The organism is Kosakonia sp. H7A, assembly GCF_003028445.1.
GTDB classification, from domain to species: domain Bacteria; phylum Pseudomonadota; class Gammaproteobacteria; order Enterobacterales; family Enterobacteriaceae; genus Kosakonia; species Kosakonia radicincitans.
Map to the genome: position 1 here is coordinate 115344 of NZ_PYTZ01000007.1, position 57671 is coordinate 173014.

The window sequence follows — 57671 nt, forward strand, 5'->3', positions numbered from 1 at the left end:
TGTTAAGCAAAGCCAGCGGCAAAAACATCGTCTACCAGAATCTGAGCGAGGCAGATTTCGCCGCCGCGCTGAAAGGTGCAGGCCTGCCGGACGTGTTTGCTAATCTGCTGGCGGATTCCGATGCCGGAGCCGCAAAAGGCGGTCTGTTTGACGACAGCAAAACGCTCAGCAAGCTGATTGGCCGCCCGACCACACCGATCGCTGACAGCGTTAACGCCCTGGCGTAACGGTTAAATATTGGTTAATTTTTGTAGCTTGCCGCCAGGTCATCCTGAATAATGCAACAATGACCCGCGTGGAGATGCATTGTGGAAGGCGTACCAGAGCAGTTTAACGATGAGCGAGATCGCGCACGCTTTCGCCACCTGGCGAAGGTGCCGGGCGTTGAGCTGTACCACGCGCATATCTCCCGGTACGCATTCGAACCCCACACCCATGAAGCGTTTGGCATTGGCGCCATTGAAGCCGGTGCCGAACGCTTCCGCTATCGCGGCACGCAGTATGTCGCTCCGGCCAATTCCGTGGTCACCATGAACCCCGACGAGCTGCACACCGGCGAAGCCGCAGCCGACGACGGCTGGCGTTATCGCATGGTCTATCTCGATCCGCAGTTGCTCGAAGAGGTGACCGGCGTCCGCCACTGGTGGTTCAGCGAGGTAATGCGTCACGATCCGCTGCGCACCAGGCAGATCTGCACACAGATCCATGGCCTGTGGCACACCGACGATCCACTGGCGCAGCAAAGCATTTTGCTGGATCTGATCGATACTTTTCGCCCGCTAGCGCATCACGCGCCGCAGCGCCCGGAAGGCGCACACCGTTTTGAACGCGTGCGCGACTATCTGCACGACAACTATATGCACAGCCTGACGCTGGACGAGCTGGCAAGCGTTGCCGCGCTTAGCCCGTACCATTTTCAGCGCCAGTTCAAGGCCCACTTCCACGTTACGCCGCATCAGATGCTGATGGCGATCCGCCTGTGGCGGGCAAAAGCATTTCTCACCCAGGGCATGCCCGCTGCGGATGTCGCCGCCATGACCGGGCTGACGGATCAATCGCATCTGACACGCGCCTTTACCCACCGCTACGGCATCACTCCGGTGCGTTACCAGAAGCAAGTCGCCCGCCGTTAATGCGCAATCTCATACAATATTCCGCACCCTCGCTTCCCTACACTGGCGACAGCCAATGTAAACGTGGATGGAATGATGATTAGTGGTGTGTTGTATGCCCTGCTTGCCGGGCTGCTGTGGGGATTAATTTTCGTTGGGCCGCTGATTGTGCCGGATTATCCGGCGGTACTGCAATCCACCGGCCGTTATCTGGCACTGGGTCTGATCGCCCTGCCGCTGGCGTGGCTTGGGCGCGTACGTCTGCGCCAGTTAACGCGCAGCGACTGGATGACTGCGCTGGCGCTGACGATGATGGGCAACCTGATTTATTACGTCTGCCTGGCGAGCGCCATCCAGCGCACTGGTGCTCCGGTATCGACCATGATCATCGCCACCCTGCCGGTGGTGATTCCGGTGTGCGCCAACCTGCTTTACAGCCAGCGGGACGGCAAACTCTCCTGGCGTCGGCTGGCACCCGCGCTCGCCTGCATCGCGATCGGCCTGTTGTGCGTCAATATCGCCGAGCTGCGCCATGGCCTGCCGGATTTCACCTGGCGTCGTTACGGTACGGGGATCGCGCTGGCATTTACCTCGGTAGGCTGCTGGGCGTGGTATGCCCTGCGTAACGCCCGCTGGTTGCGGGAGAATCCGGATAAAAATCCGATGATGTGGGCGACGGCGCAGGCGCTGGTCACGTTGCCCGTCTCGCTGGTCGGTTATCTCGCCGCCTGTCTGTGGCTCGGCGTGCAGCAGCCCGATTTTTCCCTGCCGTTCGGCCCGCATCCACTGGTGTTTATCGTGCTGATGTTTGCCATTGCCGTGCTCTGCTCGTGGGTGGGCGCGCTATGCTGGAATATTGCCTGCCAGCGTCTGCCAACGGTAATTGTCGGCCCGCTGATTGTTTTCGAAACGCTGGCCGGGCTGCTGTATACCTTCCTGCTGCGCCAGAGCATCCCGCCGCTGCTCACCTTTTGCGGCATTGTGCTGCTGGTGTGTGGCGTGGTGATGGCAGTGCTGTCAAAACCGCAAAAAGCGAGCGTCATTCCGGTACAACAGGAATAAAAAAACCCGGCATTATGCGCCGGGTTTGGTCAGTCTGAAGCGAGGATTTAGAAGGTTTCCCAGTTCGCTTCGCTAAAGCTCTCTGCGGCTTTCGCCTGCGGTTTGCTGCCCGGTTTTACCAGCGCAGGCGTGCGTACGCTGCGGCTGCGGTTGACTTTAAATACCGCTACTGTTTCCGTCAGGCGTGCAGCCTGCTCTTCCAGCGCGGCGGCAGCGGCGGCAGACTCTTCCACCAGCGAGGCGTTCTGCTGAGTAACGCGATCCATCTCAGCAACGGCCTGACCCACCTGGTCAATACCGCGGCTCTGCTCATCCGAAGCCGATGAGATTTCACCCATGATATCCGTCACGCGGGTAACCGCGCTGACGATCTCTTTCATCGTTTCTCCGGCTTCATGTACCAGCGCAGCGCCTGCATCGACGCGGCTGCCGGAATCTTCGATCAGCCCTTTGATCTCTTTCGCCGCCTGCGCGCTGCGCTGTGCCAGCGTACGAACTTCACCAGCAACGACGGCGAAACCGCGGCCTTGCTCACCGGCACGGGCGGCTTCAACCGCCGCGTTCAGCGCCAGGATATTGGTCTGGAAGGCGATGCCGTCGATCACGTTGGTGATTTGCGCGATTTTGCTGGAGCTGGTGGCAATTTCATCCATCGTACGCACCACACCATCCACAACCTGGCCACCTTTTTTCGCCGTACTTGAGGCGTTCAACGCCAGTTGTGTCGCCTGACGGGCGTTGTCGGCGTTCTGTTTCACCGTTGCCGTCAGTTGCTCCATACTGGCCGCAGTCTCTTCCAGCGAAGCGGCTTGCTGCTCGGTACGGGAAGAGAGATCGTTGCTACCGGCAGAGATTTCGCCCGCGCCGGTATAAATGGTATCGGCGCCATCGCGAACCACGCTGACGGTTTTCACCAGCGACTGCTGCATCTCGTGCACGTTTTGCGCCAGCAACGCCATCTCGTTTTTGCCTTCGGCATCGATCGCGTGCGTCAAATCACCTGCCGCAATGTGGCGGATATGTCCCATCACTTCATGCAGTGGTTTCAGCAGTACACGCTGCATCGCCATCCAGCTGATGATGATCACCGCCAGAACAACGACCATGACGACGCCCAGAATCCACAGGATGCGCTGGTAATCGCTCTCGTTTTCGATCACGCCCTGGTTCGCCAGTACAGCCTGAGCATCACGCCATGCGCGGTAGCTTTTCTGCATAGCAACCTGTTTCGCTTCAGCGTTCTGGCGGAACATATCTTCCAGCTTACCCGCCAACAGAAGGCGATTCATTTCCGTCAGCGTCGCATGGTAAATGCCGTACTGTTTTTCCAGGTCGCTGGAGAGATTTTCATCCAGCCCCGGCGTGTCCGGCATCGCTTTGTATTTTTCAAAATGCTTTTGTGCCTGATTCAGCAAGTCGGTCGCGGTGTTGGCCAGTTCGCTCAGTTGCCCGCCATTGATCTGGCTGGCGGTACTGCTCTGTAAACGCAGCATGCCGCGGTTTAACGTGACGCGCGCCTGGTTGAGGCTGATCCAGGCATCAGTGAATTCAGAAACGTTCTGGCTGGAAACCTGAGAAACGTTAAAGTTGTTTTTGTCATTATTCAGCGCGCTGACAAACACGCCGGCAGAGATAATCTGCATCGCACCCAGTACGAGCAACACCATAATTAATAAGGTAATAACTTTAATACGCTTGAACATCGTAGGCCTTTATTTGATACAGGGAATGGTCTGAGTCTCTGTATCGGCAGCGTTACGTAGTTGTTTAATCTCGGTACAAAACTCTATCTAAAATTTTTCAATAAAATTACCTGCATTCAACATGTTAAACACGAAAGATTTTTTGTGACGGATATCACTGTTTTTCGCGCAATAAAGGCATAAGCCGATTTGTCCCCACCCCGAAAGGGGTATATCATCAGCTTAAAGATGCATTTAAAATACACCTTATAATTTCACGATGAGGTAACTGCTATGGCTTTCCGCGACCAACCCCTGGGTGAGCTGGCGCTCTCAATCCCCCGCGCCTCCGCACTGTTCCGTCAATATGATATGGACTACTGCTGCGGCGGTAAGCAGACGCTCGGCCGCTCTGCGGCGCGCAAAGAGCTGGATATTGATGTGATTGAAGCCGAACTGGCAAAACTGGCCGAACAGCCCATCGAGAAAGACTGGCGCGTTGCCACACTTTCGGAAATCATCGACCACATTATCGTGCGTTACCATAATCGCCACCGTGAACAACTGCCGGAGCTGATTTTGCAGGCCACCAAAGTAGAGCGCGTGCATGCTGATAAACCGAATGTCCCGCGCGGGTTAACCAAATATTTGACGATGCTGCACCAGGAGCTTTCCAGCCATATGATGAAAGAGGAGCAGATCCTGTTCCCGATGATCAAGCAGGGCATGGGTTCGCAGGCCATGGGGCCGATCACGGTGATGGAGAGTGAACACGATGAAGCCGGTGAATTGCTGGAAGTGATTAAGCACATCACCAACAACGTCACGCCGCCGCCGGAAGCCTGTACCACCTGGAAAGCCATGTATAACGGCATCAATCTGTTAATTGACGATCTGATGGAACACATCAGTCTGGAAAACAATAACCTGTTTCCGCGTGCCCTCGCAGGCGAATAATAAAAGGCGCCCAAAAGAGCGCCCTTGATTCATGGAAGTTTAGAGCCGCTTTGCGGCTCTTTTTTTATGGCTGACGGTCAGCCAGACGTTTTTTACCGGCATAGAGCCAGCCCGCGCCCAGCACAATAAACCACAGCGGCGTGACGATCAGCGCTTCACGGGTATCCGCTTCCAGCGTCAGCAGCACCAGTACGAAAGCAAAGAAGGCCATGCACACCCAGCACATCAATTTGCCCAGCGGCATTTTGTAGCTCGATTTTTCGTGCAGATGCGGACGCTGTTTACGGTAAACCAGGTACGAGCAGAGAATGATCGTCCAGACAAACATAAACAGAATGGCCGATACGGTAGTGATCATGGTGAACGCGGCAATCGCGCTCGGGTTCACGTAGAGCATCACCACGCCGCCCAGCAGGCAGATACAGGAGAAGGTCAGCCCTTTTGCCGGCACCGCGCGTTTAGAGAGTGTCGCGAACGCCTTTGGCGCCATCTTCTCTTGCGCAAGACCAAACAGCATACGGCTGGTTGAGAAGACACCACTGTTCGCCGACGACGCGGCAGAAGTCAGCACTACAAAGTTGATGATGCTCGCAGCCGCCGGAATACCGACCAGCATAAACAGTTCCACAAACGGGCTTTTATCCGGGACGACCGAGCTCCACGGCGTTACCGACATAATGACGATCAGCGCAAAGACATAGAACATGATAATGCGCAGCGGAATGGAGTTAATCGCCCGCGGCAGGGATTTCTCCGGATCTTTTGTTTCTGCCGCCGTTGTGCCAACCAGTTCGATCCCTACAAAGGCGAAGACTGCAATCTGGAAACCGGCGAAGAAACCGCTGATGCCTTTCGGGAACCAGCCGCCGTCATTCCACAGGTGCGCGAACGAGGCTTCAACGCCCGTCGGCGATTTGAAGTGCATCAGCACCATCACCACGCCCACAATAATCAGCGCAACAATGGCAACGATTTTGATCATCGCAAACCAGAATTCCATCTCGCCGAACATTTTTACCGTCGCGAGATTGAGGCTCAGCAGCAGCAATACTACCGCCAGCGCAGCGACCCAGTCGGCAATGCCCGGAAACCAGAATTGCGCGTAGGCAGTGATCGCTACTACGTCCGCCATCCCGGTCACCACCCAGCAGAACCAGTAGGTCCAGCCGGTAAAGTACCCCGCCCACGGTCCCAGCAGATCGGCGGCGAAGTCGCTAAATGATTTATATTCGAGGTTCGACAGCAGCAACTCACCCATTGCGCGCATCACGAAAAACAGCATAAAGCCGATGATCATATAAACAAAAATGATCGACGGACCTGCGAGGCTGATGGTTTTGCCGGAGCCCATAAACAGCCCGGTGCCGATAGCGCCGCCGATCGCAATAAGCTGTATATGCCGGTTTGTGAGATTTCGCCGTAGCGACTGTTCAGCCGGAGCCTGTTCGTCGGCTGCGACTTTAACCTGATCTACCATGTTTTAATCCTGTCTGTGTTGTTGGGCTCTTCTGGCCTTTTATTGCGTGTTCCGTCCTTTATGGACGCATCGATATTAGGTAAGAATCGGCGGGATGGATACTCTGAATTAAATCGAATGTTAAATATTTGTTGAAAGTGAGTGTCATATCACTTAGTTAATGCGAAACGCCTCACAAAAATACACCTGAATGCATAGTTTGCAAGATAATATATCGATATTGATCTTATTAACGAACGATCGACGCACTCTTCTCACCCCTCCCTCCAAAAAGAGAGAGGGATTTATGCGGGGAATTACAGAATTTCCAGCAGTTCCACCTCAAATACCAGTGTGCTGAATGGCGGGATAGATGCGCCAGCGCCACGCTCGCCATAAGCGAGGTTGTGCGGGATAGTCAGTTCCCATTTGGAGCCGACCGGCATCAGCGTCAGGGCTTCGATCCAGCCAGCGATAACGCCATTAACCGGGAATTCAGCCGGTTCGCCGCGCGCGACGGAGCTATCGAATACGCTACCGTCAATCAGTTTACCGGTGTAGTGCACGCGAACACGGTCGGTGCGCGCCGGGATTGCGCCTTCGCCCTGAGTGATGACGCGGAACTGCAAACCGGATTCGGTGCTGTTCACGCCTTCACGCTCGCGGTTCTCTTCCAGATATTTCACGCCTTCCGCCGCCATCTCTTCAAAACGGGAGCGACGCACTGCGTCGGCACGTTCGTGGATTTCACGCAGGGCGCGATGTACAACGTCAACCGGTACAGCAGGTTGTTTGCCTGCCAGCGCGTCCGCGATGCCCGCGACCAGCGCTTCCGGTAACAGCCCCTCTAACCCGGATTCGCTAAGCTGCTGTCCGACCTGTAAACCGATGCCATAGCTGGCTTGCGCTTCGATCGTGTCAAAAGTTGGGGTTGTCATGGGTTTTCCTTCCATCGCTTTTTAAGGTAGCGCGCAGCATAACAGCCGGGCTGCGCCGGGTACAACTTTGTCGCAGGAAAGATGACAAATCGCAGGGAAAGGGAAAGAATAGAGTCCGTAAGATAAATCTAATATTGCTGTAGCAAAATCCGACTTTGTGCTGACGATCAGAGAGTTAAAACCGATGGACGCCGCCCCGGAAGGATAAAGTGTATATACTCAACGAGACAGGACTTTAAATGACGCGGAGCAGGAGGAAAGCCATGCCCGGGCGATTTGAACTGAAACCTACCCTGGTGAAAATCTGGCAAGCCCCGGACCATTTTCGCCTTATGGACCCGCTCCCGCCATTTCACCGTCGCGGTTTGATCCTGGCCGCGTTGCTGGTGGTTATCGGCTTCCTGCTACCGTCAACGGACGATACGAGGCCGGTTCCCACCTCACGCGAAGCGCAAATTCAGTTACCTTCCTCCACTGCCGCTCAGCCTGCCTCCCCTGCGCAAACGCCACCAGCGGTGGTGAACGATACGCAACAGGTCGCTCCAGGCGCTGAAGAGTCGCTCGAACAGCAGCAACCAGAGCAACAGCCGGTGCAGCAGCAAGAGGCCCCGGTGGCGCAAAGCCGTCCGACAGTTCCCTCTTCCGGCGGTATTGAACAACAGTGGCGATCTTATCGTGTGGAAGAAGGGAAAACGCTGGCGCAACTGTTCCGCGATCATAATCTGCCGCCCACCGATGTTTACGCGATGGCGAAAGTGGAAGGTGACGGGAAACCGCTGAGCAGCCTGAAAAACGGCCAGATGGTGAAGATTCGCCAGAATGCTAACGGCGTAGTAACCGGATTAACCATTGAGACCAGCGGCCAGCAGGTGCTGTTTACCCGACAGCCGGACGGCAGCTTTATTCGCGCACGTTAACCGATAAAGCCGGATAAGCGTTTATCCGGCATATTTCGTTCTGGTAGCGCCAAAAAGCAAAACGCCGGCACAAGGCCGGCGTCTCATTCCCCGTCGTATTTCGCGTTACAGATGCGTTGGCTACATTCGCTTACCCCCGAGGGGATTCACTCACTTGCCGCCTTTCTGCAAGCCCGAACGACTTAAGGGCATCGTTATGAGTAAAAATTACTCAGCAACAACGTTTACAATCAGCTTAGCGAATACTTCGCTGTGAACCTGGAAGTCCACTTCGTGCTCACCAGTGGTACGCAGAACGCCGTTCGGCAGACGAACTTCGCTCTTAGCCACTTTAACGCCAGCCGCAGTCACTGCGTCAGCGATATCGCGAGTACCGATGGAACCGAACAGTTTACCTTCGTCGCCTGCTTTAGACGCGATGGTAACGGTGCCCAGTGCGTTGATTTCTTCAGCGCGAGCGTTAGCAGCTGCCAGAACGTCAGCCAGTTTGGCTTCCAGTTCAGCGCGACGTGCTTCGAAATATTCAACGTTTTTCTTGGTAGCCGGAACAGCTTTGCCCTGCGGTACCAGGAAGTTACGAGCGTAACCCGCTTTAACGTTAACCTGATCACCCAGGCTACCCAGGTTTGCTACTTTATCAAGCAGAATAACTTGCATTACCTTATCCTCTCAAAGTCGTATTAATGGACCGTGACCGATTACTGATGACGATCAGTGTACGGCAGCAGGGACAGGTAGCGAGCGCGTTTGATAGCGCGTGCCAGCTGACGCTGATATTTTGCACGGGTACCGGTGATACGGCTCGGGACAATCTTACCGCTTTCGGTGATGTAGTTTTTCAGCGTAGCGATGTCTTTATAGTCGATCTCTTGAACGCCTTCCGCGGTGAAACGGCAGAACTTGCGACGACGGAAATAACGTGCCATATGGCTAGTCTCCAGAATCTATCAATTCAATCTGCTCGGCATGCAGAACCATTTTTGTCAGGCCATTCTTTGCCTTGTGGCAACTGATGAATCCCTGAACAGTTACTGCGCTACCGACCGTTATACTTTGAGTAATGGCCTGGTTCTCCTGCCCGCTGATTATTACAGGCATTTGGCACCACGCCTGCCGGTGAAAACCGGCTTCCTCCTGCACAGAACGGTGCTCAAGCACGAACTGGCAGTGAGGAATTCCTGACGGGCTGACCTTACGAAGCGGGGTCCTGCACACGGTGCCGGACAACACCAGTCGATTGGCCATCAGAAATTACTCTTCAGAATCCCCAGCATCTGCATCATCTGCGGTTTCGTTTGCGAAATCATCGCGACGCTCACGGCGCTCGTCTTTCGCTTTAACCATCGGAGATGCTTCGGTAACCGCGTGTTTAGTACGCATTACCATGCTACGGATAACGGCGTCGTTGAAGCGGAAGCTTGTTTCCAACTCATCGATCACTTCCTGCGGCGCTTCAACGTTCAGCAGAACGTAGTGAGCTTTGTGCAGTTTGTTGATCGGGTAAGCCAGCTGACGGCGGCCCCAGTCTTCCAGACGGTGGATCGTGCCTTGCGCACCGGTGATAGCACCAGTGTAACGCTCGATCATGCCCGGAACCTGTTCGCTCTGGTCAGGATGGACCATAAAAACGATTTCGTAATGACGCATCGAATTGCTCCTTACGGATTATTCAGCCTCCTGTCTGGGTCAGCCGTGGCCCGGGGAGGCAAGGAACGTGTTAAAGGTCGGCTGAAAAATTGACGCGTCATAATACTGATCCCACCGGGCAAACTCAAGGTGAATTGCACAAATAATTCGCACTAAGCGCAAAGAGAACTCCCCTGCACGCATTAAAATTAAACAAAACGCATTCCGGCAATTTTTTGAACGACAGCATCAGAAATGGTCGCGATACGTTTTATAACAAACGCGTAAACTTTAATCAGGCCTCAAAACAAAGGAGGAGAGATGTTCAAAACATAATATTCGGCGTTATATCGGAGAGTAACATCATGAAATACATCGCAATTTTACTAACAACCTTATTGCTCAGCCTCAATGCAACGGCAGCAATAAAACTCGATAACCGGCAAGCCCGGAACATGGATGATGTGCACAGCTTAGGCGTTATCTACATCAATCATAACTTCGCCAGCGAACAAGAAGCCGACCAGGCTTTGAATGCCGCAACCGACGCACAAAACGCCACGTACTTTCACCCAATCCTGACACACGAGCCAGGCAGCAACGGCGCTCTGCACGCCAGCGCGGATATCTACCGCTAACCGAATCAGGCTAAGTTTCCCTTGCGCTGCGGCCCCGGATTGGGGCCGCGCTCAGAAGTGAGAATAATTTTCTTTCGGATCTTACCAAATACCCCACCGGCAGGTTTAATCAGGGTTTGCCAGCGTTATGGAAAGGGCGCGGGGAAGCCATATTCACACACTTTTCGATACTTATCCGTATACCCAAAGGCGTTTGGGTTCTGGGCGGCGTCAGTATGCTGCTGTGGAACGATGATTTCCAGACCGTATTCTGGATCGCGCTGCTGCTGGCGAGCCCTGGCGCCGGGATCTTATGGCAACCCCACGGCGCGGCTTCCACATTCTGGGCCGGCGCCATTGTTTGCGTGGTGGCGCTGTGCGGTATGCGCCTTCAGAGATGACTGCGGAAAAAATCCGTTGTGGCTTCCAGCGCCAGCGGCGTGATGCGATGCGTCACGCCCGTTTCCCACTGATAAGTAAGATGTGCATCCAGCCCCGCATCCTGCAACGCCTGCTGTAAACGGAAAGATTCTGCTGCGGGCACCACATCATCCTGCTCTCCGTGCCACAGTAGCAGCGGACGATCGGCAATACGCGCCAGTTGATGGCTGACTTCCCACTGTGCCAACGGTGCCAGAATGGTTTCAAACTCGCGCTGTTGCTCTGAGGTGGTCACTTCCAGCGGCGGGAAAAGCGTATGCGCCAGCGAAGAGAAATAGCCGGAACCCATCAGGCTGGCCACGCAGCGCACTTCCGGATGCGCGGTCATAATCCCCAGTGCCGTCATCCCGCCCATTGACGCGCCACCGACCGCCAGCCGCTGATTATCAATAAGCGACTGGCTCTCCAGCGCGTCACGTAACGCGGAGAACTCTTCAATATTGCCCTGTAAAATTTGCCAGAACAGGCGCAAGCGCCGCTGCACATCACCGCTAAAACGTGCGCCATGATCCGGCGCATCGGGCATGACCACGCGGAAACCCGCTTGTGCCAGCGCGACGGCAAAATAGCTGTAGACCAGTTTTGACGAGGTAAAACCATGATAAAACACCACGCTGGGCAGGGGTTCGGCACGTTTTCCCGCCGGAAAAGCATGCAGTGCTTCCACTCCGGCAAAGTGTTCTGTTTGCAGTTCGATCATCACACGCTCCTTGATTTCTTGTGCTGGTATGCCATCGGCAACCCCTCGACGCAAGTCAGAATTCGCAATAGCATCAGGCAAGGTTGAGATATAGGTTACGCTTTCAAACCACTTTCATTCGAAATTAGTGCTCACGATAACAATTTGGGAACATTCCCCCAAATTGGATCACGTCAGGAACTACACTATGGCTATCAGGAGAGATGAGAAACCCATGCGCATCTTGCTATCGGTTCTGTTTGCCGCCTTGCTTAGCGGCTGTTCTGTGTTAGAGGGTACACCGCAGCCTGCCCCGCCGGTGAGCGATCATCCGCAGGAGATCAGCCGCAACCAAACGCACGGTCTACAAAAAACAGGCGAGGTAAGCGTAACGGTACTGGGTTCTCCCATGGACGTGGAAGCCGCGATTAAGGCCAAAGCAGCCGCCGCAAAAGCCGATTATTACGTGATTATTATGATGGATGATTCCATTATTCCGGCCCGTTGGGTCGGACGCGCGTTGTTATATCGGCGATAGCGAGGCATTGATTTTCAGGATATTTACACTGCTTTGCGTCCATTGATGTTCTCCTGTGCACAATTGGATTAATGGAATCCGTTGCGCGAAAGGAAGCCCTGCACTATTTCGGGGTAACGTAAAATGGAGCTGACAATGAAACGATCTCTTGCCGTAAACTCACTGTTGCTTTCTACAGGAATGCTTAATACAACAGCGCAGCCCGCAGAGTTCGCCAGCGCTGACTGCGTGACGGGACTGAACGAAATCGGTCTGATTTCCGTCAATAATGTCTCAGGGAGCCTACAGGATGTGGAGCGTGTTATCGCGTTAAAAGCAGACGAACAGGGAGCTTCCTGGTATCGCATTGTACGAATGCAGGAAGATCAACGAGTTGATAACTGGCGGGTACAGGCCATCTTGTATGCCTGAGCCGCTAAACAAAGCCACCTGATTTGGTGGCTTTTTTATTTCCCTGCAATCATTAAGACTATGTTAATGTAAAGATATCTCGATGTAACACTTTGTTACACTGACACACTAAATGTTATTCGATTTGTGCCGTTGAAGGTGCTTCATACACAGAACAACGGACAAATTATGCGCGCCTTTTTATCCCGCACTGGCCTCGGTGCCAAATTGTCACTTATGACTGGCGCAAGCGTTGCAACGCTATTCCTCCTGTTTACTTTTCTGATGAGCAATAAAGCCAGCCAACAACTGGAAACGCTGGCCATGGAAGACCTGCACAATCAATCCACCGGCGTGGTGGATATGGTTGAAATGTTCAACAGTAGTCTCAGCGAAGAGGTGGAAAGCTACACGCGCTTGTTCAGCAGTTTCCTGCCGCAACCGCTGGCGGTCGATCCGCAACAGCGCCGCGAAATTAATGGCATTGATGTTCCGCTATTCAAAGGCGGCGACACCGAGCTGCATAACAACAATGCCATTCCCGATGATTTTCTGAACCGCACCGGCGCGATCGCCACGCTGTTTGTACGCAGCGGCGATGACTTCGTCCGCGTGGCCACCTCGCTGCGCAAAGAAAATGGCGATCGCGCGATTGGCACCCGGCTGGACAATGCCAGCCCGGCTTTCGCCCCGGTAATGAAAGGCGAGGTTTATCGCGGCCTGGCGCTGCTGTTTGGCAAACGCTACATCACTCAGTATCAACCGGTGAAAGACGCCAGCGGCAATACCATCGCCATCCTGTTTGTCGGCATCGATATCTCCCGCTCGTGGCAGATCATGCGCAGCAAGATCCTCGGCCGTAAGCTGGGGGAAAGCGGCCATTTCTTTGTGATCGATCGTAATGCAGGCAAGAACTACGGCAGCTACCTGTTCCATGATTCCGAGGAAGGCAAACGCCCGCAGTGGGATGAAAATGATCTGCAAACACTGCTCAAAACCAGCAGCGGTACGCTGGCCCGCACCAATGCCGATGGCCGCACAATGTTGATGTCTTACACCACATTACCCGGCTGGAACTGGAGCGTGGTCGGTGAAGTGGACAAAGAGGTGCTGTTGCAGGACGTCAACCGCATGCGCAACCTGTTCCTGCTGGCTGGCGTGGTGGTTTCCCTGCTGTTTGCCGCCATGTTCGTGGTGATTATTCGCCGCTGGCTCACCCGCCCGCTGCGCCAGGTGATCGATCTGGCTCAACGCTATGCCGCCGGGGATCTGCGCGCCACACTTACCGTTGATCGTCAGGATGAAGTCGGACAGTTGATCGCCGCCATTAACGGCATTGGTGATGGCCTGCACACCATTGTATTGCAGGTGCGCGAATCCGCAGCAGAGATCAACCTCGGCACCAATGCGCTGGCTTCCGACAGCAGCGAAATCAGCGAACAGATCAACAAGCAGGCCAGCAGCGTGGAAGAGACGTCCGCCAGCATGGAGCAGCTGGCCGCCACCGTGCAGCAAAATGCCGCCAATATGGAACAGACGCAAAGCCTGGTGAATGACACCACCGATGCCGTGCAAAAAGGCGGCGAAACCGTGGATCACTCGGTGGCAACCATGGAAGATATTCGTGAAGCCTCGCAGCGTATCGCTGATATCACCCATGTTATTGAATCCATTGCCTTCCAGACCAACATTCTGGCGCTGAACGCCGCAGTGGAAGCTGCCCGCGCAGGTGAACACGGTAAAGGTTTTGCGGTGGTAGCCCAGGAAGTCCGCGCGCTGGCCGCACGCAGCGCCAACGCGGTGAAGGAGATCGAGGCGTTGATTGGCGACACGCTGAAGAAAGTAGGCGAAGGCCACGCCCAGTCGGAAGCGACGCGAGTGGCGATGCAATCGATTATCAGCCATATGAGCGGTATCAATAACTTAGTTCATGAGATTAACCATTCATCCCGTGAGCAGTCGGCAGGGATCAGCCAGGTCAATCTGGCAATGACGCACATTGGCGATGCCACGCATATCAACGCCGGACGCGTATCGCAAAGCGAAGAAACCGCCCGCACATTGCGGGAAAAAGGGGCGCATCTGACGGAACTGGTCAGCCTGTTCCGCTTGAGAATGGATTAACATCCCTGCCCGCGGCACAGAGAGTCACAGGTCAGACTTCATCTGTTTATCTGCTCTTTCTGTGCTGCGGGCCATCAATTTATAAGGATTTACCTGGATTCCACTGTCTTTAGCGCCCGTCGGTAAAAAGTCACTGTTATTTTCACAGAGAATTTATAGTTAAAAAACAGCCAGAAAAGTCATTGCCTTAAAATAATCATGACCAGTGAAATGAGGAAAGAAGAAAACCGATAGAGATAAATATATTTAGCATGCAGAAAATACTCACCTCATTCTCATGAAATATTATTAAAATCACCGCATTTCAGAGCCATACATTTCTTTCCGGAATGCTAACCCGCTTTTCTGGGCATGAATACATACACAATAATTATATTTTATGGCGAACAGCCATTAATGAATTTTCGCTATTTTGACAATCAAATTTGCATCTCCTATTGTTCGGCGGTAATGGCATACCCGCAAAATATATGGACATCCTATGAGACCCCTTTTTATTCGCACTGGCCTCGGTGCCAAATTGTCGCTCCTGACTGGCATAAGCGTTGCTGCGCTTTTCCTTTTATTTACTTTTTTGATGAGCAATAAAGCCAGCCAGTTACAGGAAACGCTGGCCATGGAAGATCTGCGTAACCAGACCACCGGCGTGGTGAGTATGGTCGAAATGTTCAACAGCAGTATTAGCGAAGAAGTGGAAAGCTACACGCGTTTGTTCAGCAGCTTCCTGCCACAGCCGCTGGCAGTCGATCCGCAACAGCGCCGCGAAATTAGCGGCATTGATGTCCCACTGTTCAAAGGCGGCGACATCGAGCTGCACAACAACAACGCTATCGCAGATGATTTTCTGCAGCGTACCGGCGCGATCGCCACGATATTCGTGCGTAGCGACAGTGATTTCGTCCGCGTGGCCACCTCGCTGCGTAAAGAGGATGGCGAGCGCGCAATTGGTACCCGCCTGGAAAAAACCAGCCCGGCTTTCACCTCAATCATGAAAGGCGAGGTTTACCGCGGCCAGGCGTTGCTGTTTGGCAAACGCTATATCACTCAGTATCAACCGGTGAAGGATGCCAGCGGTAATGTCATCGCCATCCTGTTTGTCGGCGTCGATATCTCCCGTTCCTGGGACGTAATGCGCAGCAAAATCCTCGATCACAAGCTGGGCGATAACGGCCACATTTTCGTACTCGATCGTAATGAGGGTGATGATTATGGTAGCTATCTGTTCCATGACACTGAGGAAGGCAAGCGCCCGCAGTGGGATGAAAACGATCTGCAAACGCTGCTGAAAAACAGCGAAGGCACGCTGGAACGCGAAAGTGAAGATGGTCGCACGCTGCTGATGTCTTACACCACGCTCCCCGGCTGGAACTGGGCCGTGGTCGGTGAAGTGGACAAAGACCTCCTGTTGCAGGATGTCACCTTCATGCGCAACCTGTTCCTGCTGGCAGGCGTTGTAATCTCCCTGCTGTTTGCCGCCATGTTCGTGGTGATTATTCGCCGCTGGCTCACCCGCCCGCTGCGCCAGGTGATCGATCTGGCTCAACGCTATGCCGCCGGGGATCTGCGCGCCACACTTACCGTTGATCGTCAGGATGAAGTCGGACAGTTGATCGCCGCCATTAACGGCATTGGCGATGGCCTGCACACCATTGTGTTGCAGGTGCGCGAATCCGCAGCGGAGATTAACCTTGGCACCAATGCGCTGGCCTCCGATAGCAGTGAGATCAGCGAGCAGATCAACAAGCAGGCCAGCAGCGTGGAAGAGACGTCGGCCAGCATGGAGCAGCTGGCCGCCACCGTGCAGCAAAACGCAGCCAACATGGAACAGACGCAAAGCCTGGTGAATGACACCACCGACGTGGTGCAAAAAGGCGGCGAGACCGTCGCCCTTTCTGTCACGACGATGGAAGATATTCGCACGGCTTCACAGCGGATTGCCGATATCACCCATGTTATTGAATCCATTGCTTTCCAGACCAATATTCTGGCGCTGAACGCCGCGGTGGAAGCCGCCCGCGCAGGCGAAAACGGGAAAGGTTTTGCAGTGGTCGCACAGGAAGTTCGTGCGCTGGCGTCACGCTGCGCTAACGCGGTGAAGGAGATCGAAGTGCTGGTTGGCGACACGCAGAAGAAAGTGGGAGAAGGCCATGCTCAGTCAGAAGCGACGCAAGTGGCAATGCAATCGATCATCCACCACATGAATCATATCAACCAGTTGGTCGGTGAAATCAACCACGCTTCCCGCGAGCAGTCGGCGGGGATCAATCAGGTCAACCTGGCGATGACACACATCGGCGATGCCACCAATATCAACGCCGGGCGGGTGTCGCATAGCGAAGAAACCGCCCAGGCGCTGCGGGAAAAAGGCGCTAATCTGACCCGTCTGGTGAGCCAGTTCCGCCTGAAAGTGGATTAATTTGCCCCACCCGTGGCGCGGAGCAGCAGGTCGTCCTGAATCTGGCTGGCCAGCGGCGACGAACCACGGGTATCGAGCATCACCTGGCACCAGGCTTGCGCTATCGGCGGCGACGCGTGGCGCAACATTTGCGCTCCGCATCCCAACAGAAAGAGTTGTTGGGTAATGGCTCTTCCCTGCGTTTCATTCGATTTATGCAGTTGCGGCTGCAACTGCCGCCAGGCGCGATCGAAATGGCGATCCTGGCCTTTCACCGCGCCAAATTCTTCGGCCAACAGCGCCATCACGCCCGATTGCTTGCTCAACACGCGCAGCACATCCAGGCACATCACATTGCCGGAGCCTTCCCAGATGCTGTTCACCGGCATTTCACGATACAGGCGCGGCAACTCATTATCTTCGCAGTAGCCAATCCCGCCGAGCACCTCCATCGCTTCCGCGACAAAAGGAATGCCCGCCTTGCAGACGGCAAATTTCGCCGCCGGGGTAAATAACCGCGCCCATAACGCCTCCTGTGCGTCAGCGCGGAGATCCCAGGCGCGCGCCAGACGAAACAGAAACGCGGTTTGCCCTTCCAGTTGCAGCGCCATACGGCTGAGAACGTCGCGCATCAATGGTTGATCGACCAGATTTTTGCCAAAAGCCTGCCGGTGGTGCGCATGGTATAGCGCCACCGAAAAAGCGCGCCGCATCAAACCGTGGCTGCCCAGTGCGCAATCAAAACGCGTCAGGCCGCCCATCTTCAGAATTTGCCGTACACCATCGCCCTCTTCCCCCAGCAACCAGCCGCTGGCATCGCAAAATTCCGCTTCGCTGCTGGCATTTGAGCGGTTGCCAAGCTTGTCTTTCAGCCGCTCCAGCCGTACGCCGTTGCGCTGCCCGTCGGGCAAAAAGCGCGGCACAAAGAAGCAGGACAGCCCGCCACGCGCCTGCGCCAGCACCAGATGTGCATCGCTCTGCGGTACGGAGAAGAACCATTTGTGTCCCACCAGCCGGTACACATCGCCGCTTTTTTCCGCGCGGGTGGTATTGCTCAGCACATCGGAACCACCCTGTTTTTCCGTCATCCCCATGCCGATCAGCAGGCCGCGTTTCTGGTTGCCGGGCGCCATATGCGGATCATAACGATCGCTGAGTAACGGTTTAAACCAGTCGTGAAAAGGCTTCGGCAACGCCTGTTGCAACAGCGGCGTGGCAGCAAACGTCATGGTGATGGGGCACAGCGTGCCGGATTCGACCTGCGCATGCAGGATAAAACGCGCGGCGCGAGCGACAAACGCGCCAACGCGCGCGTCTTCTTCCCACGCCAGATTGTGGACCCGGTTAGCGCACAATCCCTGCATCAATAAATGCCAGGCTGGGTGAAAACGCACATCGTCGAGCCGCTGGCCTGCGGGGTCATAACGTAACAATTCCGGCGGATTAACATTCGCCAGCCGCCCCAGTTCCAGTGATTCCGCCGTTCCCAGCTGCTGCCCGATGCTGGCAAGGAACTCGGCGTCCCACGCCGCGCCCTCGCGCATGACGGCGTCATACAGCGCGCGGTCGGAAAGGAATAAGTTGCTGTTATTCAGGGGAACAGGTTGGTTGAAAACCGTATGAGTCTGCCAGTGCATGGTGTCTCCCTCCTTCATGGGCACTGAAGGTAAGTATGGACAGCACACCTCAATGCTGCACGGGAACAGGCTCACAAGGCCGCGATCTCGCAACGCTCATTCGTGAAACGGTTCACATAATATAAGAATAATATATTTCGCCATCGATATTCGTGGTGAATAATTTATTCTCACCTTGCAGAAGAGAATAATGATGCCGGCACCTCACGTTGCACCCAATGCGCATAAGCGCGCTTTAATTGCAGGCTCGATTGGCAACTTTATCGAGTGGTATGAATTCGCGGTTTACGGTTTTCTCGCTACCGTCATCGCCAAAAATTTCTTTCAGCTCTCGGGGGAAACGGGGCTGACCAGCTTAATCCTCACCTACGCCTCGTTTGCCATCGCCTTTTTCTTCCGCCCGCTGGGTGCCATGGTGTTCGGGCGTATCGGCGATCGTATCGGTCGCAAACCGACACTAATTATCGTACTGGTGATGATGACGTTCGCCACTGCCGCGATCGGTCTCGTTCCGGTGTATGCCAGCATCGGCCTCGCCGCTCCGCTTATCATCACCGGTTTGCGAATTTTGCAGGGTTTATTTGCCGGTGGGGAGTACGGCGGCGCGGTGTCGTTGATGACAGAGTTCGCGCCGCGCGGCAAACGCGGGCTGTATGGCGCATGGCAATCTTTTACCGTCGCATTAGGTCTGCTGGCCGGCGCAGGCGTTGTAGCGCTGCTTTCCGCGCTGCTGACGCCAGACGCGTTGCATGACTGGGGCTGGCGCATCCCCTTTTTCCTCGCGTTACCAATGGGCGTCGTCGCGCTGTGGTTACGGGTCAGCATGGAAGAGACGCCGAGCTTCGTGCAACAGCAAGAACAACCGGTCGCCGAACGGGCGCACTTCACCGATACGCTGAAAGCCATTGTCATGGGGATTGGCCGGGTGATGGTGTGGTCTGCTGCCGGTTACACCTATCTGGTGATCATGCCTGCGTATTTACAGTCAGCGCTGCATACCGGTTTTAACCAGGCGCTGCTGATTGCGGTGATCTCCAACATTGGCTTTGCGTTAACCATTATTCCGTCCGGCATACTGAGCGATCGCATCGGGCGACGCGCCGTGATGGTGCTTGCCACCGCGTTGTTGTTAATTCTGGCGCTGCCGCTGCTAAAAATTTTGCAGGCGGAATCCAGCACATTAGCGATAAAAGCGCTGGTGGTGCTGGTTGCTGGAGGTCTGGTCGGCATGCTGGCCGGGCCGGGCCCGGCAATGCTGGCGGAGATGTTCCCCACGCGCGTACGTTATACCGGGCTGGGTCTGGCCTATTCACTATCGAACGCGCTTTTTTCCGGTTGCGCGGGGTTAATTATCACCGGCCTTATCAAAGAAACTGGCAATGTCGATATCCCGGCGTACTACGTGATGGCTACCGCCGTGGTGAGTATGGTGGCGCTGATGACGCTCAACAAAAGCGACCATTTGCGCTCGCTGGAAGAGTGAAACATCCCGGTGGCGTAGCGCTACCGGGCTTTGGTTTATCCGGCGATATAGTGCGGCACAAATCGCGAGGTATCTTTGGTGATCAGCGTACTGTCTTCGCGGATACCCATGCCGACCGCTTCATCATCCACCAGCCAGCTGCCAATCAGCGTGTAGCTGTCGCCAAAGCGCGGCAGCGGTTGAAAGGCCTGATAAATCATCGGCTCTTCGCCGTAGTCGCCCTCTTCATGGTCAATAACGTTATGTGCGCCGTCGAAGATGGTGACATTGCCGCCTTCGCGTGAAAAAAGCGGTTTGCGCACATAGCTGGCACCCGCCGCAGTTTGTGGTTTTTCACCGTCAAACCACGCGGGCAGGAGATTCGGATGATGAGGGAAATAACGCCACAGCAGCGGCAACAGCCCTTTATTGCTGAGGATGCTTTTCCATAAAGGTTCCAGCCACTGCTCGCGGCGTTTACACAGCAGCGGGCCATTCTCGTCGCGCATCATCCATTCCAGCGGATAGAGCTTAAACGCCTGGCGAATGACGTTATCGTCCAGATCCGTCAACATGCCGCCAAGGCCGAGGCCAATATCGTCGATGTAAATAAAGCGCGTATCAAGACCGGCCTGGCGGGCGCAATCCTCCAGATAAAGCACGGTGCCGCGATCCTCTTCCGTCTCTTTACAGCAACAAAAGTAGAGCGGATGACGGCTCTGGATTTCACCGAAGCGGGCAATCAACTTATCCTGAATGGCATTGTACTGATCGGCATCGCGCGCAATAGTACCGTTACGCCGCGCATCCTCCATCCATAACCACTGGAAGTACGCAGACTCATACAGCGAGGTTGGCGTATCGGCGTTATATTCCAGCAGCTTGACCGGTTCCTTACCGCACCAGACAAAATCCATGCGCCCGTAAAGCGAAGGATCGCGGTTGCGCCAGCTCGTGGCAATTGCCTCCCAGTAGAGCGGCGGGATCGCCAACTGGCGGAGAATTGCCTCGTCCGCCACGGCGCGATCCACCACCTCAAGGCACATTTGATGCAGTTCGGCGGTCGGCTTTTCGATCTGCTCTTCAATTTGCCGCAGCGTAAAACGGTAGGCCCGGCTCTCATCCCAGTAAACTTCGTTATCAATAATATGGAAGTCAAAACCGTGGTCGCGGGCGATCCGCTCAAGCCCCGGACGAACGGCAACATCATGACGCAGCATGCTTATCCTCCCCAGCTTCCGCGCGCGCTGGAAGAGCGCCCAAACCCGCCGCGGGAAAAGGTGGTCGCCTTTTTGGTGGTGTAGCCATAATGGGCGCTTACGCTGCTGTGGCTGGTATCGCTACCGGAGCGCCAGCTATAGTCGCCCTGATGATTACGCCAGACCGGGCGGGAAGAGTAAGTGGAACCGCCGCTGCTGTAGCTGTATTGCTCATCGCGGTCTTTACGCACGGCTTTGCTCAACAGAAAACCGCTAAGCACCGGCATCCAGCGCTGGCCAATATTGTCGTAATAGCAGTTGTCGTATTGCTGCACGCACCAGGGCTGCGACATATTACGCGGGATCTCTTGCTCGAAACTCGCGCGCGCGTTATTCCACGCATCGCTGCATACCTGCGCGCTGTTGCCGTCGTCAACGCAATCCTGCTGCGAGGTGTAATACACGCCGTCGCCATCGTTGTCATCTTTGTGGTCATTGCAGCCTTTTAAAACAAAAAAGGCGGCGCCGCCCATAATTGCCAGCGTCAGGTATTGCCCGCTTTTACGCTCTTTTGGCGCGCTAAAAATCGGGCGCTGGATGCGGCTCTGCGCGGGCGACAGGATGTCATTCTTCTGCCGGTAGTTTCTCTTTCTGGCCATGATGTTCCATTACCATGTCATGCAGGCGGCGTTAAAAATTCCGCCTGCCAGCGCGGTCGCGCCCATAAATAACCCGGCGGCTGTATTGCCGTGAATAATCTTGTCGCTCAGTTTTGGCATATAAAGACGTACACCGCCGTAGACAAGTAATTGCACCACCAGCGCAATGACGCCCCAGATTAAATAATCCGGGATACTCACTGAATTAATGGCTGCGCTGGAGAGCGGAATAACATAGCCCAACAGCGAACCGCTGAACGCTAACGATGCCGCGACATTATTCTCTTTAATTAATCGCCACTCATCGTGTGGCGTAATCCGTGTATAAATAAAAAGAAAGCAGAGCACCATTGCCATGCCAATAAAAAAATAGGCGCAAAACGCCAGCAGCGAACCCAGAATATGCAAGTCCAAATTCATAATTAACCTATGACCTTTAATGATGTCAGAGGAATATCCACTCCCAGCGCGCGCGAGTAGATCCATTCCGGCTGGTTGCGCGCATTGAATGTCTCTTCGCCATTCAATAGCAGATATTCAAATATATCGGTGGTAACTTCTCGCTGGTAAGCCATCATAAAGTTATGCACTTCCCAGCGTGCGCCAGCCTGATTGGATACGGTTTCCAGCGTATAAATCGGCTCGATATCTCCGCGCTCTTCGGCGTTAAACACGCGCTGCCACTGGCAATCACGCCAGCGGAGCGTGGTTTTGCCCATCGCCTTTGCACTCAGCATTTCGCGCCACGCCTGTTCGCCGGAAACGCCCACGCTCTCTTCATACACAAACAGCTTAATATCATCGATATTGTGGCTTTCCAGACCGCCCGAGGTGCTGATTTGCAGAAACTCATCGCCTGTCGTGTAGTAACGATGGATCATGCAACCTGCGCCAAGATCGAAGCTGCCGCAGGCGCCAACGGTGTACTCCTCGCCGGGCAGCGTGATGAGCAGTTCCTCTTCGCACAGGCGAAACAGCAACGTATCAATGGTAAAACCCGCATGCAGATGCAATCCAAGCGGACCTTTCGCCGGGGCTGACGCATCAGCCCGCCCCAACAGGTTTTTCAGCAAGGAGAACATTACGCTTTCTGTTGCTGTTGCAGTCGCGCCAGCACATCCTGCGCCGAGGTTTTATCGCTACCGCCGATCCCCGCCTGCGCCAGTTTTTCGTCGAGATCGCGCCCATCGGCCACTTTCTCAAGCTGTGTTGCCGCATCCAGTCGGGCCTGGCGCTCAGCCTGGCGCGCTTGCAGACGTTTCAGGGATTCTGCTGCCGTAGCGACATTGTTTGACGCGCCAACGGTGGAAGTGGTGACGGCCTGCTGCGCGCGCTGCATCGCGTCGGTCGCTTTGATCACTTCCAGCTGTTGCTCAAACTGTTCGATACGCTGTGCCGTGGCGGTCACCGCTTTTTCTACGGCATCGCGCGAAGTTTCAAGGTTGCTCAGCACCAGCTCTTCCGCGGTAATGGTGTTCTCCAGACGGGCAATCTCGATCGCCACTTCATTGAGCAATGCGGCATCCACATTTTTTGCCATCGCTTCCAGCGCACGGGCTTCCAGGCTGGCTTTGCGGTCACGCAGATCGGCCAGTTTGTCATGGCTCAACTTCACGCGCGCCAGCAGATCAACACGGGATTTGCCCGCCTTATCCAGCTCTGCGCGGGCATCGCGGATATGCTGTTCAAGCATGCGCACGCCCTGCGTTTCTTCGATCGACTCTTCCGCCTGAGCAATAAACGATTTACCCAGCGTAAACAGGCTTTTTAAAATTCCCATATCCTCACTCCCTGACAACGTTATTGGGTAAAATCATCGGTTAATTCGGCAAGATCCAGCGCGTTTTCCGCAAGCGTGGTGATTTCCAGCAGGATATCGTCAAGCGAAGAGTTGAGTGACAGTGCGCCGAACGCGACATAATACTCTTCGCCGTTGACCGCAGAGATGCCAACAGACGATAACGGTAAAAGTTTTTGGTTACGCAGCAGAAACGCATTAAACGCATCCTGATGCTTAATTTCGCTTAAGGGACAAATGTAGGTTTCGATAATGATTTGCCGGGAAGTCAGCAGCACGTTTAATTGCAAATCACCGTAATCATCCAGCTTAATAATTAACGCATCGGCTTCGTGTTGAATATTTAAATCCAGCGCCGTGGATTGTAATAATCCCGCGCTAAGCGACTCTACTGTCCATGCCATGATGTATATCCCGATTATTTTATCGTAATAAAATTAAGAGAAAACCTGCCGTGAAATCTTACCCGGATTCAGGGCAAAAAAAACCACCCAAATAAGGGTGGTTTTTGAGGTATTGCGGATTTAAAGCGTGCGCTGGCGCACCGCTTCAAACAGGCAGATGCCGGTCGCCACCGAGACGTTCAGCGATGAAACGCTGCCCGCCATCGGAATGCTGATCAGCTCATCGCAGTGTTCGCGGGTCAGGCGGCGCATACCTTCACCTTCCGCGCCCATTACCAGCGCCATCGGCCCGGTCATTTTGCTCTGGAACAGAGTGTGGTCCGCTTCACCGGCGGTGCCAACGATCCAGATATTCTCTTCCTGCAACTGGCGCATAGTGCGCGCGAGGTTGGTGACGCGGATCAGTGGAACACTTTCCGCCGCGCCGCACGCCACTTTTTTCGCGGTCGCATTCAACTGGGCGGATTTGTCTTTCGGCACAATCACCGCGTGAACGCCTGCTGCATCTGCACTACGCAAGCATGCGCCAAGGTTATGCGGATCGGTAACGCCATCAAGGATCAGCAGGAACGGTTGATCGAGGCTGGCGATCAGATCCGGCAGATCGTTCTCCTGATACTGACGCCCTGGTTTCACCCGTGCAATGATCCCCTGATGCACCGCCCCTTCGCTTTTCTCATCCAGATACTGGCGATTCGCCACCTGGATCACCACGCCCTGCGCTTCCAGAGCATGGATCAGCGGCAGCAGACGTTTGTCTTCGCGGCCTTTCAGAATAAAGACTTCCTGAAAACGCTCCGGGGCGCGCTCCAGCAGTGCCTGCACCGCATGGATGCCGTAAATCATTTCACTCATTGATGGTACTCGTTTGGGGCGGTTTCGCCGTGTTATGTGGGCTGTGATTCTCATCACCTGCGCTCATTATAACCGACACGCGCCGCAGAAAGTACCTCGCTAACTTAAGTGCCGTTTCGCCTCCAGCCGTACGCGATGCAGCACGTGCTGCTTGATCTCGCCGTAGTGCGGATCGCCAGCGAGGGTTTCGATATCGCGATCGCGGCCAAACGGCAGAGAAATCTCTTCGACGATTTTGCCGGGGCGCGCTGACATGATAAGAATGCGATCGGCGAGAAACAGCGCTTCATCCACGTCGTGCGTCACGAACAGCAGCGTGGTGCGCGTTTCCAGCCAGGCGCTGCGCAGCAGTTCCTGCATCATCAGCCGGGTTTGCGCGTCCAGCGCGCCAAACGGCTCATCAAGCAGCAGCACATCCGGGCCGGGCAACCAGGCGCGCGCCAGCGCGACACGTTGTTTCATGCCGCCCGAAAGCTGCCATGGCGCATGGTGTTCAAAACCTTTCAGCCCCACGCGCGCCAGCCAGTCCAGCGCCTGGGCGTTAATCTCTTCTTTACGGTATTTGCCAAGCCGCGGGCCAAATGTCACGTTATCCAGCACCGATAACCAGGGAAACAGGTTCGGCTGCTGGAAGATCATGCCGCGCGATGGTCCAGGCTGGCTCACCGTTTTTCCGGCCGCCAGAACCTGTCCGCTATCGGGCCGGGTAAACCCGGCAACCAGGTTGAGAATGGTGGATTTACCACAGCCGGAGGGGCCAAGCAGCACAACAAATTCCCCCGGCGCCAGCGCCAGCGAGATATCCTCCAGCACCGTGAACGGTTGCGGTTTTGCCGCAAACGTCAGCGAAACATTTTCCAGCGCGATTTGTGCCGTCATCACTCTTTCCCCGCCCAGGGCACCAGACCGCGTTGCAGCCCTAACAGTAATAAATCCAGTAAGTAACCAATGCCGCCCAGCAGCAGAATGCCAAGCATGACAATGTCCGTACGTAAATAAGAGCTGGCGTTGATCACCATCCAGCCGAGGCCGGAACTGGCGGCGACCATTTCGGCGGCGATCAGCGATGTCCAGCCAATGCCAATCGAAAGGCGCACGGTGGTAAATAGCTCCGGCAGCGCATCCGGTAGCACCACGCGCAAAAAGATCTGTCCTTTCGATGCACCCAGCGTTTGCGCAACGCGAATGCGTGCGCGACCAATGCGTTCCACCGCCGCGCTGGCACCGACGACCACGCTTAAAAAGGTGGCGATAAAGATCAGAAAGAATTTCGACGCTTCACCAATCCCCAGCCAGACCACCGCCAGCGGGATCAGCGCAATCTTCGGTAGCGGGCGCAGGAACTGCACAAACGGGTTGAGCACCGCGGAAAGACCGTCGGATAAGCCCATCAACAAACCCAGCGGGATACCGATGACAATCGCCACCGCAAAGGCGCTCAGCGCTCGCACCAGGCTGACGGCGACGTGCTGCCACAGCGGCACCTGGCGGTAACCGTCCGCCAGCAGCTCTTCGGCGGTCAGACCAATGTCGGTTAGCGAAGGTAACAACAGCGGGTCCACCCATTGCCGGGTGGCCGCCACTTGCCAAATCACAAAAAAGATCGCCACTGACAGCACGCTGATGGCGATATGTTGACGCAGTTTCATTTTGCGGCGGCTGCCTCGCGGATGTAGCGCGAGTCGATGGCGCTATCCCAGTTCGCCGGGATATCACGTTTGCGGATTTCGCCAATTCCGGCGAGGAAGTTCGAGGTTTTGCTCAGCGCTTTGCCGATGCCGCTCTCGCTGGTTTGCGTGCCGTTACCCAGCCACTCAGCGGTGCCCTGCTCGCTTAATGTTGGATACTCCAGCCCGCCGAGGGTATTGGCAGCGGTAGTGACCGGTGCGCCGACCTCTTTTGCCACAATCGCGGCGGCGCGTTCAGGATCCTTTTTGAACTCATCGACTTTCTGCTGGTGTACGCGCAGGAAGGCCGTCACCGCTTGCGGATACTGCTCAGCAAAGGCTTTGCGAACCACGTAGTTGTTGTAAATCAGGTAGCCATCTTTTTGCAGATCTTTAGTGGCAAAGACCTGATGGCCGCCGGAGGATTCCAGTTCCTGGGCAAACGGCGCCCACACGTAACCGGCATCGATATCACCGCGTTTCCAGGCTGCCACCATTTCCGCCGGACGCAGCGGCAGCAAGGTAATTTTGCTGCGGTCGAGTTTATTGACGCTGATCGCTGCTTCCAGCGCATATTGCGCCGTCGAATTTGGCGGATAGGCCACGCGTTTCCCTTCGATATCACGCAGCGTTTTAATGCCATCTTTGCCAATTAAACGTTCGTAGCTGGCAATCACGCCGGAAACCCCAATAATTTCCACGGGTAATTTTCGCACAATACCGGCCGTGGCCGGACTGGAGCCGAAATTGGCAATATCGATAGCATTGCTGGCGAAATAACTGAGCGCATCCGCGCCGGAGGCGAATTGCACCCACTGAACTTTCGTATTTAAAGCTTTATCCAGCGAACCATCGGCTTTCGCCAACATTAATACCTGGGAACCGCCGCTATAAGCGACGCGTACTTCGGCTGGTGTAGCGGCAATGCTGGTATTTAGCCATAAGCTACCTGCTGCCAGTAATAAGCAGAGACTTTTTTTCATGTTATTTAATCCTGGATGTTATTAGCGCCGAACCACTATATCGACAGGCGGCGCTTTTATTTATTCAAATTATTGCGTTGGATATACGTGGAATAAGAATGGCGATAATCGAGCCAGATTTGCGCGCACTGCTGCGCCAGCGCTTGTGACGGATCGCAGGTCTGCGCGAGAAACGGCGCGGCAATCGCTTCCAGCGCAACCGGCACTTCGGTACAAGCCAGAATCAGCTGTTGCGCACCGCGCTCCAGTAATGCATTTGCCTGCTTTGCCAGCAATTCACCGCCCTCGTGCAGTGCGCCGCGCTTCACGGCATAACAGCCCGGCACAAACCACTGTTGCAGTTCATCGTCATTCGGCAGCAGTACCTCAATTCCCTGCTGCGTCAGGCGCTGTTGATACCAACCCGCATCCAGCGTTCCTTGCGTGGCAATCACCCCAACCCGCTGAGGCTTGTGCGCTAAATTCGCCAGCGACGCCATTGTGGCATCCACAATGTGCAACAGCGGCGCGTTGCTGGCGCGACTGAGTTCGTCATACCAGTGATGCGCGGTGTTGCAGGGAATAGCGATATGGCTGGCGCCCGCCTGATTAAGCTTTTCAATTCCCTGAAGCAGTTGCGGCAGCGGCGATGGCCCCAGCCCGGCCAGCGCTTTTTGCCGATCGGCGATTTGCGGCACGTTCCACACCACCGACGGCAGTTGCTGCTGGTCGCTATCGGCAGGCGTCGCCTGTAACAGCTTGTGCTGAAAATCGAGCGTGGCGAGCGGCCCCATGCCGCCCAGCACGCCCAGTAAGAAGGGTTTAGCCATGGCGGGCATTCGCCTCCAGCACCTGGCGGTAACCGAATAACCCGGCCGAGCCGCCGGTGTGAATAAACACGACATTCTCGTCATGCGTGAAGTAGCCTTTGCGAATCAGATCGATAAGCCCGGCGGCACCTTTACCGGAATAAACCGGGTCGAGCAAAATGCCTTCATGGCGGGCAAACAGCGTCAGCGCTTCCAGCATGCCTTCTGTCGGCAAACCGTAACCATCACCGACGTAATCGCTATTAGCGGCCACCGCTTCACGCGGCAGATCGCCCGCCACGCCCAGCAGTTCGCGCGTACGTAACGCCAGATTCCAGACATTCTCTTCCTGCTTCGCTTTCGGTGCGCGGACGCTGATGCCCAGCACCGGCACGTGGCTGTTAGTGGCGGTGAAACCAGCCACCAGCCCGGCTTGCGTCCCGGTGCTGCCGGTAGCGTGGACGACATGATCGATGCGTAGCCGTAACTGTGAGGACTGGAATAACAGTTCTTCAGCGCAAGCAACGTAACCCAGCGCGCCGATGGCGTTGGAGCCGCCGCCGGGAATGACATACGGGCGATGCCCCTGTTCGCGCAGCTGTTCGGCATACTCTTCCATGGCTTTTTGCATATCCGTGCCGCCCGGCAGATGGGCGACAATTTCACCGCCCAGCAACTCATCCAGCAGGATGTTGCCAGAGCGCTGATAATCTTCACCAAAATCGGTAACGCGTTTTTCCAGCAGCACTTTGCTTGCCAGCCCGAGTTTTGCTGCACCGGCAATGGTCTGCCGGACGTGGTTCGACTGCGTTGCGCCCTGGGTAATAATCACGTCGGCGTTTTTCGCCAGTGCATCCGCCAGCAAAAATTCCAGCTTGCGGGTTTTATTGCCGCCCGTCGCCAGGCCGGTAGCGTCATCGCGTTTGATCCATATTTTGGGACCGCCCAGCAGCGCGCTTAAATTCTCCAGCGGTTCTAACGGTGTCGGGAAATGACCTAATGACAGGCGGGGGAAACGGGCCAGATGCATAATCGCTCCTTGGAAAACAGAGACCAACCGAAGCGAAATGCCACGGTTTTAATTCGGTAAATATGAGATGGATATTTACTATATAGATCTGTATTCGCAGGCTAACGATAAATAATAAATATCGATGTGCAGAAAATAACTAAGCCATAAAAAAAGCCCTTCACCGTGGAAGGGCTTCGCGGATATTACTGGTCGACTTTCTTTTTCGCCGCACGTTTAGCTTTGGTGGCAGCGGCTATTTTTTGCGTTTTTGCCGAGGGGTTTTTGGCTTTTTTCGCTTTGCTTTTACCTTTACCTGCGGCATCACCGCGGAAGGCACTGTCCGGCTCAAAATTCACCTTTTTCCCCATCTGCCGACGCGGTGGCTTTTTACCGCCAACGTTTTTACCCGCAGCGCCTTTTTTCGTTCTTTCACGCTCGGTTTTACCGACATTGCGCGGCGCGCGTTCGCTGGAGACCAGCGAGAAGTCGATCTTACGCTCATCCATATTGACGGCTTCAACCTTCACTTCCACCCGATCGCCGAGGCGATAGGTTTGCCCGCCGGATTCGCCAATCAGTCGCTGACCAATCTGGTCAAAACGGTAGTAGTCGTTGTCCAGCGAGGAGACATGCACCAGTCCATCGATAAACAGATCGTTCAGGCGCACAAAGAAACCGAAGCCGGTGACGCTGGCGATAACGCCCGGGAAGGTGTTGCCCACCTGATCCTGCATGAAATCGCACTTCAGCCAGTCCGACACTTCACGGGTGGCTTCATCCGCGCGGCGTTCGGTCATCGAACAGTGCTGGCCCAGTTGCAGCACCTCTTCCATGCTGTAGTGCCAGCCGCCGGTTTCGGTGCTGTTGCCCTTCAGCCCCTGCTCTTTCGCCAGCAGGTACTTAATGGCGCGGTGCAATGACAAGTCCGGATAACGGCGGATCGGCGACGTAAAGTGCGCATAGGATTGCAGCGCCAGCCCGAAGTGACCACGGTTTTCCGGATCGTAAATCGCCTGTTTCATCGAGCGCAGCAGCATAGTTTGCAGCATCTCGTGATCGGGACGATCGGCAATCGACTCCAGCAACTCGGCATAATCGCGTGGTTCCGGTTTGTTGCCGCCCGGCAGTTCCAGCCCCAGCTCGGCAAGCACGGAACGGAATGCAGTGATCGCATCGGTGGTCGGTTTATCGTGAATACGGAACAGCGCCGGTTCGCCGGCTTTCTCGACGAAACGCGCTGCCGAGATGTTGGCGAGGATCATGCACTCTTCAATCAGTTTGTGCGCATCGTTACGCTGAGTCTGTTCGATACGTTCAATGCGGCGCTCGGCGTTGAAGATAAACTTCGCTTCTTCGCTCTCAAACGAGATGCCGCCGCGTTCAGCACGCGCCTGGTCGAGCACTTTGTAGAGGTTATGCAACTCTTCGATATGCTTCACCAGCGGCGCATACTGCTCGCGTAGCTCCTGATCGCCCTGCAACATATGCCACACTTTGGTGTAGGTCAGACGCGCATGGGAGCTCATCACCGCTTCGTAGAATTTAAAGCCGGTTAAACGGCCTTTCGTCGAGACGGTCATTTCGCAGACCATACACAGGCGATCCACCTGCGGGTTGAGCGAACAGAGACCGTTTGAGAGCACTTCCGGCAGCATAGGCACGACCTGCGACGGGAAATACACCGAAGTGCCACGGTTGCGCGCTTCGTTGTCGAGCGGCGTTCCGTGGCGCACGTAATAGCTCACATCGGCAATCGACACCCACAAACGCCAGCCGCCGCCGCGTTTTTTCTCGCAATAGACGGCGTCGTCGAAGTCGCGAGCGTCTTCGCCATCGATGGTAACCAGCGGCAGATCGCGCAGATCCACACGTCCCGCTTTTGCCTCTTCCGGAACTTGCTCTTTCAACCCGGCAATCTGTTTTTCAACTTCAGGCGGCCACTGGTAGGGAATTTCATGGGTGCGCAGCGCCATATCGACGGCCATGCCGGTACCCATGTTGTCGCCGAGCACTTCAACAATCTTACCGAGCGCTTTGGTGCGGCGTGTCGGACGCTGGGTTAACTCCACCACCACCACAAAGCCCATGCGCGCGCTCATGGTTTCTTCCGGTGGGATCAGGATGTCAAAGCTCATACGGCTGTCGTCCGGGACAACAAAACCGACGCCAGCATCGGTGAAGTAACGGCCAACAATTTGCCCGGTTTTGGGCACCAGAATACGTACGATACGCGCTTCGCGGCGGCCTTTGCGATCGGCACCCAGCGGCTGCGCCAGCACCTGGTCGCCGTGGATGCAGGTTTTCATCTGCTCGCTGGAGAGGTAAAGATCGTCTTTACGCCCTTCGACGCGCAGGAAGCCATAGCCGTCACGGTGGCCGATCACCACACCTTTCAGCAGGTCCAGCCTTTCCGGTAAGGCGTAGCACTGACGGCGGGTGAACACCAGTTGACCGTCACGCTCCATGGCGCGCAAACGACGGCGCAGCGCTTCATTTTGTTCTTCGCCTTCGATTTTCAGTTCAACCGCCAGTTCATCACGGCTGGCAGGTTTTTCGCGTTTGGCTAAGTGATCGAGGATAAATTCGCGGCTGGGAATGGGGTTGGTATATTTTTCAGATTCTCGTTCGAGGAAAGGATCTTGTGACATTGCGGGTCCTCCGTAGTCAGCTCTGGCAGAAATTTGCGTCATTCCACCAGCAATAATTTGTAAAGCGGTTGATTCTCTTCAACCAAATCGGCCAACGTGTAGTTATCCAGCTCCTTGAGAAAACTTTGCACGGCTTTGGCAAGCGCCTTTTTCAGGCGACAGGCACTGGTGATATGGCAAAATTCGCTGCTGCAATTGACCAGCGCAAGCGGCTCCAGCGAACGGACGACATCACCAATGCGGATATCCTGCGCGGGTTTCCCCAGCCGAATCCCACCGTTTTTCCCTCTCACGGCCGCGACATAGCCTTCACGACTTAACTGGTTGATTATTTTGACCATATGATTACGGGATACGCCATATGTTTCTGTGACTTCAGTAATACTGGTCATTTTTCCATCAGGCAGCGATGCCATATAGATCAGGGCGCGTAAACCGTAATCGGTAAAACTCGTTAACTGCACATCAACCTCAGTAAATGGGAAAAGATGAGATACCCGCAGGTATTGACACTATTGATGATAAACCAGCCACTAGTCATGCCGCTAATTTATTTGAACAGAAGGGTAAAAAAAGCGAGGAGACGGGACGCGCACAACGCGCCCCGGAACAACATTACGCGTCGAACGGATCGCGCAGGATCATGGTTTCAGTACGATCCGGGCCAGTTGAGATAATATCAATCGGCACACCAGTAAGTTCTTCAATACGTTTGATGTAATTCAGCGCCGCCTGTGGCAGACCGCTGCGATCTTTCACACCAAAAGTAGACTCAGACCAGCCAGGCATGGTTTCGTAAATAGGTTCGATACCTTCCCAGTTGTCAGCAGCCAGCGGCGTGGTCGTCACTTCGCGGCCATCCGGCATACGGTAAGCAACGCAGATTTTCACCTCTTTCAGGCCATCCAGCACGTCCAGCTTGGTCAGGCAGAAGCCAGAAAGGGAGTTGATCTGCACAGCGCGACGCACCGCAACCGCGTCCAGCCAGCCGGTACGGCGGCGACGGCCGGTAGTAGCACCGTATTCGTTACCCTGTTTGCACAGAAACTCGCCAATATCGTCAAACAGCTCGGTCGGGAACGGACCGGCGCCCACACGCGTGGAGTATGCTTTGATAATACCCAGCACGTAATCAACGTAACGCGGGCCAAGACCAGAACCGGTAGCGACGCCGCCCGCCGTAGTGTTGGAAGAGGTTACGTACGGGTAGGTGCCGTGATCGATATCCAGCAACGTACCCTGCGCGCCTTCAAACATGACGAAATCGCCACGTTGACGCGCCTGATCCAGCAGGTCGGAAACGTCCACAACCATCGCAGTCAGGATGTCGGCAATCGCCATCACATCATCCAGCACTTTCTGGTAGTCAACGGCTTCCACTTTGTAGAAGTTCACCAGCTGGAAGTTGTGATATTCCATCACTTCTTTCAGTTTGTCGGCGAAAGTCGCTTTATCGAACAGATCGCCCACACGCAGACCGCGACGAGCTACTTTATCTTCGTAAGCCGGGCCGATGCCACGGCCGGTGGTGCCGATAGCTTTCGCGCCGCGCGCTTTTTCACGCGCAACGTCGAGCGCAACGTGATAATCAAGGATTAACGGGCATGCTTCGGAAAGCAGCAGACGTTCGCGAACCGGGATACCACGGTCTTCCAGTTCTTTCATCTCTTTCATCAGCGCCGCCGGAGACAGCACAACGCCGTTACCGATAATGCTGGTGACGTTTTCGCGAAGAATGCCTGATGGAATAAGATGGAGGACGGTTTTTTCACCGTTGATTACGAGAGTATGGCCTGCGTTGTGACCGCCCTGGTAGCGCACAACATATTTAGCCCGTTCAGTCAGAAGATCAACAATCTTCCCTTTACCTTCGTCACCCCATTGGGTGCCCAGTACGACGACGTTGTTACCCATTTTTCAAAATCACCGTTTGCTTAAAAATGGATTCTACCACCGCTTTTTTTCAGATTCAGCACTTTTTCCGCGCAAAATTGACCAAAGACGCCCACTTTTCACTCAGCCAATCGTTTTCCTCAACATGTAGTAGATCACTACACCCGCAACCACAAGCCCACCGCCAAAACGACGCAGAAGATGGTCCGGAAGCAGGCTCAGCGAGGCAATCATACGCCGCCAGGCACGCGGATAAAGCATCGGGCCCATGCCTTCAAAGACCAAAACCAGCGCCAGGGCGAGCCAGATTGTCGAATTCATGTCTAATCCTTAAAAAACAAAACCACCGCCGAACTTTGGCGGTGGTTTTTATCATGAAAACCGCTGGCGCAAACTTAGCGTGTCGCGGAAGTCGGCGTTTTCATATAACGGAAGAAATCGCTGTCCGGGCTGAGCACCATCACGTCCTGGTTGCTATCAAAGCTATTTTCGTATGCGCGCAGGCTGCGGATAAAGGCATAGAAATCCGGGTCCTGACTAAAGGCATCGGCAAACAGTTTTGCAGCTTCAGCATCGCCTTCACCACGAAGGATACGCCCCTGACGCTCAGATTCCGCCAGTGTTTTCGTCACTTCGTAATCCGCGGCGGCACGCAGTTTTTCCGCTTCTTCCTGGCCCTGCGAACGGTGACGACGAGCTACCGCTTCACGCTCGGCGCGCATGCGGTTGTAGATCGCATCCGACACTTCTGCCGGCAGGTTGATCTGCTTGATACGCACGTCGATCACTTCGATACCCAACGCCGCCATACTGTTCGGGTTGATAACCGGTACTTTACCGTTGGTTTCAGCCTGTACACGCTCTGCGGCTTTCGCAATGGCGTCATCTGCTGCCGGCGTCGCCACTTCGTCTTCCGTCCCCGCAGAACCGGAGTTCAGCGCATCACGCACTTCCAGCGTCAGACGGCCACGAGAATCGGTAACGATGTCTTTCACATCCAGACGACCAATTTCAGAACGCAGACGGTCAGAGAACTTACGTTTCAGCAGTACCTCGGCCTGGGAGACGTCACCGCCGCCGGTCGCCAGGTAATAACGGCTGAAATCGCTGATGCGCCACTTGATATAAGAGTCGACAATCAGGTCTTTCTTCTCTTTAGTAACAAAGCGATCGGCCTGGTTATCCATGGTCTGAATGCGCGCATCCAGCAGTTTAACGGATTCGATAAACGGCAGCTTAAAGTGCAAGCCCGGCTCATAAACCAGCGGTTTATTTTCGTCGTCGCGCAATACTTTACCAAAGCGCAGCGAAATTCCGCGCTCGCCTTCTTTCACCACAAAAATAGAGGTGTAGAGCACTACCAGCACGATGATGATGATCGCGATAACTGACTTACGCATCGTTATTCCCCCTGACGCTGGTAGTCGTTACGCTGCGCGTTTACGCGGCGTTGGTCCATGATGTCTCCGGCAGATGGTGCCGGGGCGCTATTCGCACTGCTACCAGAGTTGGACGCAGGCGGCAGGCGCAGCAGGTTGTTTGCGCCACTGCTGTCACTCTTTGCCGCAGGTGCGCTCGCGCCGCCTTTCAGCATCTGATCCAGCGGCAGCACCATCAGGTTGCCACCTTTATCGTTAACCAGCACTTTGCGCGTATGGCTCAGCACTTTTTCCATGGTTTCGATATACAGACGTTCGCGGGTAATTTCAGGCGCGGCTTTATATTCCGGCAGGATCTTCGCAAAACGCGCCACTTCACCCTGCGCTTCCAGGACGGTCTGCGTCTTATAAGCGCGCGCCTCTTCGAGAATACGCTGTGCCTGGCCGTTTGCACGTGGCTGTACTTCGTTGCTGTAGGCTTCCGCTTCACGGATGTACTGCTGCTCGTTTTCACGTGCTGCAATCGCATCGTCAAACGCAGCCTTCACCTCTTCCGGCGGACGCGCAGCCTGGAAGTTGACGTCGAGCAGGGTAATCCCCATGTTGTACGGACGAATGGTCTCTTCCAGCTCACGCTGGGTATCGCTACGAATAACGGTACGCCCTTCGGTCAGAATACGATCCATGGAATATTTACCGATCACACCACGCAGGGCGCTGTCGGTTGCCTGGCGCAGGCTGTCGTCGGCGCTGGTAACGCTAAACAGGTAACGCTCAGGATCGGTCACGCGGTACTGCACGTTCATCTCAACGCGCACGACGTTTTCATCAGAAGTGAGCATCACGCCGGAAGCCGCCAGTTCACGAACCGACTCGACGTTTACCGCCGTTACGCTATCGATAAAGGTCGGCTTCCAGTTCAGACCCGGCTCAACCAAATGGCTGAACTTGCCGAAGCGCGTAACGACACCGCGTTCTGCTTCTTTAATGGTATAGAACCCGGTCGCAGCCCAGATAATCACAGCTGCTGCGGCAACGATGCCGACAATGCGTCCGCCCACCTGACCGCGAGGGCCAGAGGAACCAGGCGCGCCGCCGGTACTTTTACCACCGCCCAGACCACCGAGCTTTTTACTCAGTTTGCGGAAAATATCATCCAGATCAGGTGGCCCCTGATCGCGACCGCCTTTGTTTCCATTTCCCTCAGAGTTGCCGCCTGGTTTGCTGCTTCCCCACGGGTCGCGGTCCTGTCCGTTGTTACCGGGCTGATTCCACGCCATGTATGTGCTCCATATGTATATATCGTGCGGTGTATGCCCGGCCTCGCGGGCACCCCCAAAGGGGAAAAATCTTCAGGCTGCCGGTCAAACGACGTATTCTTCGAGTGCCGGTTCTTGTTTACAGAGTCGACGCCAGTCGACAATCGGCATACGCACCTGCATACCTACGCTGCCATCGTCTTCCATCCACTCTTTTTCTATTGCCTGAAGCTGGTAAAACCGACTTCTCAGACGTCCTGCCTGCGGTGGTAAACGCAACGTGTGCTGCGCGACTTCACCGGAAAGACGCTCTGTTAAAGCCTGGAATAACAGTGGTACGCCAATACCCGTCTGCGCAGAGAGCCAGACGCGAATTGGTTTATTCTCTTCATCCCGGTCGATACGCGGCTCAAAATCTTCCAGCATATCGATCTTGTTCATCACCAGCAGCGTTGGGATCTCGTGCGCTTCAATCTCTTCAAGCACCGTATTCACTGCATCAATGTTCTCTTGCACGCGCACATCGGCGGCGTCAATAACATGCAGCAGTAGCGTCGCCTGACGCGTCTCCTGCAAGGTCGCTTTAAATGCCGCCACCAGATCGTGCGGCAAATGGCGAATAAACCCGACCGTATCGGCCAGCACGGTTTCGCCGACATCTACTACGTCAATACGACGAAGCGTGGGATCCAGCGTCGCAAATAACTGATCCGCCGCGTAGACTTGTGCTTCGGTAATCTGGTTAAACAACGTGGATTTACCGGCGTTGGTATAGCCCACCAGCGAAACCGTTGGAATATCGGCTTTCGTGCGGGAGCGACGTCCCTGCTCACGCTGCTTCTCAACTTTTTCAAGACGCGAGAGGATCTGAGTAATTCGATTACGCAGCAAACGACGGTCGGTTTCGAGCTGGGTTTCACCCGGACCGCGCAAACCAATCCCGCCTTTTTGTCGTTCAAGGTGGGTCCAGCCACGCACCAAACGCGTCGCCAGATGGCGCAACTGCGCCAGCTCAACCTGCAATTTCCCCTCGTGCGTGCGCGCACGCTGGGCAAAAATATCTAAAATCAGACCGGTGCGATCGATAACCCGACATTCGCACAGTCTCTCCAGGTTTCGTTCCTGGGCAGGGGTTAGCGCATGATCAAAGAGCACGACGGAAGCACCCGCTGCTTTTACGGCATCCGCAATTTCTACTGCTTTACCTTCACCAACAAAGTACTTGGGGTGCGGTGCTTTACGGCTACCGGTAATCACCTGCATTGCTTCGACACCGGCGGAAGAGACCAGAGATTCAAACTCCTGGAGGTCTTCCATATCTTTGTCTTGCGAAAAATAGATGTGTACCAGTACCGCCTGCTCACCGGCGTCATAACGGTCAAACAAGCGTAAACCCTCATAAAATACCAGCGGGGAACACAGCTTAACTGGCTCCCCGATCTGGAAAATCAGCCGTCAACCTTATTCGGTTTCTTCGCCGTCTTGCTGTGCAGAGCCCTGCGCGTTGCTACCGTGATGGTAGTTACTGCTGGTACCGCCGCCCGCATTGTTGCTGTGATGAGAAACCGGACGAGATGGAACAACAGTAGAAATCGCGTGCTTATAGACCATCTGGCTGACCGTGTTCTTCAACAGAATCACGAACTGATCGAAAGACTCAATTTGCCCTTGCAGCTTAATACCATTCACCAAATAAATTGAAACTGGAACACGTTCCCGACGCAGTGCGTTCAGGAACGGATCTTGTAAAGATTGCCCCTTAGCCATTCTATCTTTTCCTTATATGCTTGTTTTGTACTTAGAACCCGAAGGTTCTGAAAACTGCGTAAAAATTCGCGCACGATACGACTTAATTGTACACATTCACCCTGCGATAGCACTAACAACCTGTAACACGTCACGGTAAGACTTTTCCGGCTTTTCACTCTCTAACCAGTGAACGCCATCCCAGCCCCGCAACCAGGTTATCTGCCGCTTGGCTAACTGCCTCGTGGCGCAAATACCTCGATAAACCATTTCATCGTATGTGATTTCACCTTCAAGATACGACCACATCTGGCGGTATCCCACACAACGAATGGAAGGCATATCCGTATGCAAATCTCCGCGAGCAAAAAGCGCCCGCACTTCTGCTTCAAAACCTGAAGCTAACATCTGATGAAAGCGCTGCTCGATCCGTTGATGGAGCAGTTCACGGCTCGCCGGGGCGATGGCGAACTGATGCACCTGGTAAGGCAGAGCGTCTCCTGACGTTTGCGTCAGATCCGTTAAAGTTTTACCCGAAATGAAAAAAACTTCCAGTGCCCGGGAAAGCCTTTGCGGATCATTTGGATGAATCCGCGCTGCGGCAACGGGGTCAATCTCCCGTAACTGCTGATGCAACGCTTCCCATCCACGCTCTGCCGCCTGTTTTTCTATTTCCGCTCTGACTTTTGCATCTGCTGATGGCAGGGGCGATAACCCTTCCAGCAGCGCTTTAAAGTAGAGCATTGTACCGCCCACCAGCAGAGGAATACGCCCTGCTTCGGTGATCTCCTGCATCGCCGCCAGTGCATCGCGGCGAAAATCGGCAGCGGAATAAGCCTGCGCAGGATCGAGAATGTCCAGCAACCGGTGCGGTGCGGCACGTAACTCTTCTGCGCTTGGCTTGGCGGTGCCGATATCCATGCCCTGATAGATAAGGGCAGAATCAACGCTTATCAACTCTACTGGCAAAACTTTACGTAACTCAATGGCTAACGCAGTCTTGCCGGAGGCCGTCGGCCCCATCAAAAAAATTGCCTTCGGCAGGCTTGCCTTAACTTCACTCATGTTTCAGGGCGTTCATCGCCGTTTGTAGCTCTACAGGTTGTAATAAACCATCTGGTGGTGTTTTCACCAGATGCGGACAAAGCCGTTCGACGTCGGCCAGCAGGGTAATCGCCTGCGCCACACTCCATTGCGGATGATCGCTCGCCAGATGACGAGCCAGCCACTGGGCTATATTCACCGCATCAATGCTTGTCTGCTGCGCCAGGTAGCCTATCAGAGCAGAAATCAAGATTTGTAAATTTTGTTGGCGCAAGGGTAAAGGCACTGCACGAATGGTCACATGCTGGCCATCCAGCAACAATTCAATACCCATTCCTGCCAGCACTGGCTGCGCACGCTTCAGCGCCGCACTCTCCTCAGTGGAGATTTTTAAACGTACCGGAATCAGCAGCGGCTGGCCGCATACCGGTGCATTATCCGGGGAGAGCTGCGCCAGTCGCAGCCAACGTTCAGCCACCGGCAACGCCAACAGTGCAAGGTTGCCATCACGCTCAAGCAAGGCAAAATGCGGCGCGATCAGCGTCAGCACGCGGCCAAAACTCTGGCAATGCCCTTCCAGTGCAGGAGCAACAGAAGTGACGCTTTCGGTTTTACGTTCAGCCGCAGGCGTTTCCAGCAACTGGCGATAGAGCGCTCCCTGCTGTTTCTGATACCCCGGCTGCGCATTCGGCCACGGTTGACCTGTAGCACTGTTGCCCCCGCGTGATGCGCCGGAAGCAGGTGATGAATAACGCGGCGCTTCGGGTTCCCGGGCAATGGGCGGCGCAGCAAACTGGTTGCGACCGGCCGCGACACGGTTCTCCGGCAATGCGTGCGGCGCAGGCTCATCTTCCAGTTGAAGTGGCGTTTCGAGTTGCTGTTGCAGCACGCTCAATACGCCCTGATAGATAAAATCATGCACCAGCCGCGATTGATGGAAGCGTACTTCATGTTTTGCCGGATGCACATTCACATCCACCTGACGCGGGTCAATTTTCAGATAAAGCACAAAAGCGGGCTGCTGATCGGCACCCAGCTTATCTTCACATGCCTGCCGAATAGCGTGGTTAATTAACCGGTCACGCATCATGCGACCATTCACGTAGCAATACTGAATTTCAGCAAACGCGTTGCTGGTGCTTTTAGGATCGGCCACCCAGCCATGCAGAGATAAATCGCCGTGCTGCCACGCAATCTCCAGCGCCTGTTCCAGAAACGCCGAGCCGCATATCGCGCCAAGCCGACGCTCTTTTGGTGCGCCTTCGGCAACGGCGCGGTACTGGCGTACCATTTTCCCGTTGTGATTCAGATTGATAGTGACGTCAAAACGCGCAAGAGCAATGCGACGGATCACTTCATCGATATGACCAAACTCGGTTTTTTCCGTACGCATAAACTTACGCCGCGCCGGCGTGTTGTAGAACAGATCCAGCACTTCCAGCGTGGTGCCAACAGGGTGAGCAGCGGGTTTTACCGTTACGTCCATATCGCGGCCTTCCGCGTAGGCTTGCCACGCTTCTTGCTGATCGGCAGTACGGGAGGTGAGCGTTAAACGGGAGACTGAACTGATACTGGCCAGCGCTTCGCCGCGAAAACCGAGGCTGATAATCGCTTCCAGATCGTCAAGCGAGGCGATTTTACTGGTGGCATGGCGAGCCAGCGCAAGCGCCAGCTCGTCTTTCTTGATACCGCTGCCATTATCGCGGATGCGAATAAGCTTCGCACCACCGCGTTCGATGTCGATATCGATACGCGTTGCTCCGGCATCAAGACTGTTTTCCACCAGCTCTTTCACCACCGACGCAGGGCGTTCAACCACTTCGCCAGCGGCGATCTGGTTCGCAAGCTGCGGCGGTAGAACCTGTATCGGCATGAAAAATATCCTTAGTTAAGCAGACCACTTGCAGGTGCTGCAGCGCTGGCCGTTTGCCCGCCTCCGCCCTGCGGCGCGGATTGCAACGGATGAGCGAGGAAGTAGTTACGCAGACCACCGTAAATCGCTTCGGCGATTTGCTGCTGGTATGCATCGCTGGCCAGCAAACGCTCTTCGCCGCTGTTGCTGATAAAACCGGTTTCGACCAGTACCGACGGAATATCCGGCGAGCGCAGCACGCCAAGGCTGGCATGTTCCGGGCGGCGTTTATGTAATGCTCCCACACGCTGAAGCTGGCTCAGTATGTTCGTGGCGACATCATAACCTACGCGCTGAGAATGGCCGAACTGTAAATCGAGCACCGCCTGGCTGAGATAGGGATCAGACTGGCTGTTCGCCAGCATATCGCCCGCGCCGCCCAGCAATTCGGATTGTTTCTCGTGCTGCTCCAGCCAGCCTGCCATCTCGCTGTTGGCGCGACGGTTCGACAGCACCCAGACAGACGCACCGGTAGCGTCACGGTTTGGCGCAGCATCGGCGTGGATCGAGACAAGAAAGTTGGCGTTCTGCTTACGCGCCACATCGGAACGGCCCATGACAGAAATAAAGTAGTCGCCGTCGCGGGTCATCACCGGTTTGAACATCGGATCGTCATTCAGTAGCGCACGCAATTTACGGGCGATGGAGATGGTGACGTTTTTCTCCTCCGTGCCGCCGGAACCAATTGCACCAGGATCCTGGCCCCCGTGCCCGGCATCAATTGCAATCACCACTTTGTCACCGGATACCGTGCGCGATTGTACCGCCGGACGCGTCACGGTGTTGCTGCTGGTAACGCTGGTGATACGGTCATTGTCTGATTTAAACGGATTACGTCCAGGCTGCGTCGGGCGCGGCGTAACAACGGGCGTCTCGCGCTTCGCCACCACTGGCGGCGGCGGCGGGACGTCAGCATCGATGGTAAATACCACCTTGTAACCTGCACCGTTTTGCTGTTTCACTGCACGGGTTTTGCCGTTCTGCGTCAGATCCACTACCAGGCGGATTGAATGGTTATCTTTTGCCGTACCTGCACGAATACTTTTCACCAGATTGTTGCCGCTGAACTGCAACGGCAATCCCTGAATAATGCCGGTCTGTTTGATATCCAGCGCCACGCTGCGCTTATCCTGTTGCGAAAACGCATACTCAGGATCGCCCATAAAACTGAAGGTGATACGCGCCTGTCTGTCGCCATTAGACACCTGAATATCGGCTAAACTTGCTGCGCCAGCGTGAGCACACGCCAGCAAAAGAACTGCCGCCAACCAACCTTTCACGCGAGAGATCATCCCGTCACCCTTCCTGTTAACCGGCCATACGCGCCAGCAACGACTCACCAGATGAGGAAACAGCACGAATGCGCGCCTCACGCCCCTGCGCCTGGTAATCTAAATGGATTTCGACATCCGGGTCAGGCAGTACACCCGCACCTTGTTGCGGCCACTCGACCAGGCAAATCGCGTCGTTGGCAAAATAATCGCGGATCCCCATAAACTCCAGCTCCTCCGGGTCCGCAAGGCGGTAGAGATCGAAGTGATACACCATCAGCTTATCGAGGGTGTAAGGCTCCACCAGCGTATAAGTCGGGCTTTTGACATTCCCATGATGGCCTAAAGCCTGCAAAAAGCCCCGGCTAAAGGTGGTTTTACCCGCACCGAGATCGCCATACAGATAAATCACCGTCGCGCCGTCGCAGGCCTGCGCCACGCGATTGCCGAGATCCAGTGTCGATTGCTCGTCAGGTAAAGGAATAACTCGATTAATCATCTTTTGTATCAACTACATCCGGGTTAACAACACGCAAAAGCGTCATAAAAAGATCGGTGGCCAGCATACCGCGCTGACCATATTGTGCCGCCTGTCTGTCGGCCGCTGCGCCATGCGCAACGCATCCGGCGCAAGCCGCATCATACAAACTGAGTTTCTGGCCGAGCAGCGCGCCAATAATGCCCGACAGCACGTCGCCCATGCCACCGCTCGCCATTCCGGCATTTCCGGCATCAATAATGCCTGCCTCACCAGCCTCGCTCGCCACCACTGTACCAGCGCCTTTCAGCACCACCACGCCAGCGTAACGTTTTACCAGACGTTGAGCAGAAAGTAAGCGATCGCTTTCGATTTCCGCCACGCTACAGTTGAGCAAACGCGCTGCCTCGCCGGGATGCGGCGTCAGTACGCGATTGTGACGTTTATCGGGATTGATTGCCAGAAGGTTCAACGCATCGGCGTCCCACAGCATCGGCTTACGAAAATTCTCCACTTTTTGCAGCGCTTTTTTGCCCCACTCTTGCTGCCCAAGTCCAGGCCCTATCACCACCACATCTGCCCACTCCAGGCTTTCATCCAGCGATGCCGCCGTCAGCTCATGGACCATGAGTTCCGGGCGGGCAGTAATAATGGGTGGGATATTCTCGCTACGCGTCAGCACGCGAACCAGACCGGCACCTGCGCGCAGCGCAGCTTCACCGGCCATACGGATGGCACCCGCCATGCCGTGATCGCCGCCAATGATCACCAGCCGTCCATGATCGCCTTTATGCGATGTTGGGCGGCGCGGTGGCAACCACTGCGCTAACTGGCTCTCATCAAAACGGGAAAGCGGCGCTTGCTGGCCGTTAAGCCACGGTTCAAGCCCCAGCGCATGGTGATGCAACTGGCCGACGACGTCACGCGCTTTGCCGGTCAGCAAGCCCGGTTTAAGCGCGATAAAAGTCACGGTGTGCTGCGCCTCAATGACTGCACCCGGTGTCGTGCCGGTTTGCGCATTCAGGCCGGAGGGGATATCCAGCGCCAGCACCGGCGCGGAATGTAGGTTGGCTTGTTCAATCAGCGCGGAAACATCGTCGCGCGGCGCGCGGTCAAGCCCCGTACCGAGCAAAGCATCGATAATTAAATCCACGTCGTCCGGCCAGGCGACATCCGCGGCATGAATGACACCTCCAGCATCAAGCCAGGCTTCACGCGCGGTTGCAGCCTCTTCCGGCAGCGGTTTGCTGCTCTCCAGCGCCAGCAGCGTTACGGCAATGCCTGCCGCCGCTGCCAACCGCGCAACAATATAGCCATCGCCACCGTTATTACCGTGCCCGCAAAGCAACAGCCAGCTACGCGTGTCAGGAAATTGCTCCCGCGCGACGGCAAACGCGGCTTCGCCCGCGCGCTGCATAAGTTCATAGAGCGTGATGCCGAGGCTGTCTGCCGCCTCACGTTCCAGGCGTTTCATCTCAGCCGTTGGCCAGACAGAGTGTGGTATACTTGCTGCGTTTTTCTTCATTTCTATGGTCCGTCATGTCACAGCCCCTCAATCTCAATGACTTAGCGCAACAAATCAAACAGTGGGGCTCTGAACTGGGTTTTCAGCAGGTCGGTATTACGGATACCGATCTCAGCGCCAGCGAGCCGAAGCTGCAAGCGTGGCTGGACAAACAATATCACGGCGAAATGGAGTGGATGGCGCGCCACGGCATGATGCGCGCCCGCCCCCACGAGCTTCTCCCCGGCACGCTGCGCGTCATTAGCGTGCGCATGAATTACCTTCCTGCACAGGCTGCTTTCGCCAGCACGCTGAAAAACCCAACGCTGGGCTATGTCAGCCGTTATGCGCTGGGTCGCGATTATCATAAGCTGCTGCGCAACCGGCTCAAAAAGCTCGGAGAACTTATCCAGCAGCATTGTGCTTCGCTGAATTTTAGACCTTTTGTTGATTCTGCGCCCATTCTTGAGCGTCCGCTGGCGGAAAAAGCCGGACTGGGCTGGACAGGTAAGCACTCACTTATCCTCAGCCGCGATGCAGGCTCGTTCTTTTTCCTTGGTGAACTGCTGATTGATCTTCCGCTGCCCGTGGATTCGCCAGTCGAAGAAGGTTGTGGGCGCTGCGTGGCCTGTATGACGATTTGCCCAACCGGCGCCATTGTCGAGCCTTATACCGTCGATGCCCGCCGCTGCATCTCTTATCTGACGATTGAGCTGGAAGGCGCCATCCCGGAAGCGTTTCGCCCGCTGATTGGTAACCGCATTTACGGTTGTGACGACTGCCAGCTGATTTGTCCCTGGAATCGCTACTCACAGCTTACCAGCGAAGAGGATTTCAGCCCGCGCAAAGCGCTGCATGCGCCCGCACTGATTGAGCTGTTCTCCTGGAATGAAGCGCACTTTTTGAAAGTCACGGAAGGTTCGGCGATTCGCCGTATTGGTCATTTACGCTGGCTACGCAATATTGCCGTTGCACTGGGCAATGCGCCGTGGGATGAGGCCACTATCCAGGCGCTCCGACAGCGGCTTGGTGAGCACCCACTTCTCGACGAACACATAGAATGGGCGATTGCGCAGCAAATTGAGAAACGAAATGCCTGCGTGGTGGAAGTACAACCCCCGAAAAAGCAGCGACTGGTACGGGTAGTTGAAAAAGGGCTGCCGCGCGATGCCTGAACCATCCACAGCCTGTGAATAAAATAAAAAACACATTACGATTCAACGTTCACAAAATCGTCAAGCGATCGAATTAACAGTTTGAAATATTATTTTATTTTTATTTTTCAGTCAGTTGAAAAGAGATTATTCACCTGACGAAGCGATAGGAATGTTGCGAATGAAAGTCATGCCTGTGGATAACTCTGTTCACAATAGTTTGACAGGACAATAAAAAAACGCCCCCAACGAGGAATCCCGCTGTGGATAATTTTTTATTGATGAAGATTTGGAGCGGGAAACGAGACTCGAACTCGCGACCCCGACCTTGGCAAGGTCGTGCTCTACCAACTGAGCTATTCCCGCATACTTATCTGGACAGGCTTGCTTGCCGTGACCAGTAAATCTGGATGGTGCGTGCCTTTCGGCATTTCAAATTTGGAGCGGGAAACGAGACTCGAACTCGCGACCCCGACCTTGGCAAGGTCGTGCTCTACCAACTGAGCTATTCCCGCATATTTATCCGGATTCAGCTTCAATGCCGAAACCAGTAAATCTGGATGGTGCATTTCAAATTTTGGAGCGGGAAACGAGACTCGAACTCGCGACCCCGACCTTGGCAAGGTCGTGCTCTACCAACTGAGCTATTCCCGCTTATCATCGATTTTTCAGCTAATTACGAACACTTTCCGCTAAAATTTCGTGATGCCATGTTGCACATTTCTGTGTCTTCACGGGAGGCGCATTATACGAGAAATCATTCCTGCTGCAAGCCCCCGACAGCAAATTTTCGCTTTTTTTGTTCAAGTGCTGCTTTAATCAACAAAATGCGCATTTTTCCAGCAAACCCGCGCCAGCACTGGCTTGCGGGGCAACTGAAAAAAAATCGGCCCCGCGCCTTCATTGTCTTAAAGCTTAATAAAATGCTCGCGATAGTACGCCAGTTCGGCCACCGACTCGCGAATATCATCCAGCGCCTGGTGAGTATTCTGTTTTTTCAGGCCTTCCAGGACCTCCGGCTTCCAGCGACGTGCCAGCTCTTTCAGCGTGCTGACATCCAGATAACGGTAGTGGAAATACGCTTCCAACTCGGGCATGTACTTAAACAGAAAACGACGATCCTGGCCAATGCTGTTGCCACAGATGGGGGATTTGCCCGCCGGCACCCACTCTTTAAGGAATTCGATCGTCGCCAGTTCCGCCGCACGATCGTCGAGCTGGCTGGCTTTAACGCGATCAACCAGACCGCTGCCGGTATGAGTACGCACGTTCCACTCATCCATTAACGCCAGCTGCGCGTCGGATTGATGTACCGCAATCACCGGCCCTTCCGCCAGAATGTTCAGATTCGCATCGGTTACCAGCGTGGCGATCTCAATAATGCGATCGCGCTCGGGATCTAACCCCGTCATCTCCAGATCGATCCAAATGAGGTTGTTTTCATTTGCGCTCATGCTATTTTCCACCCTTCTCGCGTAACTATATTCATCTAAAATTGCGTGTATCATAGAGGTTTTGCCCATCCAGGGCGACCAGGAGCCAGCACGATTGAGTAAAAATAAACTCTCCAAAGGACAGCAGCGCCGCGTAAAAGCGAACCACCAGCGCCGACTGAAAACGTCTGCGGAGAAAGCTGACTACGATGACAACCTGTTCGGCGAAGCGTCCGAAGGGGTGGTGATCAGCCGCTTTGGCATGCACGCCGATGTGGAATCTGCCGACGGCGAAGTGCATCGCTGTAACATTCGCCGCACGATTCGCTCGCTGGTCACCGGCGACCGCGTTGTCTGGCGTCCGGGTAAAGAAGCAGCGGAAGGCGTCACCGTCAAGGGCATTGTTGAAGCTGTGCACGAACGCACCTCGGTGCTGACGCGCCCTGATTTTTATGATGGCGTAAAACCCATTGCCGCCAACATCGATCAAATCGTAGTGGTCTCCGCCATTCTGCCGGAACTGTCACTCAATATTATCGATCGCTATCTGGTTGCCTGCGAAACATTGCAGGTTGCTCCGCTGATCGTCCTGAACAAAATCGATCTGCTGGATGACGAAGGAATGGCATTCGTCAATGAGCAGATGGATATCTACCGCAACATTGGCTACCAGGTGCTGATGGTCTCCAGCCACACGCAAGATGGCCTGGCGCCGCTCGTTGAAGCGCTAACCGACCGTGTAAGCATCTTTGCCGGGCAGTCCGGCGTCGGGAAATCAAGCCTGCTCAATGCGCTGCTCGGTTTCCAGGAAGAGCAAATACTCACTAACGATGTTTCTGATGTTTCCGGCCTGGGGCAGCACACTACGACCGCAGCGCGCCTCTACCACTTCCCGCACGGCGGCGATGTGATTGATTCACCGGGTGTTCGTGAGTTTGGCCTCTGGCATCTCGAACCGGAACAAATCACCAACGGGTTTGTCGAATTCCATGACTACATTGGTCACTGTAAATATCGCGACTGCAAACACGATACCGATCCCGGTTGCGCCATCCGCGAGGCGGTAGAAAATGGCGAGATTGCAGAAAGCCGTTTCGACAATTATCACCGTATTCTGGAAAGCATGGCGCAAGTAAAAACGCGTAAAAGCTTTTCTGAATCGGACGACTGACAACTAAGCTATGCGTCGCTAAAATCGTCCCCTTTTCAAAGACTCAGGCGCTCCGGCGCCGGGTCAGGAACGACAAAAACAATGGCCTGGAGGCTACCTTGTTAAACTCACTTAAACTTTCGCTTCAATACATTCTGCCTAAACTGTGGCTCACTCGCCTGGCGGGCTGGGGCGCAAGCAAACGTGCAGGCTGGCTGACCAAACTGGTTATCGATCTGTTCGTAAAATACTACAAGGTCGATATGAAAGAGGCGCAGAAGCCGGACACCGCCAGCTACCGCACCTTTAACGATTTCTTTGTGCGTCCGCTGCGCGACGACGTGCGCCCGCTCAATACCGATCCGAACGTGCTGGTGATGCCCGCAGACGGCGTTATCAGCCAGCTTGGTGCCATTGAGAATGACAAAATCCTGCAGGCCAAAGGCCACAACTACAGCCTGGAAGCACTGCTGGCGGGTAACTACCTGATGGCAGATCTGTTCCGTAACGGTAGCTTTGTCACCACCTATCTCTCTCCGCGCGATTATCACCGTGTTCATATGCCGTGTAACGGCATCCTGCGCGAGATGATTTACGTGCCGGGCGATCTCTTCTCTGTTAACCATCTGACGGCGCAAAATGTCCCTAATCTCTTTGCCCGTAACGAACGCGTGATCTGCCTGTTTGATACCGAGTTTGGCCCGATGGCGCAAATTCTTGTCGGCGCGACCATTGTCGGCAGTATCGAAACCGTGTGGGCAGGCACCATCACGCCACCGCGCGAAGGCATTATCAAACGCTGGACATGGCCTGCGGGCGAAAGCGAAGGCGCGGTTGCACTGCTGAAAGGCCAGGAGATGGGCCGCTTCAAACTCGGTTCGACCGTCATCAACCTCTTTGCGCCGGGCAAAGTGGCGCTGGCAGAGCAACTGCAAAGCCTGTCGGTAACAAAAATCGGCCAGCCGCTGGCCGTTTCTACCGAGCCCTTCGCGCCGGTAGTTACCGAACCGTCACCGTTGCCGGAAGCGGAAATCCAGGCAGAACACGACGCCAGCCCGCTGGTTGACGACCAAAAAGACCAGGGCTAACCCCCCGCACCACGGAGACTGATGTGCGCCTGATTATCGTTTTTCTGATGGCCTGGTGCCTCAGCCAGGGAGCCGTTGCAGCAACGGCTCCCGATGCCCGACAAATCACCCAGGAACTGGAGCAGGTTAAGGCGGCGAAAAGCACGCCGGAGCAGGCAGAAACGATCGAGGTGCTCCAGGCCGCGCTCAACGCCCTTGAGGAACGCAAAGGTTCCCTCGAACGCGCGCAGCAATATCAACAAGTTATTGATAATTTCCCCAAGCTTTCCCGCACCCTGCGCGCACAGTTGGATAACCTGCGCGATGAACCCAAATCGGTTCCCGAAGGGATGAGCAGCGACGCGCTGAATCAGGAGATCCTGCAAGTCAGCAGCCAGTTGCTGGAAAAAACCCGACTCGCCCAACAGGAGCAGGAACGCGCCAGAGAGATCAGCGATTCCCTGAGCCAGCTCCCGCAACAGCAGACCGACGCACGCCGCCAGGTTACCGAAGTGGAGCGCCGACTTGGCGCGCAAAACACCAACACGCCGCTGGCGCAGGCGCAAAACTTCGGCGCGCAGGCAGAATCCGCGAAGCTGAAAGCGCTGGTTGATGAGCTGGATCTGGCGCAACTCTCCGCCAATAACCGCCAGGAACTGGCGCGGATGCGCTCCGAACTGGCGCAGAAACAGAGCCAGCAGTTGGATGCGTATCTCCAGGCCTTGCGTAACCAGCTCAACAGCCAGCGCCAGCGCGAAGCCGAACAGGCGCTGGAGAGCACTGAGTTACTGGCGGAAAACAGTGCCAATCTGCCCGCCGGTATTGTCGAGCAGTTCCGCATCAACCGTGAACTATCGCAGGCGCTGAATCAACAGGCGCAGCGTATGGATCTGGTCGCATCTCAGCAGCGGCAGGCCTCCGGGCAGACTTTACAGGTTCGCCAGGCGCTGAATACACTGCGTGAGCAGTCTCAATGGCTCGGTGCCTCGAATATGCTGGGTGAAGCGCTGCGCGCGCAGGTTGCCCGCCTGCCGGAAATGCCAAAACCGCAGCAACTGGATACCGAGATGGCGCAACTGCGCGTCCATCGGATGCGCTATGAGGATTTGCTGAATAAGCAGCCGCAACTGCGACAAATCCGCCAGGCGGACGGCAAAGCGCTTACCGCCGAGCAGAATCGCATTCTGGAAGCCCAGCTGCGCACGCAGCGCGAGCTGCTGAATTCTTTGCTTCAGGGCGGCGATACGCTGATCCTCGAACTCACCAAGCTGAAAGTGGCCAATAGCCAGCTCGAAGATGCGCTGAAAGAGGTGAATGAAGCAACGCACCGCTACCTGTTCTGGACGGCGGATGTCAGCCCGCTGACCTTTGCATGGCCAATCGAGATTGTGCAGGATCTGCGCCGTTTATTGTCGCTGGATACCCTCAGCCAGCTTGGCAAAGCCAGTATTATGATGCTGACCAGCAAAGAGACGCTGTTCCCGCTGTTTAGTGCGTTAGCGCTGGTGGGTTTCAGCATCTATTCACGTCGTCATTTTACCCGCTTTCTGGAGCGTTCAAGCGCCCGCGTCGGCAAGGTCACACAGGATCACTTCTGGCTGACCATGCGCACCGTTTTCTGGTCGATTCTCGTCGCATCACCGCTTCCGGTGCTGTGGGCCACGCTCGGTTATGGTTTGCAGGAAGCCTGGCCCTGGCCGCTGGCGGTCGCCATCGGTGATGGCGTTACGGCTACCGTACCGCTGCTGTGGGTGGTGATGATTTGCGCCACCTTCGCCCGTCCAACCGGTTTGTTTGTCGCCCACTTTGGCTGGCCGCGCAACCGCGTTGCACGCGGCATGCGTTACTACCTGATGAGTATTGGCTTTATCGTACCGTTGATCATGGCGCTGATTATGTTCGATAACCTCAACGATCGAGAATTCTCCGGCTCGCTGGGACGGCTGTGCTTTATCCTGATCTGCGGAGCGCTGGCGCTGGTTACGCTGAGTATGAAACGCGCCGGGATCCCGCTCTATGTGGACAAAAGCGGCAGCGCCGATAATTTGCCGAATCATCTGTTGTGGAATTTGCTGCTGTGCGCGCCGCTGACGGCGATCCTCGCCGCAGCGGTCGGCTATCTGGCCACAGCGCAGGCGCTGCTCGCGCGTCTGGAAACCTCCGTCGCCATCTGGTTCGCCCTGCTGGTGGTCTACCACATTATCCGCCGCTGGATGCTAATTCAGCGCCGTCGCCTGGCGTTTGAACGCGCACGCCACCGCCGCGCGGAAATTCTCGCGCAACGTGCGCGGGGCGAAGAGGATGTGCCGCATCACTCCAGCACCGAAGGCGCTGCCGATATCGATGAACCGGAAGTCGATCTGGATGCAATCAGCGTCCAGTCGCTGCGGCTGGTGCGCTCGATTCTGATGTTGATTGCCCTGCTGTCTGTCATCGTGCTGTGGTCGGAGATCCATTCCGCTTTTGGTTTTCTGGAAAATATTCCGCTATGGGATGTCACTTCAACGGTGCAGGGAGTGGAAAGCCTGGAGCCAATTACGCTCGGCGCGGTGCTGATCGCCATTCTCGTGTTTATCATCACCACGCAACTGGTGCGCAACCTTCCGGCATTGCTGGAACTGGCGCTGCTGCAACATCTGGATCTGTCGCCCGGCACCGGTTATGCCATTACCACTATCACTAAATATTTGCTGATGCTGTTCGGTGGGCTGGTCGGCTTCTCAATGATCGGCATCGAGTGGGCCAAGCTGCAATGGCTGGTCGCCGCGTTAGGTGTTGGTCTCGGATTTGGCTTACAGGAGATTTTCGCCAACTTCATCTCTGGCCTAATCATTCTGTTTGAGAAGCCGATCCGCATTGGCGATACCGTAACCATCCGCGATCTGACAGGCAGCGTGACGAAAATCAACACCCGCGCCACCACCATCAGCGACTGGGATCGTAAAGAGATCATCGTGCCGAACAAGGCGTTTATTACCGAGCAGTTTATTAACTGGTCGCTCTCCGATTCCGTCACGCGCGTGGTTTTAACCGTGCCTGCGCCAGCAGACGCCAACAGTGAAGAGGTGACGCAGATCCTCTATACCGCAGCCGAACGCTGCTCTTTTGTGATTGATAATCCGGCGCCGGAAGTGTTCCTGGTCGATCTGCAACAGGGTATTCAACTGTTTGAACTGCGCATCTATGCCGCTGAGATGGGGCATCGTATGCCACTGCGCCACGAAATCCACCAGTTGATTCTGGCGGGCTTCCGCGAACACGGCATCGATTTGCCGTTCCCGCCATTCCAGATGAGGCTGGAGAGTCTCGACGGGAGACGCACAGCGCGAACGCTGACTTCCGCAGGCAAAGGCAACCGCCCGGCGGGAAGTTTGTAAGACGCGCGACTAATGGCCTGATGGCGCTATGGCATCAGGCCTACCGACCAGCGAATATACGGGACTTCCAGAGCAACTTAGACGTAGCCGCCACTCGATGGTACATGCCTACAAGCACCACTGATAGCGCAGGAAAAACCGCCACAGCCAGAATGCAAAAATAGAGAATAGTGTCAGGTAAAGTAACCAATGCCGCCGTTTTTTCCAGACAAGCAGATAAATAAAGGGAAAAAACAATGGGATAGTCATGACGACCCCAACATCGCGGGTATCGTCATGCTCAATATATATCATAAGATCACATATATTTTTAATACTGTTGCCATCAATGAGCCACTCTTTATCCTGAGCTGAAAAAAGGATGATAAAGAGAACAGAGAACACGAACCAGACGAAACCAAGTGTAAATGCTTTCCAGCGCATTTAATTCCCCCGCAGAATCCTCATCAGACTATCCTTCTTCTCAATTATCCTGCGACCATATTCACTATATGCCCGTTCACGTGCACCTGTCGGAGCATGAATAGAATCGATAAAGTCTTTTTTATCGCGACTAATACCACGATTATACCTTGATCCAGCCAATATTATCTGCTCATCGCTCAGATGGGAAGTATCACTGCCCGGATTGTCATAAAGAATGAGATCCCGGAGATGAAATGCAACGACTCTAATATTAAAATCATTATTAAGTAAACACTGAGAAAGTTTATATTGCTGAAAGAAACTTAATGTATCAGGTCTGATACCTATGGTCTCTGCTGCTGCCCGAAGTTGTATAGCGATCGAACCAACAGATGTAGAGTTGGAATATATATTATCTTTTTTCCCCATAACTATTTCTAAAACTTGCCTGGACTGTAGCACACCGACACTTTTAAACCTTTCTGGCGTACCACCAACTTCGGAAACAGCGATGCCAGCCAACAATAATTCAGGTATTTGAGCCTCCCTGGCAGACTTTTTAATCACCCCCCGGTGGTGAATCAACCAGGCAGTTTTATAAAGCCAAAGATATGCAGCCCCAGTACGATGATTCCAGTTACTGGGAAGCACATACCATCGAAAAAAATCGAACCCATCCCAATGAGGAAAACCATATTTATCTACTTTGCAAAAAATCAATGAATCATCCATAAATATTAATCATCCATTCACATTATTTGTTTTTAAAACAATTTAAGCATATACGGCAACGCAAATAAATAATAAACAAATTGGCAGAGGAATGATAATAAAAGGAAAATAGAATATGTATTAAATAAGATTTTTCAATGTACTTAAAAAAGAGATGAATATTACTTCAGGAGCGAACAAAAGGTGCGCTCCTGTTATGCAAAGCAATTACGCCCGGTCAACGGTAAACGCAATAACCTCAGCCAGGCTTTCCGCCTGCAATGCCAGCATCACCAGACGATCAACGCCCAACGCCACGCCGGAACAATCCGGCAGGCCGGCTTTCAACGCTTCCAGCAAATTATTGTCCATTGGCTGCTGCGGCAGACCACGCGCCGCACGCTTGCGGTTATCCTGCTCAAAACGCTGCTGCTGCTCGCGGGCATCAGTCAGCTCATGGAAACCATTCGCCAGCTCAATCCCTTTGAAATAGACCTCAAAACGCTCCGCCACGCGGTGATCTTCGGTGCTGATCTGCGCCAGCGCGGCCTGGCTTGCCGGAAAGTGGTACACGAAAGTCGGACGATCTTTGCCGATATGCGGCTCAACGCCCATGGCAAACAGCAGTTGTAGCAGCGTATCGCGGTCTTCTTCTGTCTCGGCAATATTGCTCAGATCGAGTTTTGCCGCCACTTCGCGCAACTGCGCTTTATCAGCAGAGAGCGGATCCACTTCCAGATAACGCTGGAACGCCTGCTGGTAAGAGAGCGATTCCGCTGCCGGGCACTCCAGTACCTGTTGCAGTAAATCGTCCACCTCATTCATCAGACGGTACATGTCGTAGTGCGGGCGATACCACTCAAGCATGGTGAATTCAGGATTGTGATGACGGCCCATCTCTTCATTACGGAAGCTTCTGCACAGCTGGAATACCGGGCCGCAGCCCGCCGCCAGCAGACGCTTCATATGATATTCCGGGCTGGTCATCAGGTAGAGATTGATCCCCTGAGAATGGCCGGGGCCAACAAAACGGGTTTCAAACGGGAACAGATGAACGTCCGTTACCGTTGCCTGGCTCATACAGGGCGTCTCCACCTCAAGTACGCCGCGATCGGCGAAGAAGTGCCGAATTTCCGCCATGATTGCCGCGCGTTTTAATAAATTGGGGATGGATGCGCTCGGCTGCCAAGTGGCCGTTTCGCTCATGGTACGTTCTCCAAATTCAGACAAGGGCACGAAGTCTACCCGCATCGATCCACAGAGACAAATTTTGCGCAAAAAAATTTCATTTATCTCGTCTATAAATAAAGAGGAAGTAATCAAGGATGATATTTATCAATATGAATGATGCATTGCCTTAAAGAACAGCAAAAAAATCGAACGCATCAAATTTCCCTTGGATCTCTGCGGTTATACTGCTCCTTACCCAAAAAGGAGCAGTGGAACATATTCGCAACTGCCTTAAGCGGTCTGGCTTATCGTTGCGGAACAACAATAATCTGGAGGAATGTCGTGCAAACCTTTCAAGCCGATATCGCTGTGATAGGCGCAGGTGGAGCGGGATTACGCACCGCCATCGCGGCGGCGCAAGCCAACCCGAAAGCCAAAATCGCATTGATTTCAAAAGTTTATCCGATGCGCAGCCACACGGTTGCCGCAGAAGGCGGTTCTGCCGCCGTCGCCCAGGATCATGACAGCTTCGAATACCATTTCCACGATACCGTTGCTGGCGGTGACTGGCTTTGCGAACAGGATGTCGTTGACTATTTTGTGCATCATTGCCCGACAGAAATGACCCAACTTGAACAGTGGGGCTGTCCGTGGAGCCGTCGCCCGGATGGTTCGGTCAACGTGCGGCGCTTCGGTGGGATGAAAATCGAACGTACCTGGTTCGCCGCCGATAAAACCGGCTTCCATATGCTGCACACCCTGTTTCAAACTTCCCTTCAGTTCCCACAAATCCAACGCTTCGACGAACATTTCGTGCTGGATATCCTTGTGGATGACAACCATGCCCGCGGGCTGGTCGCCATGAATATGATGGAAGGTACGCTGGTGCAGATTCGCGCCAATGCCGTGGTGATGGCAACGGGCGGCGCTGGCCGCGTTTACCGCTACAACACTAACGGCGGCATTGTAACCGGCGATGGCATGGGCATGGCGCTGGCGCACGGCGTTCCGCTGCGCGACATGGAGTTCGTGCAGTACCATCCAACCGGCCTGCCGGGTTCCGGCATTCTGATGACGGAAGGTTGCCGCGGCGAAGGCGGTATTCTGGTGAACAAAAACGGCTACCGCTATTTGCAGGATTACGGCATGGGGCCGGAAACGCCGCTGGGCGAGCCGAAGAACAAATATATGGAACTCGGCCCGCGCGACAAAGTATCGCAAGCATTCTGGCATGAGTGGCGTAAAGGCAACACTATCTCCACGCCGCGCGGTGATGTGGTCTACCTCGACCTGCGTCATCTTGGCGCGAAAAAAATCAACGAACGTCTGCCGTTTATCTGCGAACTGGCGAAAGCCTATGTTGGCGTCGATCCGATCAAAGAGCCGATTCCGGTACGCCCGACGGCCCACTACACCATGGGCGGTATCGAAACCGACCAAAACTGCGAATCGCGCATCACCGGGCTGTTTGCAGTGGGTGAATGCTCATCGGTCGGCCTGCACGGTGCCAACCGTCTCGGCTCGAACTCGCTGGCAGAACTGGTGGTGTTTGGCCGCCTGGCCGGTGAACGCGCCATTGCACGTTCGGCCTCAGCAAGCCAGGCCAATGATGATGCGTTAAACGCACAGGCAGCAGATGTCGAGCAGCGTCTGAAAGCGCTGGTCAATCGGGACGGCAACGAAAGCTGGGCGAAAATCCGCGACGAAATGGGCGAATCCATGGAAGAAGGCTGCGGGATCTACCGCACGCCGGAATTAATGCAGAAAACCGTGGATAAGCTGGCCGAGCTGCAAGAGCGCTTCAAACGCGTGCGCATTACCGATACTTCCAGCGTCTTCAACACCGATCTGCTCTATACCATCGAGCTGGGACATGGGCTGAACGTAGCCGAATGTATGGCGCACTCGGCGCTGGCGCGTAAAGAATCCCGCGGGGCGCATCAGCGCCTGGATGAGGGATGTACTGAGCGCGATGACGTCAACTTCCTCAAGCACACGCTGGCTTTCCGCGATGCCGACGGCGCAACCCGACTGGAATACAGCGATGTGAAGATCACTACGCTGCCACCGGCGAAACGCGTATACGGTGCAGAAGCTGAATCGTCTGAGAAGAAGGAGACGAACAATGTCTGAGATGAAGAATCTGAAAGTGGAGGTGGTGCGTTACAACCCTGAAGTGGACGATGCGCCTCACAGTGCCTTCTATGACGTGCCTTACGATGAAGCCACTTCTCTGCTCGACGCGCTGAACTATATCAAAGATAACCTTGCGCCGGATCTGAGCTACCGCTGGTCGTGCCGTATGGCGATTTGCGGCTCCTGCGGCATGATGGTCAACAAAGTCCCGAAACTGGCGTGTAAAACCTTTCTGCGCGATTACGAGAAAGGCCTGAAAGTCGAGGCGCTGGCGAACTTCCCGGTTGAGCGCGATCTGGTGGTCGATATGACCCACTTTATCGAAAGTCTCGAAGCGATTAAGCCTTACATCATCGGCAATACGCGCACGCCAGATCAGGGACCCGGCAAGCAAACCCCGGCGCAGATGGCGAAGTACCATCAGTTCTCCGGCTGCATTAACTGCGGCCTGTGCTATGCCGCCTGCCCGCAGTTTGGTCTGAATCCTGAGTTCATCGGCCCGGCGGCGATTACGCTGGCGCATCGCTATAACCTTG

Annotated in this window: 55 protein-coding genes, 3 tRNA genes and 1 pseudogene (2 of these 59 cut by a window edge); 18 read left to right on the forward strand and 41 right to left on the reverse strand. The window is 54.9% G+C overall.

The window, feature by feature from the left end; genetic code table 11:
- The 3 genes from CWM66_RS20690 to CWM66_RS20700 form a co-directional block, all read left to right on the forward strand.
- A protein-coding gene (locus CWM66_RS20690; RefSeq protein WP_007372780.1) for an SDR family oxidoreductase crosses the window boundary here: on the forward strand, positions 1-227 show its end. Its footprint begins 622 nt before the window's first position; the window shows 227 of its 849 coding nt (coding positions 623-849); its start codon lies beyond the left edge, outside the window; its stop codon occupies positions 225-227.
- Between the two features lie 81 nt (positions 228-308).
- Positions 309-1133, forward strand: a complete 825-nt coding sequence (locus CWM66_RS20695) for an AraC family transcriptional regulator (RefSeq protein WP_090398367.1) — start codon at positions 309-311, stop codon at positions 1131-1133.
- 75 nt (positions 1134-1208) lie between these two features.
- Complete coding sequence (locus CWM66_RS20700) at positions 1209-2174, forward strand: DMT family transporter (protein ID WP_071920090.1); 966 nt, start codon at positions 1209-1211, stop codon at positions 2172-2174.
- Between the two features lie 47 nt (positions 2175-2221).
- Here CWM66_RS20700 and CWM66_RS20705 read toward each other — a convergent pair whose 3' ends face one another.
- Positions 2222-3877 (reverse strand): methyl-accepting chemotaxis protein, encoded by a 1656-nt coding sequence (locus tag CWM66_RS20705; RefSeq protein WP_035886991.1) that lies wholly within the window; start codon positions 3875-3877, stop codon positions 2222-2224.
- A 273-nt stretch (positions 3878-4150) separates the two neighbouring features.
- Here CWM66_RS20705 and ytfE point away from each other — a divergent pair, with 273 nt between their 5' ends.
- Positions 4151-4813, forward strand: coding sequence for an iron-sulfur cluster repair protein YtfE (ytfE, locus tag CWM66_RS20710; protein WP_071920088.1), 663 nt, complete (start codon positions 4151-4153; stop codon positions 4811-4813).
- A gap of 64 nt (positions 4814-4877) precedes the next feature.
- Here the strand turns inward: ytfE and cycA are convergent, their stop codons facing one another.
- Positions 4878-6290 (reverse strand): D-serine/D-alanine/glycine transporter, encoded by a 1413-nt coding sequence (cycA, locus tag CWM66_RS20715; RefSeq protein WP_035886987.1) that lies wholly within the window; start codon positions 6288-6290, stop codon positions 4878-4880.
- Positions 6291-6586: 296 nt separating this feature from the next.
- A complete protein-coding gene (gene fklB, locus CWM66_RS20720; RefSeq protein ID WP_007372773.1) occupies positions 6587-7207 on the reverse strand; it encodes an FKBP-type peptidyl-prolyl cis-trans isomerase in 621 nt (206 codons plus the stop codon).
- A gap of 263 nt (positions 7208-7470) precedes the next feature.
- On the opposite strand from fklB, the gene CWM66_RS20725 reads away from it, so the two are divergent.
- Complete coding sequence (locus CWM66_RS20725; RefSeq protein WP_007372772.1) at positions 7471-8124, forward strand: LysM-like peptidoglycan-binding domain-containing protein; 654 nt, start codon at positions 7471-7473, stop codon at positions 8122-8124.
- A gap of 207 nt (positions 8125-8331) precedes the next feature.
- Here CWM66_RS20725 and rplI read toward each other — a convergent pair whose 3' ends face one another.
- The 4 genes from rplI to rpsF are packed head-to-tail and all read right to left on the reverse strand — an operon-like array spanning position 8332 to position 9771.
- The gene (rplI, locus tag CWM66_RS20730) at positions 8332-8781 is read right to left on the reverse strand and encodes a 50S ribosomal protein L9 (protein WP_007372771.1); all 450 of its coding nucleotides are present in this window, start codon (positions 8779-8781) and stop codon (positions 8332-8334) included.
- Between the two features lie 41 nt (positions 8782-8822).
- On the reverse strand, positions 8823-9050 hold the full coding sequence (rpsR, locus tag CWM66_RS20735; protein ID WP_000135199.1) for a 30S ribosomal protein S18: 228 nt from the start codon (positions 9048-9050) through the stop codon (positions 8823-8825).
- 4 nt (positions 9051-9054) lie between these two features.
- Positions 9055-9369, reverse strand: a complete 315-nt coding sequence (gene priB / locus CWM66_RS20740; protein ID WP_035886983.1) for a primosomal replication protein N — start codon at positions 9367-9369, stop codon at positions 9055-9057.
- A gap of 6 nt (positions 9370-9375) precedes the next feature.
- The gene (rpsF, locus tag CWM66_RS20745; RefSeq protein WP_007372769.1) at positions 9376-9771 is read right to left on the reverse strand and encodes a 30S ribosomal protein S6; all 396 of its coding nucleotides are present in this window, start codon (positions 9769-9771) and stop codon (positions 9376-9378) included.
- A gap of 344 nt (positions 9772-10115) precedes the next feature.
- Between rpsF and yjfY the strand changes: the two genes are divergently transcribed.
- Complete coding sequence (gene yjfY / locus CWM66_RS20750; protein ID WP_007372767.1) at positions 10116-10388, forward strand: DUF1471 family protein YjfY; 273 nt, start codon at positions 10116-10118, stop codon at positions 10386-10388.
- A 254-nt stretch (positions 10389-10642) separates the two neighbouring features.
- Positions 10643-10768: pseudogene (locus CWM66_RS20755) on the forward strand (MFS transporter); the annotation flags it as partial.
- Here the strand turns inward: CWM66_RS20755 and yjfP are convergent.
- The gene (yjfP, locus tag CWM66_RS20760) at positions 10759-11508 is read right to left on the reverse strand and encodes an esterase (RefSeq protein WP_007372765.1); all 750 of its coding nucleotides are present in this window, start codon (positions 11506-11508) and stop codon (positions 10759-10761) included. The pseudogene CWM66_RS20755 and the gene yjfP sit on opposite strands and share 10 nt — an antisense overlap.
- A 187-nt stretch (positions 11509-11695) precedes the next feature.
- Here yjfP and bsmA point away from each other — a divergent pair, with 187 nt between their 5' ends.
- The 4 genes from bsmA to CWM66_RS20780 all read left to right on the forward strand — a co-directional run bounded on the left by bsmA (position 11696) and on the right by CWM66_RS20780 (position 16955).
- Positions 11696-12025, forward strand: coding sequence for a biofilm peroxide resistance protein BsmA (bsmA, locus tag CWM66_RS20765; RefSeq protein ID WP_007372764.1), 330 nt, complete (start codon positions 11696-11698; stop codon positions 12023-12025).
- Positions 12026-12148: 123 nt separating this feature from the next.
- Positions 12149-12436 (forward strand): DUF1471 family protease activator YjfN, encoded by a 288-nt coding sequence (yjfN, locus tag CWM66_RS20770; protein WP_007372763.1) that lies wholly within the window; start codon positions 12149-12151, stop codon positions 12434-12436.
- 168 nt (positions 12437-12604) lie between these two features.
- The gene (locus CWM66_RS20775; protein WP_107147183.1) at positions 12605-14539 is read left to right on the forward strand and encodes a methyl-accepting chemotaxis protein; all 1935 of its coding nucleotides are present in this window, start codon (positions 12605-12607) and stop codon (positions 14537-14539) included.
- Positions 14540-15020: 481 nt separating this feature from the next.
- Positions 15021-16955 carry a methyl-accepting chemotaxis protein gene (locus CWM66_RS20780; RefSeq protein ID WP_107147184.1) on the forward strand — a complete coding sequence of 645 codons (1935 nt, stop codon included), beginning with the start codon at positions 15021-15023 and terminating at the stop codon, positions 16953-16955.
- Here CWM66_RS20780 and CWM66_RS20785 read toward each other — a convergent pair.
- The gene (locus CWM66_RS20785; RefSeq protein WP_072440945.1) at positions 16952-18571 is read right to left on the reverse strand and encodes an isovaleryl-CoA dehydrogenase; all 1620 of its coding nucleotides are present in this window, start codon (positions 18569-18571) and stop codon (positions 16952-16954) included. The two genes, CWM66_RS20780 and CWM66_RS20785, sit on opposite strands and share 4 nt — an antisense overlap.
- A gap of 193 nt (positions 18572-18764) precedes the next feature.
- Here CWM66_RS20785 and CWM66_RS20790 point away from each other — a divergent pair, with 193 nt between their 5' ends.
- Positions 18765-20054, forward strand: a complete 1290-nt coding sequence (locus tag CWM66_RS20790; RefSeq protein ID WP_035887107.1) for an MFS transporter — start codon at positions 18765-18767, stop codon at positions 20052-20054.
- 35 nt (positions 20055-20089) lie between these two features.
- On the opposite strand, the gene CWM66_RS20795 is transcribed toward CWM66_RS20790, so the two are convergent.
- The 25 genes from CWM66_RS20795 to nnr all read right to left on the reverse strand — a co-directional run bounded on the left by CWM66_RS20795 (position 20090) and on the right by nnr (position 44553).
- Entirely contained in the window at positions 20090-21253 is a 1164-nt protein-coding gene (locus CWM66_RS20795; protein WP_107147185.1) for a glutathionylspermidine synthase family protein, read from the reverse strand.
- Between the two features lie 2 nt (positions 21254-21255).
- Positions 21256-21891: a DUF1190 domain-containing protein gene (locus CWM66_RS20800; RefSeq protein WP_007372757.1), complete on the reverse strand. Its 636-nt coding sequence runs from the start codon at positions 21889-21891 to the stop codon at positions 21256-21258.
- A 9-nt stretch (positions 21892-21900) separates the two neighbouring features.
- The gene (locus tag CWM66_RS20805) at positions 21901-22299 is read right to left on the reverse strand and encodes a DUF350 domain-containing protein (RefSeq protein WP_072440962.1); all 399 of its coding nucleotides are present in this window, start codon (positions 22297-22299) and stop codon (positions 21901-21903) included.
- A gap of 14 nt (positions 22300-22313) precedes the next feature.
- Complete coding sequence (locus CWM66_RS20810) at positions 22314-22973, reverse strand: DUF2491 family protein (protein ID WP_035886965.1); 660 nt, start codon at positions 22971-22973, stop codon at positions 22314-22316.
- A complete protein-coding gene (locus CWM66_RS20815) occupies positions 22973-23671 on the reverse strand; it encodes a PspA/IM30 family protein (RefSeq protein WP_079517055.1) in 699 nt (232 codons plus the stop codon). Before CWM66_RS20815 ends, CWM66_RS20810 begins: the two co-directional genes overlap by 1 nt.
- 20 nt (positions 23672-23691) lie before the next feature.
- Complete coding sequence (locus CWM66_RS20820; protein WP_007372753.1) at positions 23692-24093, reverse strand: YjfI family protein; 402 nt, start codon at positions 24091-24093, stop codon at positions 23692-23694.
- A gap of 120 nt (positions 24094-24213) precedes the next feature.
- Positions 24214-24948: a 23S rRNA (guanosine(2251)-2'-O)-methyltransferase RlmB gene (gene rlmB / locus CWM66_RS20825; protein WP_035886963.1), complete on the reverse strand. Its 735-nt coding sequence runs from the start codon at positions 24946-24948 to the stop codon at positions 24214-24216.
- Positions 24949-25047: 99 nt separating this feature from the next.
- A complete protein-coding gene (locus tag CWM66_RS20830; protein ID WP_007372751.1) occupies positions 25048-25827 on the reverse strand; it encodes an ABC transporter ATP-binding protein in 780 nt (259 codons plus the stop codon).
- On the reverse strand, positions 25827-26597 hold the full coding sequence (locus CWM66_RS20835) for an ABC transporter permease (protein ID WP_107147186.1): 771 nt from the start codon (positions 26595-26597) through the stop codon (positions 25827-25829). Before CWM66_RS20835 ends, CWM66_RS20830 begins: the two co-directional genes overlap by 1 nt.
- The gene (locus CWM66_RS20840; protein WP_007372749.1) at positions 26594-27598 is read right to left on the reverse strand and encodes a glycine betaine ABC transporter substrate-binding protein; all 1005 of its coding nucleotides are present in this window, start codon (positions 27596-27598) and stop codon (positions 26594-26596) included. Before CWM66_RS20840 ends, CWM66_RS20835 begins: the two co-directional genes overlap by 4 nt.
- Before the next feature lie 56 nt (positions 27599-27654).
- Positions 27655-28407 (reverse strand): aspartate/glutamate racemase family protein, encoded by a 753-nt coding sequence (locus CWM66_RS20845; protein WP_079518344.1) that lies wholly within the window; start codon positions 28405-28407, stop codon positions 27655-27657.
- Positions 28400-29416 carry a D-cysteine desulfhydrase gene (locus CWM66_RS20850; RefSeq protein WP_007372747.1) on the reverse strand — a complete coding sequence of 339 codons (1017 nt, stop codon included), beginning with the start codon at positions 29414-29416 and terminating at the stop codon, positions 28400-28402. The genes CWM66_RS20845 and CWM66_RS20850 overlap by 8 nt, the downstream gene beginning before the upstream one ends.
- A gap of 185 nt (positions 29417-29601) precedes the next feature.
- Positions 29602-32046, reverse strand: coding sequence for a ribonuclease R (gene rnr, locus CWM66_RS20855; protein WP_107147187.1), 2445 nt, complete (start codon positions 32044-32046; stop codon positions 29602-29604).
- 38 nt (positions 32047-32084) lie between these two features.
- The gene (gene nsrR / locus CWM66_RS20860; RefSeq protein ID WP_007372745.1) at positions 32085-32510 is read right to left on the reverse strand and encodes a nitric oxide-sensing transcriptional repressor NsrR; all 426 of its coding nucleotides are present in this window, start codon (positions 32508-32510) and stop codon (positions 32085-32087) included.
- A 151-nt stretch (positions 32511-32661) separates the two neighbouring features.
- Complete coding sequence (gene purA, locus CWM66_RS20865) at positions 32662-33960, reverse strand: adenylosuccinate synthase (RefSeq protein WP_007372744.1); 1299 nt, start codon at positions 33958-33960, stop codon at positions 32662-32664.
- Positions 33961-34062: 102 nt separating this feature from the next.
- Positions 34063-34260 (reverse strand): DUF2065 domain-containing protein, encoded by a 198-nt coding sequence (locus tag CWM66_RS20870; RefSeq protein WP_081120868.1) that lies wholly within the window; start codon positions 34258-34260, stop codon positions 34063-34065.
- Between the two features lie 74 nt (positions 34261-34334).
- Positions 34335-35339 carry a protease modulator HflC gene (hflC, locus tag CWM66_RS20875; RefSeq protein ID WP_007372742.1) on the reverse strand — a complete coding sequence of 335 codons (1005 nt, stop codon included), beginning with the start codon at positions 35337-35339 and terminating at the stop codon, positions 34335-34337.
- A gap of 2 nt (positions 35340-35341) precedes the next feature.
- A complete protein-coding gene (hflK, locus tag CWM66_RS20880; protein WP_007372741.1) occupies positions 35342-36598 on the reverse strand; it encodes an FtsH protease activity modulator HflK in 1257 nt (418 codons plus the stop codon).
- 84 nt (positions 36599-36682) lie between these two features.
- On the reverse strand, positions 36683-37963 hold the full coding sequence (gene hflX, locus CWM66_RS20885) for a ribosome rescue GTPase HflX (protein WP_007372740.1): 1281 nt from the start codon (positions 37961-37963) through the stop codon (positions 36683-36685).
- A gap of 75 nt (positions 37964-38038) precedes the next feature.
- A complete protein-coding gene (gene hfq, locus CWM66_RS20890) occupies positions 38039-38344 on the reverse strand; it encodes an RNA chaperone Hfq (protein WP_007372739.1) in 306 nt (101 codons plus the stop codon).
- Between the two features lie 96 nt (positions 38345-38440).
- A complete protein-coding gene (miaA, locus tag CWM66_RS20895; protein WP_007372738.1) occupies positions 38441-39388 on the reverse strand; it encodes a tRNA (adenosine(37)-N6)-dimethylallyltransferase MiaA in 948 nt (315 codons plus the stop codon).
- Positions 39381-41240: a DNA mismatch repair endonuclease MutL gene (gene mutL, locus CWM66_RS20900; RefSeq protein ID WP_107147188.1), complete on the reverse strand. Its 1860-nt coding sequence runs from the start codon at positions 41238-41240 to the stop codon at positions 39381-39383. Before mutL ends, miaA begins: the two co-directional genes overlap by 8 nt.
- Positions 41241-41251: 11 nt before the next feature.
- Positions 41252-42571 (reverse strand): N-acetylmuramoyl-L-alanine amidase AmiB, encoded by a 1320-nt coding sequence (gene amiB / locus CWM66_RS20905; protein ID WP_107147189.1) that lies wholly within the window; start codon positions 42569-42571, stop codon positions 41252-41254.
- A 16-nt stretch (positions 42572-42587) separates the two neighbouring features.
- Positions 42588-43049, reverse strand: coding sequence for a tRNA (adenosine(37)-N6)-threonylcarbamoyltransferase complex ATPase subunit type 1 TsaE (gene tsaE, locus CWM66_RS20910; RefSeq protein WP_007372735.1), 462 nt, complete (start codon positions 43047-43049; stop codon positions 42588-42590).
- Positions 43042-44553 (reverse strand): bifunctional ADP-dependent NAD(P)H-hydrate dehydratase/NAD(P)H-hydrate epimerase, encoded by a 1512-nt coding sequence (gene nnr / locus CWM66_RS20915; protein ID WP_071920077.1) that lies wholly within the window; start codon positions 44551-44553, stop codon positions 43042-43044. Before nnr ends, tsaE begins: the two co-directional genes overlap by 8 nt.
- Before the next feature lie 14 nt (positions 44554-44567).
- Between nnr and queG the strand changes: the two genes are divergently transcribed.
- Positions 44568-45707, forward strand: a complete 1140-nt coding sequence (queG, locus tag CWM66_RS20920) for a tRNA epoxyqueuosine(34) reductase QueG (protein ID WP_007372733.1) — start codon at positions 44568-44570, stop codon at positions 45705-45707.
- Positions 45708-45976: 269 nt separating this feature from the next.
- On the opposite strand, the gene CWM66_RS20925 is transcribed toward queG, so the two are convergent.
- The 4 genes from CWM66_RS20925 to orn all read right to left on the reverse strand — a co-directional run bounded on the left by CWM66_RS20925 (position 45977) and on the right by orn (position 47140).
- Positions 45977-46052: transfer RNA gene (locus CWM66_RS20925), tRNA-Gly, on the reverse strand.
- 73 nt (positions 46053-46125) lie between these two features.
- Positions 46126-46201: transfer RNA gene (locus CWM66_RS20930), tRNA-Gly, on the reverse strand.
- Positions 46202-46264: 63 nt separating this feature from the next.
- A tRNA-Gly gene (locus CWM66_RS20935) sits at positions 46265-46340 on the reverse strand.
- Between the two features lie 254 nt (positions 46341-46594).
- On the reverse strand, positions 46595-47140 hold the full coding sequence (gene orn, locus CWM66_RS20940; RefSeq protein ID WP_007372731.1) for an oligoribonuclease: 546 nt from the start codon (positions 47138-47140) through the stop codon (positions 46595-46597).
- Positions 47141-47234: 94 nt separating this feature from the next.
- Here orn and rsgA point away from each other — a divergent pair, with 94 nt between their 5' ends.
- The 3 genes from rsgA to mscM all read left to right on the forward strand — a co-directional run bounded on the left by rsgA (position 47235) and on the right by mscM (position 52713).
- On the forward strand, positions 47235-48290 hold the full coding sequence (gene rsgA / locus CWM66_RS20945) for a small ribosomal subunit biogenesis GTPase RsgA (RefSeq protein WP_007372730.1): 1056 nt from the start codon (positions 47235-47237) through the stop codon (positions 48288-48290).
- Positions 48291-48388: 98 nt separating this feature from the next.
- Positions 48389-49357: an archaetidylserine decarboxylase gene (asd, locus tag CWM66_RS20950; protein ID WP_090398360.1), complete on the forward strand. Its 969-nt coding sequence runs from the start codon at positions 48389-48391 to the stop codon at positions 49355-49357.
- 23 nt (positions 49358-49380) lie between these two features.
- Complete coding sequence (gene mscM, locus CWM66_RS20955) at positions 49381-52713, forward strand: miniconductance mechanosensitive channel MscM (protein WP_107147190.1); 3333 nt, start codon at positions 49381-49383, stop codon at positions 52711-52713.
- A 108-nt stretch (positions 52714-52821) separates the two neighbouring features.
- Here the strand turns inward: mscM and CWM66_RS20960 are convergent, their stop codons facing one another.
- The 3 genes from CWM66_RS20960 to epmA form a co-directional block, all read right to left on the reverse strand.
- A complete protein-coding gene (locus CWM66_RS20960; protein ID WP_007372727.1) occupies positions 52822-53136 on the reverse strand; it encodes a YjeO family protein in 315 nt (104 codons plus the stop codon).
- Positions 53137-53850, reverse strand: coding sequence for a hypothetical protein (locus tag CWM66_RS20965; protein WP_090398358.1), 714 nt, complete (start codon positions 53848-53850; stop codon positions 53137-53139).
- A 207-nt stretch (positions 53851-54057) separates the two neighbouring features.
- The gene (epmA, locus tag CWM66_RS20970) at positions 54058-55035 is read right to left on the reverse strand and encodes an elongation factor P--(R)-beta-lysine ligase (protein WP_090398356.1); all 978 of its coding nucleotides are present in this window, start codon (positions 55033-55035) and stop codon (positions 54058-54060) included.
- 306 nt (positions 55036-55341) lie between these two features.
- On the opposite strand from epmA, the gene frdA reads away from it, so the two are divergent.
- Both frdA and CWM66_RS20980 read left to right on the forward strand, forming a co-directional pair.
- A complete protein-coding gene (gene frdA, locus CWM66_RS20975; protein ID WP_071920075.1) occupies positions 55342-57132 on the forward strand; it encodes a fumarate reductase (quinol) flavoprotein subunit in 1791 nt (596 codons plus the stop codon).
- Positions 57125-57671: the 5' portion of a succinate dehydrogenase/fumarate reductase iron-sulfur subunit gene (locus tag CWM66_RS20980; protein ID WP_007372723.1), read on the forward strand. The gene runs 188 nt beyond the window's last position; only the first 547 of its 735 coding nucleotides appear in the window; the start codon lies at positions 57125-57127; its stop codon lies beyond the right edge, outside the window. The genes frdA and CWM66_RS20980 overlap by 8 nt, the downstream gene beginning before the upstream one ends.

Coding starts and splice junctions, on each gene's coding strand:
- CWM66_RS20700 (WP_071920090.1), top strand. CDS start 1,209: ATGATTAGTGGTGTGTTGTATGCCCTGCTTGCCGGGCTGCTGTGGGGA.
- CWM66_RS20705 (WP_035886991.1), bottom strand. CDS start 3,877: ATGTTCAAGCGTATTAAAGTTATTACCTTATTAATTATGGTGTTGCTC.
- ytfE (WP_071920088.1), top strand. CDS start 4,151: ATGGCTTTCCGCGACCAACCCCTGGGTGAGCTGGCGCTCTCAATCCCC.
- cycA (WP_035886987.1), bottom strand. CDS start 6,290: ATGGTAGATCAGGTTAAAGTCGCAGCCGACGAACAGGCTCCGGCTGAA.
- fklB (WP_007372773.1), bottom strand. CDS start 7,207: ATGACAACCCCAACTTTTGACACGATCGAAGCGCAAGCCAGCTATGGC.
- CWM66_RS20725 (WP_007372772.1), top strand. CDS start 7,471: ATGCCCGGGCGATTTGAACTGAAACCTACCCTGGTGAAAATCTGGCAA.
- rplI (WP_007372771.1), bottom strand. CDS start 8,781: ATGCAAGTTATTCTGCTTGATAAAGTAGCAAACCTGGGTAGCCTGGGT.
- rpsR (WP_000135199.1), bottom strand. CDS start 9,050: ATGGCACGTTATTTCCGTCGTCGCAAGTTCTGCCGTTTCACCGCGGAA.
- priB (WP_035886983.1), bottom strand. CDS start 9,369: ATGGCCAATCGACTGGTGTTGTCCGGCACCGTGTGCAGGACCCCGCTT.
- rpsF (WP_007372769.1), bottom strand. CDS start 9,771: ATGCGTCATTACGAAATCGTTTTTATGGTCCATCCTGACCAGAGCGAA.
- yjfY (WP_007372767.1), top strand. CDS start 10,116: ATGAAATACATCGCAATTTTACTAACAACCTTATTGCTCAGCCTCAAT.
- yjfP (WP_007372765.1), bottom strand. CDS start 11,508: ATGATCGAACTGCAAACAGAACACTTTGCCGGAGTGGAAGCACTGCAT.
- bsmA (WP_007372764.1), top strand. CDS start 11,696: ATGGCTATCAGGAGAGATGAGAAACCCATGCGCATCTTGCTATCGGTT.
- yjfN (WP_007372763.1), top strand. CDS start 12,149: ATGGAGCTGACAATGAAACGATCTCTTGCCGTAAACTCACTGTTGCTT.
- CWM66_RS20775 (WP_107147183.1), top strand. CDS start 12,605: ATGCGCGCCTTTTTATCCCGCACTGGCCTCGGTGCCAAATTGTCACTT.
- CWM66_RS20780 (WP_107147184.1), top strand. CDS start 15,021: ATGAGACCCCTTTTTATTCGCACTGGCCTCGGTGCCAAATTGTCGCTC.
- CWM66_RS20785 (WP_072440945.1), bottom strand. CDS start 18,571: ATGCACTGGCAGACTCATACGGTTTTCAACCAACCTGTTCCCCTGAAT.
- CWM66_RS20790 (WP_035887107.1), top strand. CDS start 18,765: ATGCCGGCACCTCACGTTGCACCCAATGCGCATAAGCGCGCTTTAATT.
- CWM66_RS20795 (WP_107147185.1), bottom strand. CDS start 21,253: ATGCTGCGTCATGATGTTGCCGTTCGTCCGGGGCTTGAGCGGATCGCC.
- CWM66_RS20800 (WP_007372757.1), bottom strand. CDS start 21,891: ATGGCCAGAAAGAGAAACTACCGGCAGAAGAATGACATCCTGTCGCCC.
- CWM66_RS20810 (WP_035886965.1), bottom strand. CDS start 22,973: ATGTTCTCCTTGCTGAAAAACCTGTTGGGGCGGGCTGATGCGTCAGCC.
- CWM66_RS20815 (WP_079517055.1), bottom strand. CDS start 23,671: ATGGGAATTTTAAAAAGCCTGTTTACGCTGGGTAAATCGTTTATTGCT.
- CWM66_RS20820 (WP_007372753.1), bottom strand. CDS start 24,093: ATGGCATGGACAGTAGAGTCGCTTAGCGCGGGATTATTACAATCCACG.
- rlmB (WP_035886963.1), bottom strand. CDS start 24,948: ATGAGTGAAATGATTTACGGCATCCATGCGGTGCAGGCACTGCTGGAG.
- CWM66_RS20830 (WP_007372751.1), bottom strand. CDS start 25,827: ATGACGGCACAAATCGCGCTGGAAAATGTTTCGCTGACGTTTGCGGCA.
- CWM66_RS20835 (WP_107147186.1), bottom strand. CDS start 26,597: ATGAAACTGCGTCAACATATCGCCATCAGCGTGCTGTCAGTGGCGATC.
- CWM66_RS20840 (WP_007372749.1), bottom strand. CDS start 27,598: ATGAAAAAAAGTCTCTGCTTATTACTGGCAGCAGGTAGCTTATGGCTA.
- CWM66_RS20845 (WP_079518344.1), bottom strand. CDS start 28,407: ATGGCTAAACCCTTCTTACTGGGCGTGCTGGGCGGCATGGGGCCGCTC.
- CWM66_RS20850 (WP_007372747.1), bottom strand. CDS start 29,416: ATGCATCTGGCCCGTTTCCCCCGCCTGTCATTAGGTCATTTCCCGACA.
- rnr (WP_107147187.1), bottom strand. CDS start 32,046: ATGTCACAAGATCCTTTCCTCGAACGAGAATCTGAAAAATATACCAAC.
- purA (WP_007372744.1), bottom strand. CDS start 33,960: ATGGGTAACAACGTCGTCGTACTGGGCACCCAATGGGGTGACGAAGGT.
- CWM66_RS20870 (WP_081120868.1), bottom strand. CDS start 34,260: ATGAATTCGACAATCTGGCTCGCCCTGGCGCTGGTTTTGGTCTTTGAA.
- hflC (WP_007372742.1), bottom strand. CDS start 35,339: ATGCGTAAGTCAGTTATCGCGATCATCATCATCGTGCTGGTAGTGCTC.
- hflK (WP_007372741.1), bottom strand. CDS start 36,598: ATGGCGTGGAATCAGCCCGGTAACAACGGACAGGACCGCGACCCGTGG.
- hfq (WP_007372739.1), bottom strand. CDS start 38,344: ATGGCTAAGGGGCAATCTTTACAAGATCCGTTCCTGAACGCACTGCGT.
- miaA (WP_007372738.1), bottom strand. CDS start 39,388: ATGAGTGAAGTTAAGGCAAGCCTGCCGAAGGCAATTTTTTTGATGGGG.
- mutL (WP_107147188.1), bottom strand. CDS start 41,240: ATGCCGATACAGGTTCTACCGCCGCAGCTTGCGAACCAGATCGCCGCT.
- amiB (WP_107147189.1), bottom strand. CDS start 42,571: ATGATCTCTCGCGTGAAAGGTTGGTTGGCGGCAGTTCTTTTGCTGGCG.
- tsaE (WP_007372735.1), bottom strand. CDS start 43,049: ATGATTAATCGAGTTATTCCTTTACCTGACGAGCAATCGACACTGGAT.
- nnr (WP_071920077.1), bottom strand. CDS start 44,553: ATGAAGAAAAACGCAGCAAGTATACCACACTCTGTCTGGCCAACGGCT.
- queG (WP_007372733.1), top strand. CDS start 44,568: ATGTCACAGCCCCTCAATCTCAATGACTTAGCGCAACAAATCAAACAG.
- orn (WP_007372731.1), bottom strand. CDS start 47,140: ATGAGCGCAAATGAAAACAACCTCATTTGGATCGATCTGGAGATGACG.
- CWM66_RS20960 (WP_007372727.1), bottom strand. CDS start 53,136: ATGCGCTGGAAAGCATTTACACTTGGTTTCGTCTGGTTCGTGTTCTCT.
- CWM66_RS20965 (WP_090398358.1), bottom strand. CDS start 53,850: ATGGATGATTCATTGATTTTTTGCAAAGTAGATAAATATGGTTTTCCT.
- epmA (WP_090398356.1), bottom strand. CDS start 55,035: ATGAGCGAAACGGCCACTTGGCAGCCGAGCGCATCCATCCCCAATTTA.